Source organism: Vibrio sp. 10N.261.55.A10 (genome assembly GCF_041470825.1).
Lineage (GTDB): Bacteria > Pseudomonadota > Gammaproteobacteria > Enterobacterales > Vibrionaceae > Vibrio > Vibrio crassostreae_C.
The window spans coordinates 57,672-115,342 of sequence record NZ_JBFRNC010000027.1 but is presented as its reverse complement, the minus strand read 5'-3'; the positions used below and the strand labels follow the sequence as shown (position 1 = coordinate 115,342).

Sequence of the window (57,671 nt, the reverse complement as noted above, 5' to 3'; positions counted from 1 at the left end):
CGAATACGTCCTATCCGCTAAGCCTGAAACCTCACTCGATGGTTTGGCGCAGGTAGTGATTGGTCGTGATAACCGCAAAACCTCCCTGTCATTACAAGAAGCCATGACCAAAGGCTTAATCGAGTCAGGGATTACCGTCATTGATCTAGGTATGACTGGCACTGAAGAGGTCTACTTTGCGACTCGTTACCTAAAAGCGATTGGCGGAATACAAATCACAGCCAGCCACAACCCAATCAATTACAACGGCATGAAAATGGTCGGTGTAGACGCTAGCCCTATCAGTAAAAACAGTGGTTTAGATGAAATCAAACGACGCATTGAAGAACTTAATCAAGAGCTGAACTGCAATTTACCGTTCGTTCATGCACAACCAAGTAACTCTAGTAGATCGAACAGTATTCTTGCTCCGTACGTCGAGCACCTACTCTCGTACATAACCCCATCAAAGCTGTCACCGATGAAGATTGTGGTTAATGCTGGGAACGGTGTTGCAGGACATATCATTGATGCTTTAGATAATAAATTTAACGAACTCGGTGTCCCTATCACCTTCATCAAAGTTCATCATAACCCTGATGGAAACTTCCCAAATGGTATTCCAAACCCTTTGATTAGAGAGAACCAAGCAGCCACTCGAGATGCCGTTTTAGAGCATTCTGCCAACCTTGGAATTGCTTGGGATGGAGACTTCGACCGATGCTTTTTCTTTGATGAGCAAGGCGATTACATCGAGGGTTATTACATTGTAGGGTTGCTTGCTGAAGCATTCTTGGTCAAACAGCCTAACACGACTGTATTGCACGATATGCGCATGACCTGGAACACAATTGAAATCGCAAAAACGCATGGTGGAAAAGCGATTGGAATTAAAGCAGGACACGCACTGATCAAAGAGAAGATGCGTAAAACGAATGCCGTCTATGGGGGCGAAATGAGTGCACACCATTATTTTCGTGATTTTGGATATTGCGATTCAGGCATGATTCCTTGGCTATTGGTTATCGAGCTGATGTCGAAAACTCAACAATCTCTTCACCAATTAACGAGTACTAGTATAGATAGATTCCCCTCTTCCGGGGAGATCAATCGAAGAGTCTCAGACCCAGAGCAGGTCATGGCTTGCGTGTTATCGCACTACCAAAATAATGCCGTTGAGATCGATCACACAGACGGAATCAGCATGAATATGGGCTCATGGCGCTTCAACTTAAGAAAGTCCAATACCGAGCCATTAATACGCCTTAACGTTGAAACCAAACAAGATAAAGCTTTACTGTCACTTAAAGTCGACGAGTTACTGTCTTTTCTCATTTAAGAATACAGACACTTCCAGTTTTCAACTAAGATCCACAAAAAAGCCCTTATTAGCTGTTGCTAACTAAGGGCTTTGAATTTTCAGTAGCTTAATCGCTGACTGTAATTAGTCTATTTGTTACGACGAGCTTCAACAGCGTCTGCCAGCTGGCGAAGTACTGTTTCAGTGTCTTCCCAACCAATACACGCATCAGTAACAGATTGGCCGTACGTTGCAGCTTTGCCCTCAACCAGGTCTTGGCGACCTTCAACAAGATGAGATTCAATCATCACACCAAAGATAGCTTTGTCGCCACCAGAAATTTGTGCGCTTACGTCATCAGATACGTTCATTTGACGCTTAAACTGCTTAGAGCTGTTTGCGTGGCTGAAATCGATCATCACTTTTTGTGGAAGACCAGAAGCTGCTAGCTCTTCTTTAATCTTACCAACGTGTTCTGCGCTGTAATTTGGCTCTTTGCCACCACGTAGGATGATATGACAATCAGGGTTACCTGCTGTTTCAACGATAGCTGAGTGACCGTACTTAGTTACTGATAAGAAGTGGTGAGAAGCGCTAGCAGAGCGAATAGCATCTGTTGCAATCTTGATGTTGCCATCAGTACCATTCTTAAATCCAACTGGGCAAGATAGGCCAGAAGCCAGTTCGCGGTGAACTTGAGATTCTGTAGTACGTGCGCCGATTGCACCCCAGCTGATTAGGTCAGCAACGTATTGAGGCGTGATCATGTCTAGGAATTCGCTTGCCGTTGGCATGCCCATGTCAGTTAGGTCCAGCAGTAGCTTACGTCCTAGACGAAGGCCATCATTTAGCTTGAACGTATCGTTCATGTACGGGTCATTTATTAGACCTTTCCAACCAACAGTTGTACGTGGTTTTTCAAAGTAAACACGCATTACGATTTCAAGGTTATCACCAAGTTCGTCGCGCAACACTTTCAAACGTTTACCGTACTCAAGAGCAGCTTCTGTGTCATGAATAGAACATGGGCCGACAATAACAAGCAAGCGATCATCGCTCTCTTCTAAAATATTGTGGATCGCTTTGCGGCTTTCAAAGGTTGTAGAAGAAGCAACTTCTGTCGCTGGAAACTTTTCTAAAACAGCAACAGGGGGTAATAACTCTTTTACTTTGTTAATTCTTACATCATCAGTCTGGAACATTGCTTACTTCTTCCTTTTTTCTATCCTTGAGCTGAATGTACGTTGTCTCACGTCACTTTCTATCAGCACTAATCTTCTTGTTCCCTGTAACTTAACTAGTAAAAACTCTAGTTTCAATCACTAATTAAAAATAAACGCAATTTTTTTTGTGTTTTATATTTAAAACACCCTGTATACCATTATTTACACGCTATCGATTGCGTATTTTATAGCAAGGTAAGAAGAGCCATTCTTCAAGCTACATCATGCATGTAAAATTGTGTCGAACTCAAAAACAAAAAAGCTCACGTGATCAGCGTGAGCTTTTATTTAATTACATTCTTTTCAATGGCTTGACGACACTATCAAGCCCTTCAATTTTCAGAGCAAGGCACAGTTTCAATAAATCGCCGAGTTCACCAGACGGGAATCCCTTTTTATCAAACCACAGCAAATATTCTTCAGGTAAGTCAATCAGTGTACGACCCGCGTACTTTCCAAATGGCATCTGCATTCGAGCCAACTTAATCAGGTTCTCTTTCTCTAGCATTATTCGGTCTTTACTATGCGTCATCTATGTTGTGTAGAGTATCACCTAAACGTTCAACCCAATAGTTGATCGCGTCTTTGGCATCATCCAGCGAATCAATCATGGTTGAAAAATCTTTGTTACCCGCTTCACGGTCGATGGCTGCAAACAGTGGTGTGCCCTCTTGAGCATCACTGACCAATAACTCTACACTCGCACTCCCAACATTGGTGTGCTCACCAGTCGTGACCTTAGATATGGTTGACATCGCAAGACCAAACGGCAGAACGCTGCTCGTTACAGCTAAGAGCGGATTGGGCGTTTCAACGTTACTCAGAGCGATACTCAAGCGGAGCGTTTTTCCTGTCGGTTCATCGACGATCGTTTTATGAGGCGATATTTTATCTTCCAAGCGCGCAACCATGTGCTCAGTGAGTTCCTGAATCTCTTCCTGATCCAACGAACCTTCTTCTGCTAAAACAAAAATTTGGTCGATCACTACAGAGTCGTAATCATCTAACTTGGATTTCAAACGCTGTGAGTCACGTAGCCCAAACCTTGCCCAAACCTAGTCGACGCCTCCGTCAGGCCCAGCCTGAAAATCTTCGTAGCTGGTAAATTTAGTAGCGGTTCTAATTGGGCCGCCTGCACAACCAAACAAGAAAATGCTGGTTGCAACAAGCAAAAGGACTTTTAAAGAGTTCATACCGCACTTAGCTAAAATTAAGGAATCTAACTAAGTATGCCATACCCTATGTGAAAAGGTTGTAGAAAAAGGGGGGTAAAAATCAGAGCTAACTCTAAAATTAATCATGTTGAACAGTGTGTGCGTACTCTACAATTACCTGATTTCCTTCGATATAAGCATTTTGGATCTCACCATCAACACTCATTCTACTTTTCAGGTAGACCACTTTAGGCCCAGACTCATTGCCCTCTTTCAGCGAGGGGAATACATTCCTTGGTTCCAAATGAAGTAAACGACAAAAATGACTAATGAAAGACATGGTTAATGGCGTCTCCCCTCTTAGCACTCTTGAGAAATCAAGCTGGTTCATGCCTAGCTTTTTTGAAAACTCCATCTGCGTAATTCGCATTCTCGATTTTTGTGACATCCACGTTTGATACAACGCGTCTCTGTCTAGTTCTGTGAATTCCATACCGGCTCCTTTATATAATTCATACCAATCAATTGTCCGGTTTTTCATACATGGCGTGTCAGGGTTCGGTTAGTGGAAACCAAAGGTTTGGTTTTGATATGGGGATAACCTTGTTTAATCTGTACAGAGCTATCAGAGCAAATAATGATCCGCCAACAAAGCAACAAACAAGATCATGAGATGATAGATGGAGAACTTAAAGGTCTTCATCGCCATATTGGGCTCATCACGATATTTAAGTAGCCAAGCGTGATAAACAAACCCGCCGTTGAGCACCAATGAAGCGCTCAGATATATCCAGCTGCTCATGCCAACCAATACAGGCAATATACACACGATGCTAAGCAAAAAGGTATACAGAAAAATAGACGTCTTGGTGTATTCGATTCCGTGAGTCACAGGTAACATGGGGATGTTCACTTTGGCATACTCATCACGACGATGAATTGCCAACGCCCAGAAATGAGGAGGTGTCCAAATAAAGATGATCATCACCAACAACCAAGCATTTGAATGCAGTTCATTGGTAACCGCCGTCCAGCCCAGTAGCGGAGGCATTGCACCAGCGATCCCTGCTATCACAATGTTTTGCGGCGTTGCTCGCTTCAAGTACATGGTATAGATGACCGCATAGCCCAATAAACTTGCAAAGGTTAGCCAAGCGGTGAGTTGATTGACCCACACCACTAACGTAGCGAACCCAAATAAGCCGATACCTGCTGCAAAGCTAAACACACGCACACTACTCAGCTCACCGGATGGTAAAGGGCGTCGATTTGTTCGAGTCATCTGGCCGTCGATCTTTTTATCGATCAAATGGTTAAACGCAGCCGCTGAACCTGCCATTAACCCTATCCCAATCATTCCGAACAAAGTTTGTTGCAAAGGCAATCCATTCGGCACGGCCAAACACATCCCAACCAATGCTGTCAGCAACATCAAAGCCACCACTTTAGGCTTAGTCAGCGTTAAATAAACTTTCCAAGTGGCTTTGTTTTTTTCAGCCTTTTCGTTACTTAAAGTTATGTCATTATTGGCTGTTATCTTATGAGTTAAGGCTGCGTCTTGAGCCACCACTTCATACTGTGTTGACGTTCTACTGACCATGATTACCTCCTTGTAATACACTGTTCTTCACCAAGCTCTCACTCGGTTTGCGTTGCCACACCACAAAATTGGTTACAACCATGCTGATGAGCAACATTGCTGCGACTAGGTTATGCAAAACCGCAACTGAGATTGGCAGGTGAAACCATACATTACTGATCCCAAGGCTGATTTGAGTAAACAATACTAATGCGACAATCACGCTCAGCTTTTGGTGAGGCACTTGGCCAAATTTCCATAGCTGGTACACGATCATCAGCACCATTAACGTCGCCACAATAGCCCCGAACCGGTGCATGACATGGATGGTAAGCCTTGCGGGATATTCCAACACACCAAACTCATAGTTATCGTGTCCATGTTGAGCAAAATCGAACGCATTTTTGAAGTCGAGGAAGCTCATCCAGTTACCTTCACAAATCGGTAATTGAGTACACACCAAAGCGGCATAGTTTGACGATGTCCAGCCACCGAGCAGTATCTGCCCGATTACAATGAGTAATCCGAATAGTGCCGAGACTTTAAGTGGTGAAGAATAGGTAGCCTCACCAAAACGGCTTTGGAACTGAGACAAACGACAGTAGAGCAGACACAACAGTGACAGCAACGTGAAGCCCCCCATCAAATGCGCCATAACCACAACGGGCATCAACTTGAGAGTCACCGTCCACATTCCAAGAAAAGCCTGAAATATCACGGTTGCAGAGATAAGTAACGGAAGACCAGCAGCTGTTATATTCTTTTTAATACACCAAGCAACAACGACAAAGATAAGCAGCCCTAATGTTCCTGCAAAGTAGCGATGGATCATCTCTATCCAAGCTTTGTCTGCTTCGAGAGCTCGTTCTGGAAATTGTAGATTGGCTTGATTAACGGCTTGGGTATTCGAGGGAACGGTGATCTTTCCATAGCACCCAGGCCAGTCAGGACAGCCGAGGCCAGCATCAGACAAACGTGTATAAGCGCCGAGAACAATCACGGTAAGGGTTAACATGATAGTTAATCTCATCACGAGCATCAGTAAATCAGGGGCTTTATTCTGCATCACTTATCTCCCTATACTTATTTCCTTTCGCTGGTAACACTCAGCATTAACGCAATCTGCTAAAGCTTATAAACTACCCAACTCGTGATAGCTTAAGTAGCTTTCTTAAATCATGAATCATGCCTTTGGATTGCCCGACTAGCTGCGACGGTTCCGAAACGCTTTTGTACTCCATAACCAACTGTCCTAGCGGGTCAATAATGACAATGGAAGCCGGCGAAAACTCGGTGCTTAACTGATCACCACCAGCTAACAAAGATAAATCAGGCTTGTTGAGCGAACCCGACAACGAGTTACCTTCTGAGACGAAAACAACGGCGGTCACTCGCTCTTTGTTTTTCCCTAACGCTAAGTAGCTTTGATTCAAATAATGAAGCTGTTGTTCACACAAGCTTTCGCACTCCATCGGTGCGATATACCCCACAACCCAACCCTCTCCTGCCATGGGTACCGTTACGCCAAAATCCGCTAGTGTAATTCTTGGTTCTACCAATTCGCCTGAGTTAGTGACACCTGACGTATACCAATTCTGATCCAACACAGTTTTGGCGATAATGGCTGGCAAAGCGAAAATTAAAACGAGTCCGATTAATACCAAGCGTCCTTTAGTACGACGGCTTCTGAGCTCAGCCATGTTTGCCTCGGTAATTTCCCTGTTCACTTGTGCTTGAGATTTATCCATCCTTATTCCTCGTGATAGGTGTTGCTTTTAGGTACCGATAGCCAATCAACAACATCAAAAACAAAAGTACCGCAGCCATAACAAACCATTGAAATGAGTAACCAAAATGCTTCTCAGACCTCATCGCCGTTGGACGCCATAACATTTCATAGGGCCATGAATCTAAACTCTGAGGTTGGAAGACAAAGGGCAGCACTTCTTGTCCTGTATACTGTGATAACGCTGCTATGTTTAGGTTTTGGATTCTATTCGGTGTCGTATTTTCTAAACCCAACTCATGACTTAAAGGATTAATTGAGCGTGTATACAAGCGCCCTGACATTTTGGTTGGTACAGTGATACTTCCTAATTGCGGTAGTTCTCTTCTGTCATTACTTGCCGGAACAAACCCAAGATCGATCAATAACTGCTTTTCGTGTAAAAGCTGGTTGCCTTGCTCTTTAGATTGAACCTCACCCAACATGTAAATCACATACCCCACCGTTCCTTGGTTAATCTGATTGTCTAACAAGACCACCAAACCACTTGGTGTTTCCAATTCAACATCAACCTTCAAACCATTTAAAAACTGCTGTTCAGATGTACCTTGGGCTTGTGTACGCGAGCCCTTCCATTCAGAGATAACCGTGTCCAATGACCTAAACGATTGCTGCGCTCTTTCTGATAGTTGCTGTTCATAACGTAATTTCTCGTTACCACGATCGAGTTGCCATAAACCTAACTTGATTAAAGCGCCGACTGAAACCACAGTTAAAACAACCGCTATCCAAAAACCTTTACTGCGGAACTTGTGTTCATCATCAATCAATCGGTTTGGAGTTATCACTATGGCGTCATCTACCTTTGTTCTGTTATTTAAAGTCGTATTGGTCGCTTTGCTGTTTTTTATCGCTTTCAATTTGATGAAAGGTCTAATCCAAATCGCCTCAGGTAAACACAATGGAAAAAGACTCAGTTACTTCTTGGGTCGTCGTGTCATGTGGTCAGCCGTTGTCGTGCTACTTTTATTACTTGCTTTGGGATCAGGAGTGATAACTCCTAACCCTCGCCCCTATTAATCCCCGATAGGCTCAGCAGTTAAAGCACATAGACAAATACAAACAGGCCTAACCAAACCACATCAACAAAGTGCCAATACCAACTGCCCGCTTGGAACGCAAAGTGGTCTTTCGGAGTGAAGTGGTCTTTCGCAACCCTTGCCAGCAACACAATCAAAAAGATCGTCCCTAAACAGACATGTAAGCCATGAAACCCAGTCAGCAAAAAGAAGGTATTACCGTAGATGCCAGACTGAAGTGTCAGCCCCATCTCTTGATAAGCGTGAAGATACTCTTCAACTTGGAAGAACAGGAAGAAGCCAGCCAGAACAATGGTTATCTCCAACCACACGATCAAAGCCATACGCTTATTTTGCTCAAGACTGATATGTGCCATGTGCAGCGTCACAGAGGAAAGCAGCAGAATAATGGTGTTCTTAAGCGGGATACCTTGCCAAGGCATGGCTTGTGTCGTTACGCCATCAGGGGTCGTCGTTAGTGGCCAAATTGATTGGAACATCGGCCACAATACTTCATGGGTCATTTCATTATTGCCCGCACCACCAATCCAAGGCACAGAAATCATTCGAGCATAGAAAAGCGCGCCAAAGAAAGCGCCAAAGAACATGATTTCGGAAAAGATGAACCAACTCATTCCTTGTCTAAAAGAACGAGAAATCTGCTCAGAATAGAGACCACTCAATGATTCTGTGATCACATTGCTAAACCAACCTGCGAGCATGTAAAGCAGCACAGCAAACCCGACTAACAACACCGCTTTGCCAAACACACCACCTGCGGCGTCGGTACCCATGTTTTGCACCGTCAAGCCAGCGCCAACCGCGACCAAAAACAGTGCTACAGCACCCACCAATGGCCAGTGGCTTTGATGTGGAACGAAATAAACTTCCTTTTTAGAACTCATCGCTCAACTCCTTATGTTGATACTGGTTCTGTAAATTCCTAGTTACTTGCGAGTACGTTAGGCTCAGATTTATTGGCCGCAGCACCCACCTCATTCGTGATATTGAATAATGTGTAAGAGAGCGTCAGCGTATGTATCGATTCTGGAATATCTGGCTCAATGTAAAATATCAAACCCATTTCTGCGCTCTTGTGCCCGTCCAATGGCTGCTGATTAAAGCAAAAGCATTCCATCTTATTGAAGTAGGTTGCCCCCATACCTGGAGAAACCGACGGTACGGCTTGGCCAACCAATGAGGCTCCAGAAAGGTTTTTGGCAATGTAGTTAGTTTGAACCACCTCACCAGGATGAACCTCTAACACTCGAACTTCAGGCGAAAACTGCCATGGCATATCTGGCTTGATGTGGGACATGAATTCGACTCGAACCGTACGAGAGTAGTCTGGCTGCATTCCCTGAGGTTGCACCGCTGAAACAGTATTAGTTTTGCCATTGATGCCTAAGGCCTCACACATGACATCGTAGAGCGGCACCAAAGCGAAACCGAAGCAAAACATCGCAACCACGCTCAACACCAAGTAGCCCGTCAGCTTTTTGGTCGATCGCTTATTAGACAGGCGCTTAGGTTGTTTTTTATCTTGATTGGGATCGCTTTGCTTATCACTCATGGTTCTGCCCTCTAATCCACTTTCGGCGGATGGGTAAAGGTGTGGTGAGGCGCAGGGCTTGGTACTGTCCATTCAAGACCTTCAGCTCTATCCCAAGGCTTACTTGGCGCAGGCTCTCCGCCTCTTACGCACTTGATAGCCAGCCATAAGAAGATCAGCTGAGACAACCCAAAGGCAAAACCTCCAATCGACACCACTTGGTTAACATCAGCAAACTGAATGGCGTAATCTGGAATACGACGCGGCATGCCCGCTAGTCCTAAAAAGTGCATCGGGAAGAACAGTACATTGACTGAAATTACCGACGTCCAGAAATGCCACAGACTGAGCTTGTGGTCGTACATATGCCCTGTCCATTTCGGCAGCCAGTAATAGGCGGCGGCCATAATTGAGAACACAGCACCTGTCACCAGAACATAGTGGAAATGAGCTACAACAAAGTAGGTATCGTGGTATTGGAAATCAGCAGGCACGATAGCGAGCATCAATCCGGATAACCCACCTATCGTAAACAGAACAATGAAGGCAATCGCAAACAGCATTGGCGTCTCAAAGGTCAAAGCCCCGCGCCACATGGTCGCCACCCAGTTGAAGACTTTCACACCGGTCGGCACCGCAATCAGCATGGTGCAATACATGAAAAACAACTCGGCAAATACTGGCATACCCGTGGTGAACATGTGGTGCGCCCAAACCAAGAATGACAACAGTGCGATACTGCAGGTCGCGTACACCATCGAGTGGTAACCAAACAGACGCTTACCACTGAATGCAGGAATGATCGCCGAGACAATACCAAAAGACGGTAAGATCATGATGTACACTTCGGGGTGCCCAAAGAACCAGAATATGTGCTGGAACATCACCGGGTCCCCACCACCTGCGGCATCAAAGAAGCTCGTCCCAAAGTATTTGTCGGTCAGCACCATGGTCACCGCACCCGCGAGCACGGGCATCACGGCTATCAGCAAGAAAGCGGTAATTAACCAAGTCCATACGAACATCGGCAGCTTAAACCAAGTCATACCCGGCGCGCGCATGTTCACTATGGTTACGATCACGTTAATCGCCCCCATGATCGAACTGATCCCCATAATATGAACTGAGAATACGAATAGCGCGGTACTGTCTGGACCATAAGTTGTCGAGAGTGGCGCGTAGAAGGTCCAACCAAAACTTGGGCCGCCTCCCTCAGTAAACAAAGATCCGATCAAGATTAGAAAAGCAAAAGGCAGAATCCAGAAGCTGAGGTTGTTCATTCTCGGCAACGCCATATCTGGAGCACCGATCATCATCGGGATCATCCAGTTAGCCAAGCCCGTAAATGCTGGCATCACGGCACCGAATACCATGATCAAGCCGTGAACAGTGGTCATCTGATTAAAAAAATCTGGCTCAACAAGTTGCAACCCGGGTTGGAATAGCTCAGCACGGATCACCATTGCCATGGCACCACCCGTTAAGAACATCGCAAAGCTGAACCACAGATAAAGGGTACCGATGTCTTTATGATTGGTTGAGTAAAGCCAACGAGCCCAGCCTTTTGGTGCCGCATGTGAGTCGTGATCATCAACAGGCAAATCACTATTGCCCAAGGTTCCTTCCGCAGAATGGCTCAGAACTTGATCTTCTGCTGGAGCCGATTTCACCGGCTTATTGATTGGTGAACTCATAACTGCTCCTTAGCATCGTTTTGTGCTTGATCCGTTGAACCTTGCGTTCCATCCGTTGAGCCTTGCGTTTCGTCCATTGAACCTTGTTCGTCAGCTGCTTGGCCTCCGCCTTCTTGCTTGGCTTTATAAGCGTTCACATCTGAAGCCTGTACAATATCGCCCGTATCATTACCCCAAGCGTTTCGTTGGTAGGTCACTACCGCTGCGATCTCTTTCTCGGTTAACTGATTATCGAATGCTTGCATCGCCGTTCCGCCACGACCATAAACAATGGTGTCGATATGAACATCGACATCACCAAGGGCAATAGGACTTCCTTTGATGGCAGGGAATGCTCCGGGAATGCCCTCACCGTTTGCTTGGTGACAAACCGCACATCGAGTTTTGTAAACCTCTTCACCGATGGTATTCAACTCCGCCAAGGAAAGTGACGCACCTAATGCATCTTTTGCGGCTTGTTGTTCGGCTATCGCTAACTCTTTCTGCTCCGCTAGCCATGCGTCAAACTCATCTTCTTCCATGGCATGCACCACGATCGGCATGAAACCATGGGCACGACCACACAACTCTGCACACTGCCCTCGGTAAACACCAGGCTCATCTATCTTAGTCCAAGCCTCATTAATAAAGCCCGGAATGGTATCTTTCTTAACGGCGAATGCTGGCACCCACCATGAGTGAATCACATCATCGGAAGTCATCAAGAAACGGACTTTACGGTCAACAGGCAGTACCAGCGGCTTATCAACTTCTAGCAGGTAATGCGCGCCTTTCACTTCGAGGCCTTCAATCTCTTTGTCACTGGTCGCTAGAAGGCTGAAAAATTCGACGTCTTCACCAAAATAGCTGTAATGCCATTTCCATTGTGACCCGGTGATTTTAACGGTCAGATCTGATTGGGAGGTATCTTCCATCGCTATTAAGGTTTTGGTGGCGGGTATCGCCATAGCGATGAGAATGATGATAGGGATGATGGTCCAAAGAATTTCGACTTTCGTGCTTTCGTGAAAATGGGCAGCAACTGCGCCCTTCGATTTCCTGTGCCTCAAAATCGAATAAAACATCACACCAAAAACAACAAAGGCAATCGCACAACAGATGTAGAAGATCAGCATATGAAGTTCATACACCTTACCACTGATCTCAGTGACGCCTTGAGTCATGTTGTAATCACTGCTAGCGTGCACTAAAGGCGATACTAAAAGCACAACAAAACTCTTCAAAAGCCACGCTAGCCTAACCAGTAATCTTTTCAAAAGATCTCTCCTTGTCCTTCCTAATTGGATACTTGCGACCTAAATGTCGTTGCGAACTGGACAACATTCATTGTTATTCCGGCTACACATGAAAAGGCTGAATCTCAATCTACAACTCACATGGAACTAGCCTGTGAGCAGGCTACTGACCTCATATAAACCCAAGAACTAATACGGTTCAAAAGCGTTGGAGGTTTCCATGAAAGATTCAAAAACGGCGAATTTGTTAAATTTGGTTATATTTATGTAAAAGGCTAGTTAGTGATATCCAATTATTCAAGGTAAGTTTACTTACTAAACAGTCAATTATTTGAAGTGGCTTAATCTACGTGCCCTCTTGCCGTTGGAATTTATTTTATATCGAGTTTTACGATTGCTTTCATGGAAATGAGAATTAATATCACTTAAATTAAATCAACGGTAAGTCATACAGACATTAATAGGTTTAGTGATTATGCAAGATGCAATGAATTGGTTAGCGAGAGACCCAGATCCAAGAACTCGTGAAGAACTTCAACACCTCATCGATGAGGGAATGCACGACGAACTTGAAGACCGCTTTACTCAACGATTAGAGTTCGGAACGGCAGGACTTAGAGGCAAAGTTGGATGCGGCCCAAATCGAATGAACCGTTTAGTCATACAGGAAACAGCAACCGGGCTCGGCCACTACTTAATCGAACATGTCGCTAATGCGACCATTCGCGGTGTGGTCGTCGGTTATGACGGCCGTTTAGATTCAAAGCAGTTCGCGATTGATACCGCTTCCGTACTCACGGCTTTAGGCATTAAGGTTTATCTAACCTCGAACGTCGCGGCGACCCCTATCGTTGCCTTTGGTATTGAGCACTTCAACGCCGCAGCTGCCGTTGTGGTGACGGCCAGCCACAACCCACCGGAATACAATGGTTTCAAAGTGTACTGGGAGAATGGCGCTCAAATCATTCCTCCTCACGATGCGGGTATTGCCGCTGAAATCGATATCGCATCGACCAAGCCGCTCCCTTTAATGGGCCTAAGTGACGCTGAGACGCAAGGTAAGTTGGTGTGGTTAACTGAAGGCTATTATCAAACCTACCGCGCTGCGATAAATCAGAGCCCATACGTGAGTGACGAGATCGAATCGGCGAACACCACTATCACCTATACCGCAATGCATGGTGTCGGCGCACAAATGGCCGAGGATCTACTTCACGATTCTGGTTTCCATAAGGTATTCAGCGTCGCCGAGCAAAGAGAGCCCGATGGTAACTTCCCGACCGTCAACTTCCCGAATCCGGAAGAAAAAGGCGCGATGGATCTGGTGGTTAACTTAGCAAAAAGTGTCGATGCCGACATTGCTTGTGCCAACGATCCAGATGCAGACCGATTTGCGGTTGCAGTGAGAACAGATGATGGCTCATACAAAATGCTAACAGGTGACCAAGTCGGCGTGCTATTCGCGCATTACTTGTTATCAAAACCTCATACCAAAAACCAGTTAGTTGGTAACAGTATCGTATCTTCAACATTGCTTGAAAAAGTAGCTCAATCCCACGGGGCGACTTATTTCCAAACGCTGACAGGCTTTAAATGGTTAGCCAATATCGGCATGCAATTAGAAGACGAAAGCAATGAGTTCTTATTCGCCTATGAAGAAGCGCTAGGCTATACGATTGGTACTCAGGTTCGAGATAAGGATGGGCTGTCTGCCATCGTTGTTTTCGCTCAACTGGTTGAGGAGCTGAAATCTCAAGGCCGAACAGTTTGGGATCTTCTTGCTCAGATATCGTTGGAACATGGTGTCCACACCAACGCACAACGCAGTATCGCGCTTGACCCAGATTCACCATCGTTAGGTTCGAAGCTTAGGTCTGCACAACCTAAAGCAATCAATGGCGTCGCTATATCAGTGATTGAAGATCTGCAGTCGTCTTTACGCTTTGTTATTGGTGGTAATACTGAGGCGATTAACCTGCCCGCAAGTGACGTACTCATCTATCACCTCGAAGACGGCTCACGCATTATCGTAAGACCTTCCGGCACTGAGCCAAAAGTTAAGGTCTACTATGAGACGGTGACAAAATTTGAAGGGACAGAAACCTACGAAGACACTCGCCTGCGCGGTGAGAAGTACATGGACAAACTCATCGAACAACACCAGCAAGAGCTGAATTCTTAGCGATTAGTATGTTCAACATATAACGGTTAAACCAAAAAATGGACGCTCTAAGCGTCCATTTTTCTATCGTCAGCTCACCGCGCGATAATATGTTCGATTTGGAACTTTACGAAGTAAAGAAAGAAGACAACATCCAAGCCGCCAATACGATGAATACACCGCCCATCACTTTCTGCTGATAAGTGCGAAACTTAGCATTTTCGACTAGAGACTTACCAATCGTACCGACCAACGCTACTAGTAAGAAATTGAACGTTAAACCTAAGACATTCAGTAGCAAACCAAGCACTAACATTTGCTCGCCCGAAGTCGCTTCAATATTCGTTGATACAAACTGAGGTAAAAACATCACGAAAAATACCAAGGCTTTAGGGTTAAGCAGGTTGCTGATCAGCGCTCGTTGATAATAGGCTTTTGCAGCAAAATTATCGTTTAACTCCGGCGCATTACCCTGCTCTGTTCGCAGGCAATCCCAACCCATCTTCAACAAGTACGCGCCGCCTAACAAATGGAGAGCTTTAAGCGCTATTGGGCTCATTGCGATCAACGCTGATACACCCATGGCCGCTAATACTGTCAGAATGATTCCAGAAGTCGCATTACCTAGGCTTGCAAACACGCCGACCTTACGGCCATAGCTCATGCTTGAACTCGCAATCAGTAACATATCAGGGCCAGGTAAAAGAAGAAGTGCAACAACGGCAGTCAGGTAGACAGGTAAAATGGTTAAGTCGATCATGAGGGTCAGCATTGATAAAAACGGAGGCGGATTTTATATCAATTACCAACACCCTTCCAGATGCAATCAGTTGCTCGACGTTTATTTAATCGAATTAAAAACCAACATTAAGCGACAAAGCCAATTTATTAACTAAATAGAAAAGACTAATTAACTTGCTACCCATTCGATCTCAATCAATGTCGTATCGCCACACTTTAGGCGACCAAGGAAGATATCGCCTCGATGTACGGCCCCAACACCTTTTGGCGTACCTGTCATCACAACATCGCCGTCTAGTAAGGTGGTATAAGAAGACAGCTCTTCTAGGATAGTTTTTGGAGAGTAAAGCATCTGCTCAACATGTCCTTTCTGAACACGAACACAGTTAATAAACAACTCTAGGTTTAAGTCTGCAAGGTCTAAGTTATCAATTGGAACAAAGCGACTCAAGACAGCGGAACCATCAAACGCCTTGGCGCGCTCCCAAGGTAGGCCTTTCGCTTTTAAGCTACTTTGTAATTCACGTTTGGTGAGATCTAGTCCTAAACCCACAGCGGAGTACTGGCCATTTTCAACAATAAAACAGATTTCTGCTTCGTAGTGCAGCGCTTCTTGATGAAAAGAAGACAGGGATGACGTAACGCTGGTACTTGGTTTATTGAAAACCACCATAGAGTCTGGGATTGCGTTATTGAGTTCTTCGATGTGATCGACATAGTTACGCCCAACACACAGCACCTTAGTTGGGGTTGCTGTTCGTCTCGAATTCATCAGCTGTTCCTGATCGACAACACTGCTCATAGTTTATCCCTGAACTATTTTTTTTGAGTGGAGAGTTTAACGCATCATAAAATGAGAGTCTTCGACAAGATGGTTACTAAGATCTAAATTCTGATCTTTAGCTCAATTCGATGATTTGAAAGCGTTTATACGAAGGTCGCAATAGTGCGAAATCACCATTCAAGACAAAAGCCCAAAACGAAAAAAGCCCTCTCTAACCAAAAGGTTTGAGAGGGCTTAGCATGGTGTCTAGGACAGTATCCTAAAAGGTAAACCTAAGGAGTAAACACTATGCTAAATCAGTCTGCGACTTATAGGTAGTAACGAGCACCAAGTAGCCATTGGTCGTCAGCTTTCTCTTTGTACTCACCAGAACCTTGTAGGTCGAATTGGTAACCAGCGAAGCCTACGAACTGAGATGTGAAGTTGTATTCAGCTTGTAGAGCTGTTGTAGAGAATACTGTTTCGCTCTTCTTATCGTCTTCTACCGCTTCGTAGTTAACGCTTAGGTTAAGGCTGTTAGAAAGCGCGTAAGATGCAAGCAATTCAACTGCAACTGACTCTTCAAGAATCTGGCCGTTACCTGAGTTCATGTAGTTGTTCATTGCGTATACACCAGCAAGGTATAAACCTTCAGCGCCGTATGAACCGTAAGTTGCACTTACTACATGTGAATCAGCAGTTTGTGAACCAGCAAGAGCGTAAGTTACGTCACCTGTGTTGTATGCGTAGTTTGCAGTGAAATCAGCGATCGCGTAGTTCAACGCGATTTGAGCACGGTTGCCGTATTCGTTCGCACCATCAGCTTTGCGACCTTGCCATGCAACAGCTGCGTTTAGAGAACCAGCGTTACCGAAGTCGATAGCGTTGCCGTAGCTAACCATCTCTTCGCCACGACCAGTACCTAGATTACCGTGATCTTCGTAGATGAAGTCATTCGCAAATGCGATTGGCATATCTGCTACACCAGCAACGTTGTAGTAAGGTGCCCATTGAGTACCTACTGCTGCACGACCGTAATCATCGTGAGAAAGGCCAACGTAACCAAGACGAGTTGTGAATGACTGATCACCACCGTCTAGCATGTTTAGCGCCCATTCACCTTTAGCATCAGCAGTAAAGCCGTTGCCAAGTTCATGAGTTGCACCGAAGTTGATACGTGGAGAAACAGTTTCTACACCGATGTCGTCGCTGTTAAGGCGGTCATCGCTGTTTACATCACCAACTGCAACTGAAACGTGGCCGCCAACAGAGAATGTTGTGCCGTCTTCGTTGTAAAGTTCTACTGCAACTGCCTGTGTACCAAATACTGCACCAGAAATTGCTAGCGCTAAAAGTTTCTTATTCATTGTCATATCCATTATGTAACTGGGTGAGTTATTCACTAACAACCTCGTGCTTACGGAGAAGTTGTTACCTGCATTTAACAAGTAGGCAAACCCTAATATACGAATGACAAGAAAGTTGCATTAAAATATATAAAATAAAAAAAATCGCACTATAAAAAACAAAAATACCCTTTAAAACAGTTGATTAACACGACAATTGCTGGGATCTCTTTTCATTCTTTGAGATAAATACTTTGATTATTTTTGATTTTATAATCACTAAAAAAGCATTAAAAATCTAAACCCAAGGTAACTCATCAGACCATCGAGAGGCTCGCCTTTGCCTTTGAAACATTTTGTAACACGTAGAGCTCAGCTGAAATATTTAGCTTTGTGAAACAAATCCCAATATGAGCTAGGAAAAATCGTTCAATAGAAAGTTCATTAGAGAAAAACAAAAAAAGGGCAACCAATCAGCGACTGGTTGCCCTTCATAACTCATCATTGAACTCTTATTTGAAGCAAACCTCAGCCCAACGAGCTAAACCTGCAGTTACTGAACCGAAGTAATTACCACTCACAATCGGTACATTCGGCACAGCTTGTTGTACGGCTTCACGAAGTATCGGTGAACGAGCGGAACCACCCGTCATGTAGATTACGTCTGGCTTTTTCTGGCCTTGTTGAATCGCTTCTTTAACCAACTCAATCATCTTAGACTTTGGTGTTTCAATCGCTTCAACCATCTGTTCGACTGAGATATCTACCTCGACCAGTTCAGAGGCAACATTAATCGCAGCACGATATTGAGGGGATTCTGCCAGCGCAATCTTGGCCTCTTCCGCTCTACGCACAATACCGTAACCCAAAGTGTCGTGATAAACCTTCATCAAACGTTCTAGCTTTTGAGGCTCTGACGCTTCTTTACGAAGTAATTTTAATGCCGCTAGGTTTTCTCTTGAATAGAAGTTCTTTTGAGCTTCAACATTATTAATCGCAATTGGGTTCCAGAATTGAGTCAGTGGCATATCAATACCCGAAATGCCTTTGCTGCCCATACCAAAAGGTGACATCAGTTGTTTGAATGCAAGATAGATATCGAGGTCATTCCCCCCTACCCTTTGCCCACTGTGTGCCAACAAGCTCTGGGTACGATCCGCTTTACCAGACCACGTTGGTCCCATTTCTAATAATGAGCAATCGGTGGTACCACCGCCAATATCAACAACCAATACTGTTTGGTTTTCAGTTAATGTGCTTTCGTAATCAAGGCCTGCGGCTACGGGCTCAAATTGAAAAGCGATATCAAGGAAACCGGCACGCTTAGCTGCGCGAGACAGTATGTCTTCAGCTTGTCTGTTCGCCTCTTCACCACCTCGACCGTGGAAGTTAATTGGTCGGCCGATAACAGCTTGCTTGATCTGCTCTTGAGTCGTGAGTTCGGCTTGATTCTTGATATTTGCCATCATGGCGCACACTAAATCTTCGAAAAAGCTCACCTGCACATCATGCAGTCCACTCGCGCCAAGGAAAGATTTAGGGGACTTAACATAATAAACATCGCGAGGGTCTTCTAAATATAAGTCCAACGCAGCCTGACCAAATGCCATGTCTTCTGGCACTAAGTCGATACTCTCTTCTCTGTTCAGCGCAATCGCACGTCGTAGTACTTGTTCACCGATCGCATCACTCGGCTTGATATTCAAGTGGCGGAATAGATGTTCAGAAACACTCTCACGAGTAGGCGCAAACACGGTTGAGGGAATATAGTGGTTGTTACCTTCTAGCGGTAACAGGCTTGGCTCTCCATTAACCATCGCCGCGACAGAACAGTTCGCTGTTCCATAATCAAATCCAATAAACATAATATCCCCCCACTCAACAAAAGGGGCGAGATGCTACATGAAAAGCCTAAAAATTACGAGGTCATTTCTAAATTTAACTGAGTAATTTCTTAGCTTAACGGCTCTTCAAGAAGAAACAAATATGCTACATTTCAGCCCAAATGAATCACAGGTTAGAGAAATGAAAACACCTTGCCGAGCGGCTTGTAAAAATAATGGCGGAATGTGTAGTGGCTGCTTTCGAACAATGGATGAAATTATAGGTTGGAAAGGCTTATCTGAAGAAGAGCAAACGTCGGTTATGGATAATCTTAGTGGCGCGAGTTCGACTCACCAATGTCCACAGTGTAATGAGCCAGCTCAATGCGATATCAGTGCGGGCAAAGAGACGTGTTGGTGTTTTGAGTTAGAAAAACGAGATACTAGCGATATTCCAAAGGCTGGAGTTTGTATGTGTCGTAAGTGCTTGTCTGCCCTGCCCGTTCAGTAGTTTAGAGCCCATTTAGTAAGTTACTGGATAGCAAGTTACTAGCCAGTTCAACATAGACAAAAAAAGCGAGAGGTTGTTTTCTCGCTTCAAAATACTGAGATTAAATTTCGACCTAATCGTTACCTGGTTAGTGTCTACTTCACTTTTGCAACCAGCGCAGGCTGAGAAAACTGGATACCATTCCAGCCATGAACCATAAAGTTACGAATATTTTGATGGTCGCTGTTCTCAGGAAAACCTAGCACGTCGTTACGATAAAATTGACCAAAACAAGCAAGTGTTTGCTCTGCTGATAGGCCTTGCTCTAAACCAAAAGCAAAAATCTTACACGAACCATTATTCTGCCCTGCAGCGTTCACTACCTCACCATTGCGAAATTCGCGCTCAGAAAAATCATAGTGAGCTTCGATCACTTGCATTGTATCTTCAAATTGCACGGCCTCTGGGGTTTCAGCCAGAGTATTCAATAAGGTTTCCAGTTCCATTTACTATTTCTCCATCAAGTATATATCTGTCAGCAGTGTATCTTGTTTTACGACAAGAGTAAGCCGTTGTTTACTTGAGATAGCGATTCACTTTTTTGTTGTACGCTGCTAATTACTTCAATGAAACTAATGACATAGTTTTATCAGGGCGTTATATTATTTTATCAAACGATTAACATTATTCAGTAACGAATATGCATAAAGATAAAAACTTAGAACTGTTCAGATACCTAAAGCCAGGTACAAAAACAGCAGGTGTATTGGAATTTGGCCCAGACGACTCAATCCAGATCAGTACACTTTATATCGGACACAAAGAAGATCAGTACCTCATCCTAGAGCTTACGCAAAAAGCGACAGAAGCACTGACGCTGAGAAAGCTCACAAACGTTGATATTATTGTTCGTGCGATTACCGACACCGAACTTGGGCACATTGTCGCGTTCAAAACCAATGTACTGGCTCATATCACCTCTCCAGCACATCTAATCTTCCTTCGCCCACCCTCAAACTTTGCAACCAAGCCTATTCGTGAACACGAAAGGTATAAAGTACGTCTCAGCTGTGAAGTCACTTTTGATACCTTGTCGCTGGATGCCACACTAGTCGACTTTTCAGCGTCAGGGTGCGGTATCTATCTTACCCAGCAATCAGATATTGATGTCGGCTGGAAGATAAAAGTTAATTCTGACTTAAATGAGTACTTAGATGACGATCTTGTCTACAAGGTGGTAAGTAAGAAAAGGCAAAGACAAGGCTGGCTGCTAGGTATCCAATTCCCTGAACACCTAGATATGAGTGATGAGTTGAAAACGCTGCTATTGGAACAAGCCTTTGTCGCTGGCTCGATATAAAGGCAGAAAATTAGTTACTTCTCTTCAACAGACTCCATTAAAGAGCACTAAGTTAAAGCCTAGTGCTCTGTGTCATTCCAGTATGAGTTTTTGAAATGAACAAACGCTTGGTGGAGCGACTCTTCTTTAATCGGCTTTACAATCACGTAATTCGCCCCTGCGGCCATAAAGCTGTCTCTAGTTGACTCTTGAGCATCAGCGGTACACGCATAAATAGGGGCTGACACACCAATCTCACCTCTTAGCTGCTGAGTGGTTTCAACACCACCGAGATTAGGGAGTTGGTTATCCATCAAGATCAAGTCATAGGTAATCGTCTTAGCCATCTCAATCGCTTCTAAGCCATCTTTTACCCAGGTGACGACCATGCCATATTTCTTACAGAAAGCCTGAGCAATAAAGGCGTTGGTGTGATTGTCTTCCACCAGCAACACATTCAAAGGTCGACTAAACAACGCCTCTGGCTCAACCTCAGCTTGTTGCTTAGCATCGACTAATAGCGGCTTGGCGTGTACGACTACAGGAATTTCTATCGTGAACTCTGAGCCTTGACCTATCACGCTGCGGACTTGAATGTCCCCTTCCAGCATATCGACCAGATTTTTTACAATTGTAAGTCCTAAACCAGTGCCACCATATTCACGAGTGGTGGTCTCTTCGGCTTGAACAAAGGGTTCAAAAACAGCATCAATTTTGCTTTCATCAATACCAATGCCAGAATCTTTCACTCGAACGATCAAGCTGGCGTGATCGGAGTTAAAGATACTCTCGAGCTCAAAGCTGACGGAGATACCGCCTTGATGAGTGAATTTAAAAGCATTACTCAACAGATTAAACATGATCTGATTGAGGCGTACTTGGTCGGTATTGATTTCAATGTCATCAACCAAGTGATTCACAATGGTAAATTCGACGGATTTATCTTCACACAGCGGTCGATAGATGCTGTCTAAGGTATTAACTAACTCCCCTAAACGGAAGTCTTTCTTTTGAATATTAAACTGCCCTTGCTCAATCTTTGAGAAGTCCAAGATATCGTTAAGTACCGCCAGTAAATGTTCCGCACTATTACACAGTACATCCACCTGCTCGCGATTATCTTCATTGTGCATAGAGCGCTTGAGCAGCTGAGACACACCGAGAATACCGTTGAGCGGCGTGCGAATCTCATGACTCATCTTAGCTAAGAAGTCTGCTCGCACATTCGCAAGATGCTCAGCTTCTTCTCTTGCTCGATCAGCCTGTCTTTCCGCCTCGATTAGCTTAGTAATATCTTGCCCTTGTACCACCACTCCTGTGATGCCGTGTTCCACGCGAATAGCAGACATGTTCCAACGAAACACCTTTTCACCAATGTGTACGTTAATACCCGTCAGTTTAGAACCCTGAACCACCATTTGAATATTAGGCAGCATTCGCTGCTCAAACTCTTGGGCAATTGGACCATAATTGTCATCAGCATCGAACAACGCCATGCGAGCGGCGGGGTTCATCTGAATCAAATCGCCTTTTTCAGACCAAACTAAGATAGGCGAATGAGCAAAGTTAAAGAGATCTTGGAATTTTTGATTCTGTTCAGATAAGCGCTCAAAGGTGTCTTCAAGAGTACAACCAATATGATGAAATTCGAAAATGTTAGAGCCATCGAACTTGTTGTACTCTTCGCTAGCACTTGCCGAACGAGTAAAGTCCATTAGCTTATCAAGCTCGGCTGAGACTCTCTTTTGAATCCAAGTTCGAGCAAAAAAAGACATCAATATGATCACCACAATCACCACGATGATCGCACGCTGATAATTCTCTTCTAACGCAATGAAATTATTATTTTTTTGAACAGCTCGAATGATTAAAGGAGTTTCAACAGCATTAATCTTAATGGTTGCGATGGTAACGAAATGACGCGGCAACTGTTCGTACATTTGGTAATTGAGGATGTCAGTAATGGTGTAGCTTTCATCACCACTGAATGTCGATGTCACCGGTGTACCGTGCGCTTCAATCACGATATTTTCGCTATTACTGCCCTGTTGGATTGACTCAGCCAAAGAGAAGTTGTTGTCAAGCACAATGGCGATATAGAGTTGACCAAGGACTTCCCCAGTAGCGTTATCAACAATAGGGGTACGGCGAGCCAACAAGTGACGCTTACCTATATCTGTCCTCAGTTTAATAAAATGCCAATTACTGCTGAACGAAACCTCATCAGAAATATGCTTTAAGTTGGACTCATCCAAACCATAAAATTGACTGTTGCCGTCTTCCCAAGCCAAACCATCGTGGGTTGAGACAAAGCGTAAATCTGGTGCATGATCCGGTTCACGTTGGTCAACACCAAAGAAAAAGTAGCTCAGAGTCTCGTCATTACCCGTATCAAAGTGCTCTCTGAGAGTTTCACTGTGTGAGCTACTGTCTTGATGGATTTGCAGCACCGACAAACGATAATCAAACATGTTTTGGATCAGGCTTGAGGTTTGCTGTACCGTTCGATTCGTCTCTTGCTGTACGATATTACTGCTGGTTTCATAATTATGAATAAGCACGCCAAGTGCCATCACGCCTATCACCAAAATAACGATACGCGTAATGAGTCTAGCTAAAGTGTTTCTAGGTGTACTGGCGTAACTTTTCTTCATTAGTGACCTGAGTACCTAAATGCTCGCTGTTTAAGTTCTGAAATACGTTCTGGGGAATCTTCCTTGGTGACAATTTCAAATTCACCAGAGTAAACGGTAGGCACTTCCAAACCGGCTAGATCCCACTTGATCGCCTCTGCCATTGCAATGCCTGTATCGTCGTTCATACGCATGACAGTAACATCTAGGTCGCCCCTTGCAATGGCTTCAAGTTCAGCAGAGCCGCCTCCCCAACCATTCACTAAGATGTCTTGGCCCGATTCACGAATCGCTTCCATTGCACCGAGAGCGACATCCGTTGAACATGCATAGATAAAGTCTAGATCCTTATCGTTCTCTATGCTGATTTTAGCCGCTTGGTAGCCACTGTCTTTGTTTGATTTTGTGTAAAACGAAGACTTAAGGGTAAAGTTGGTATCCGTATTCACTTCATGGATAAAAGTATCTCCACGCGCATCACTGATATAGCCTTGTGAGTAATACAAAACAGAATACTTACTGTCTGGCGGACTTACTTGTTTAAAATAGTCCGCCAGTTTTAAACTGCCTGTCGCATGGTCAAAACCCACATACATAAATGGCTGTCTATCTGCCCAAGCTCGCACTGGCGTCGTGATATTTTGAAGAATCAGTTTGGTGTCTGTAGAGGTCAACACGTGCTCGATAAACTTGCGGTGGCGCGTGGTATCTAGCGTGAAAATCAAATAATCCGTCTTGTTTTCAATCGCTTCTTGCAACGAAATACTCTGCTGCGCGAGATCGGCATTAATACGGGTAAACACTTGATTTATTTGATAGCGGATCTTCAGCCTATCGAGACGCTTCTCAAAAGCTTGAATATTGCGAACCCAGTAATCCGAGATCTGTTGGCCCGGATACACCACGGAAATCGTAATTGGTTTGTCTTGGATTCTTCTCAGTGGCACAGGGTGATTTTGTACAGCCTCGACCATTTTATCGGTCAATGCTCTTTGTTCTGGAAAAGTGGAAAGATAATCTTGGTATTCCCAGTACCCATTGAGGACATGAGTACCATGGGAGAGAGCGGACGCAGAAAATACGGCAAGTCCAAACAACATCAGTAAACGTTTCATATTTTTCTCGTTTTATATGAGCTACTTTGGCTCATTTTTTAACCTAGCATGACACCATCTCTTTGTATGGCTAATGGATATTATGTAGGACAACGATGATAAATGATAGCGTCTAACACTAATTAGAACGACATTCTAAATGAGCAATATGTTAATTTGGAATGGAGATTAAGAACAACGAGTTAAATTATGATTTCAGCCCATTCACGGTAAGAGTAATTACCATTTAAATTCATAAGCTTAGCTAGAGCCGATATAGCTCCTTACACTATTAAGATTTAATCAATAACAAACATTTTAGCTATGAATTATGAGACTTCGATATATTGAATTTTGTCTTTTTGCCACTCAATAATCAGTTTGAGTGATACCAGTTTTTCTTTGCGGGATTTGGGCAACTGCTTGATCGCGTATTCGGTTTTCAACGCCTCACTTTTTGAGCCAACACCAAAGCTCCAAACCAGCTTAAGTGGGCCTTTACCTTTTAAAGCTTTGGCGCCTTTACCGGTTTGATGTTGTTCAAATCGACGTTCTAGGTTGTTCGTCACGCCACAATAAAGGGCATTGTGACGATTGCGGATCAAGTACACGACCCAATCCGCATTTTTATCAGCATCTGACATTTAAAGCAGTGATTCAACCAGAGCCTTAAGCTCTGCCACTTCTGCTCGTAGGCTTGCAACTTCAGACTCAAGCTCTTCAAACTTTTCACTCGTTGCAGAGGGGGCAGCCGCGCTTACTGATGCCATCGCAAACGCTTCAACGTCCACTTCACCGCTCAACAAATGCTGGTAGCGTGATTCACGTTTACCCGCTTCGCGTGGCAGCTTCACAACCAAGGCACCTGCTTCTCTTGCAGCGAGTTTGTCTAATGTTGCTTCTACTTCTTTCACATCACTAAAGTTTGCAAGGCGACCCGTTCGAGTACGAAGTTCACCGGGTGTTTGCGCACCGCGCAGTAACATACAGCAGATGATTGCACGCTCTTGCTCTGTAAATTGCAGATCGCCGAACTCAGTGTTGCAGAAACGATGCTGATACTTATTAACACGGCTATTGAAGCTGCTCTCATCACTCACCATGCGACGTCCGATTAAACCATCAACTGCATCTAAAACATCTGACTCAGAAAGAGAGAGAACAGGTTCACGGTTACTCTTTTGATTGCATGCCGTGGTTAAACTGTTCAGTGTCAGTGGGTAATGATCGGGAGTAGTGACTTCTTTCTCGATCAAACAACCGATAATTCTCGCTTCAATTGGGGAAAGTACTGTGTTCATCGTTTTTCCTTTTTATTATTTTGATAATTCCATCTCAACACCTAACAATGCAGTAACTAGTGTTCAGACAAAATTGGTACTCGTTTCTTTCTGCCCTGTTCATCAATCATTATGATCTTAGAACGGTTTAGCTCTATTTCCACGACTTCCAAATAAGTACGCTCTTGTACATACGCATCACGAAGCTTGTTTTGTTCTGCTGAAGGTTCAGTGACATTCTCGTCCAATTCTTCGTTTTCCAATTGTTGTTGATTCATTTCACATTTCGTATCAATGCAGTATCTACATGGGATACTAACTTGAACGGTAAGATAAAAACAATCACACATCAGCGAGAGTGACGAATAATTAAACAACCTTACTTTTGCTTTGATCTAAAGACTGTTACATCATCAATTGATGTGCTTTAATCAGAAGCAGACAACGTATTTGACGAATAGGAAAAGGAATCTATGAGCAGCGTATTTGAAATTGTTAACCAAGCACGACGTAAGAACAAACTTAAGCGTGAACTTTTAGACAACGAAAAGAAAGTTCGTGACAACCGTAAGCGTGTCGACCTTCTTGATAACCTACTTGATTACATCAAGCCAGAGATGACCCACGACGAGATCCTAGGCATTATCAAAAATATGAAAGCTGACTACGAAGACCGTGTTGATGACCACATCATCAAGAGCGCTGAGATTTCTAAAGCTCGCCGTGACATCAGCCGTCGCATTCGTGAACTGACAGAAGAAGACAAGCAAATCCAAGGTAAGAAGTAATCTAACCTCGCTAATTTACTTGTAACAATGTTAGTAACCCACTCTTAGTAGTGGGTTTTTTTTACCTAAACTCCAGCGTCTATACTTAAGCATCTAAACCTAACCGTCTAGGCTTAAGCGTACCTAAGCAAAATGAATGAAACTCAACAGCAGTATCAAACTAAATAACGAGTGTACACTAGCGATGGAGAGACTTTATGTACGGAAGTATTCTGATAACCTTGGCGTTATCAACGACACAACCTTACCCTGAAAAATTTGAGAAACTTTATACCGAAGAAACCGAAATCACTTATGACGATCTCGTGGTCGATGTTCATGGCTACAAGGTTCCGACCCGATCAGCATTTCGAGGTTGGATGCTCCTCAATCACGCTCAAGACCAAGTGAGAGCAATCGGACAACAACTCAAGGACAATGGCGTTACTCAGAGCATGCCTCTGCATCTCGTTCTATTGCAAGGGACGGATTGGGCAATGAGTAATACAACCTTGTTTACCCTCCCAAATAAGAAACATGTGCCAAACATGATCAATACCCTGAAGTACATACAACAATATATTGAGCCTGAAATCGGTGTTGTTATACCAGTATCTGGAGAGCGAACCGATATCTACAATCAACAAGCTGGTGGTGCACTGCGAAGTAAGCACTTAGAGTTTTGTGCCTTAGACCTAGTGCCTGCAAATGACATTACTCGCGAAGATCTACACGTGAAACTTAAAAATATTCATTCGGAATTCGGGCAAAAAAATAATGTTGGGCTTGGTTTATATTCAGGTGTTCGATTCCACATCGATACTTGTGGGTTTAGACAATGGTAAAGAAACACGATCAAGTCATAAAGACCTGCAATTCGCACGTGTCACTTAGACTCTAAAAACAAGCGAAATTACATAAGATTATGATTTTAAATGTAAATTAAAACTGGAACGCTAATTGATATTAATAACAAGTATCATAATTATTAATAGCAATTAGGAATTCAATATGAAGACGATGACTCAACGCTTTCAAACTCTGCTTTCTGTTTCAAACTTCAGTCTAGCTATCACAACCTTGCTTATGCTTCTCAGTATTATTGTTGCTTATCCAATGGCCGATCACTTCTCACTGCCAATTCAAATCGTCGCCCACATCAGCACCATCTTAGTCGCAGCCTTGCTGAACATCAGCTATGTCGGTCGTTGCCTTGCACAATACAACCTTGGATTGGAAGTTCGTTAAGTAGCGCCGCGCTAGCCTTGATACGGGAGCCCTAGACAATATCAAGGCTACTGAAAAGATCGTACAGCTGGTGAGATTTATAGGGTTTAGGTAAGTAGGCGTTCATACCGGCTTCAAAACAATCTTTGATGTCTTCTTCTAGAACACTGGCGGTTAAAGCTATGATGGGTAATGGTGTGACTTGTTGATCGGCTTCCCACTGACGTATCGCACGAGTCGCCGTTATGCCATCCATAACAGGCATCATGCAGTCCATTAAGACTGCATCAAACTGAGCACCCTGGGTGATGACATCCACCGCTTCTTGGCCATTACTGGCAATCAAATATTCATAACCCGCTTGCTCAAGGAAGAAGCTCGCTATTTTTTGATTCATCAGATTGTCTTCAACGATCAAAATGCGTCGATTCAGAGAGCGAACTTCTTCATCTTTTGCTTCCACTTGAGGCGTTTGCTCTTCGCCCACATCGAGAGATTGTAAGCTGGTTAAGAAACGTCGGCCCAAGAATGGCAAGGTATGAGTCGAGTGGACCGTTTCTCTGATTAGGTTGGTTTTAAATAGGTGATGCTGACAAACGATGACGCGAGCAAGAGGATATATCACCTTCAACGTCGCAAGATCTTTTTCCATAGAGTGGTGCAAGGTATGACAATAAAGTATGAAGTCACTTTCTTTTACACTTTCACTAAGGGCAGCAATGGATGACACCACATTGGCTCGAACATTCAAACGCTCACACTCTTTAACGAGCTGATCGAGGTAATTGAAAGAGTTCGAGATGATGGTCGCTCGGCTCAGGTTATCGAAAGTTTGAACAGGCGCTTCTACAACATCGACATACAAACAAAAAGTGAATGTAGAGCCCTCTCCTTTCACTGAACGCGCGGTAATGTAACCACCCATCAAATCAACAAGCTGTCGACAAATCGCAAGCCCTAACCCCGTACCGCCAAATTGACGGGTAATGCTGCCATCTTCTTGAGTGAAAGGTTCAAATATGGACTCTAACTTCTCGGGCTCAATCCCAATCCCGGTATCAGACACGCTGCATTCAAGCTTGCCCCTGCCCATAGACATAGGTGTATAAGCAATGTCAGTTGTAATTGTGCCCTTAGACGTAAATTTGATGGCATTAGAAAGCAGATTGGTCAGCACCTGTCTCACGCGGTACTCATCGAAAAACAGTTGTGACGGCGTTTGATAATCGATATTGATGTCGAGCTCAATATCCTTACTTATCGCTTTCGACTGAATCACACTCACAGAGTCATAAACCGCTTCTCGCAAATCAGCATTGTGTGGTGACAACATCAAGTTACCCGACTCGATTTTAGACAGGTCGAGTATGTCATTCAGCAGCACCAGTAAAGAGTGAGAGGACGATTCGATATCCCCCAGTACTTCTTGTTGATTTGGGCTCAGTTGGCTTTGAGATAAGATCTCAGCCATGCCAATGATCCCGTTAAGTGGCGTGCGTATTTCATGTGACATATTTGCTAAGAATGCGCTTTTGGCTTTGTTAGCCGAAATCGCGTCTTCTTTTGCTGTTATCAACTCTTTGTTGTGCAGATAGTTGCGTTCCATCACTCGATTTAGGGTTTCAGTGAACTCGGCAAGCTCATCGTTCCCTTGGATACGAATCACCTTTGGCTGGCCGTAGCTATCAGCGCATTCCGACACACCTTTCAAAATAATCGACAGGTTTTTGTTTAAGCGCAGAGATGTCGCAACCCCAAGCCACATCAAAACACCAGAAGCGATGAGTATAAGCAACGTCATGACCAAGGTTTGCCTTTTCTGCAACGCGATATTCTTGGTCAGTTCAAACTGTATTTGATTGGTGTAAGCGCCAATCGCGTTTGAAATAGCCCGTTTTTTAACCTCTAAGCTTTTCAAGTGTTGATATATTTCGGGTGATGAAAAGTCCCCTTTGAGGATTCGAGATGTAAATTTGTCTTGGAATTCATCTTTGGCGACAGCGTTTAGCAACTGTCTAATGTTTGGAGAACGCGTATCCGAACGGAAAAATGTATCTAATAGCTGTTGCTGCCTCTCTAGAGCAGAGACATAGCTAAGCAAGTATTGGTTTTTAAACTCTGGGGAGCGATTCAAACTGAAGCTTAACCACGCTTCTCTCTGAGTCCAAAACACATAATGCGTAAGATTGATAAACATCGCTTCAGCTTGACCGATATTTTCATCGACTAAGGCCATACGATATTCAGACAGCTCCATCAGCACGTCTTTTAACAAGTCGAAAGCACGCTCTGTCAATTGTCTGCTGTCTCTGGTTTCAGATGTACTAGCTAGGGTCATCAACAGCTTTTTCAATTCAGCTAACTGAGGATCAATACTCCAATTGCTGTCGAACTGTTGAAGTCGCGTTCCATACTGAGTCAGTCTATCCAGTTCTGATTGCAGTGTTAAAAGCAACTGACCTTTCTCAGGGGAGTCATTAGACAGCACCAACCATCGATAAGCATCACTTGAAACCGTATTAAAAGATTGAAGCGCTTCGACCTTAATACGCGTTGTTTCAAGGTGATTCATCTTCTCATCGTTCTTAAGCACTTCATTCACTGTAAACCCGAACATAATGAGTACAGAAACCGTGGAAAGAAAAATAAGACGCCATCTAATTGACATATTTATCATTTTTATAACGACTCCCTTCCCGAAAGTAATTTACCTAGCCCAAATTAAGAATAGGACATTAACAGGGGGTTATTGATCAAATTGGATATGAACAAATGATACTCTGAGCCCAGAACGAAAAATTAGAATCAACAGGCATCCAAAACAGGGCTTTAAAGCGGAGGAGTCTGCTTTACTAAGTGAGATTGAGACAAGCCGATTTTAGACAAGTGAACGTTACGTGAGAGAGGTCTACTCGAGGAGGTTTCTACAAATGAGATGTAAGCAAGCGAGGTTTTAGTGAGCAAAATGTAAACAAAAGACGTTTTCTCCAGTTATTATCACCGGCATAACAAGTACACATCCACATTCTGCGGCTCAACTAGACTGTGAATAATGACTCTGCGTGCTAACAAAGTGGATAGTTAGGTTAAAATTGTGACATCCAATCGTTTGCGTGATGCACTTTTCACACTCAAGCTAGGCTTATTCAAAGGTCAAACATCAATACTCGTTAATTCCCTTATTTATCGTTTACTGTTTACGTGTAACTTGAGTTAGCGATCACACCTTTAATGTTCAATATGACCTGTATTACATATTATCCTTTGAATTGAGTATTTTTTGACGAAAAATAAGTGCTACAGATTATTAAAGTCAATAGTCTTTATCGACGTTCAAATCTTGATTTATGGCTAATATAAAGCCAATTTACAGATATTTTGTCTGCATTTATTTTTCCTAGCAGAATAACCCGTCGTACCTTACAATCCTGCCACATAAAAATTACAAGTTACACACAAGGTATATCAGCACATTTAAGTGGCAATAAAGACCACAGACTGATGCCTCAAATCCCCTATGCTGATTGGCTTCCCTACAACCGCCATGAATGCAGAAACTTAACGTGAAAGGTCCCGAGTAAAGATGAGTCCCGAAAAGCACCTCCTAGATTGGCAAACTAGTCAAACCATTGCTGAATCCATCGCTCCAACTTTAGGTCAGTTATACCGTCAAAAAGGCGTAGAAGTTATCCTCTTTGGTAAGACCTTAGTTAACGCGACAACTATCGACATCATCAAAGCTCACCGCATCGCAAAACGTTACACTGGTTCTCCTCTTACAGCAGAACAGACTCAACCTATTATTCAACACCTTCTCTCTATGGACTTATCTCCATGTCGTATTGATGTTGGTCGCCTTGCGCATTCATTCTGGCAAGATCGCGAACACACACATGGGTTGGATGATTTCCTACAAACTGCACTTATCGAATCGCTTGAAGGCGATGCAATGACAGAACCTCGTGACGTTGTATTGTACGGTTTTGGTCGTATTGGCCGACTGCTAACTCGTCTGTTGATCGAGAAAAGTGGCCCGGGGTACCCACTGCGTTTACGTGCAATCGTTGTACGCGGCGGCAAAGATGGCGACCTAGAAAAACGTGCAAGCCTGCTTCGTCGTGACTCTGTACACGGCCAATTCAACGGCAGCATTGTTGTAGACCAAGAACGCAAAGCGATCATCGTTAACGGTAACTTCATCCAAGTTATCTACGCAAACAAACCAGAAGAAGTGGATTACACGGCTTACGGTGTTGAAAATGCACTTGTGGTTGATAACACAGGCGTATGGCGTGACGCGGAAGGCCTGAGCCAACACGTTGCGTGTAACGGTGCGAAGAAAGTGCTACTGACTGCACCTGGTAAAGGCGACATCAAGAACGTGGTATTTGGTGTGAATGAAAATGTTATTCAGCCAGAAGACACCATCATCTCTGCAGCAAGCTGTACTACTAACGCAATCACGCCAGTATTGAAAGCGGTTCACGACAAGTTTGGCGTGCTGTCTGGTCACATCGAAACGGTGCACTCATTTACCAATGATCAAAACCTAATCGATAACTTCCACTCGGGTGATCGTCGTGGTCGTGCTGCATCATTGAACATGGTACTGACATCGACTGGCGCTGCTAAAGCAGTATCAAAAGCGATGCCGGAAATGGAAGGTAAGCTAACAGGTAATGCGATTCGCGTTCCTACGCCAAACGTTTCAATGGCAGTTGCGAACCTAAACCTTGAGAAAGGCACAAACAAAGAAGAGTTGAACGAGTACCTGCGTGAAATGGCGCTGTCTTCTGCTTTGTCTGCACAAATTGATTACACAGACTCGACTGAGATTGTATCTACCGACTTGGTTGGCTCTCGTCACCCAGGTGTGGTTGACGGTGTGGCGACTATCGCACAAGACAACCGTGCCGTGCTGTACATTTGGTACGATAACGAGTTTGGCTACAGCTGCCAAGTTGTTCACTGTATGGAACAGATGATGGGTGTACGCTACAAGACATACCCAGAAGTTTAATTAACTTCGCTCTTGTAGATACGTCCATCGCAACAAGCTCCACAACATAATAACTATATCTGCGAAGTCTGTATGGACTTCGCAACCCCTTTTGTTTTACTCCCCCGTATAAACAAGAGGGTTGCCACTTAGATCTGCTCTCTCTAACTGATCTAGGTGGCCTTTTTACATCTAGCGCCCTAACTTTTATCGCTATAATAAGATCTTGTCTTCATCACTCTTGCACAGCTTTACGTCTGTTATAACTCAACCTCAACATCTGACTGAATCGAGCTTGAACATGCAAGCACGTAGCCCTGTTCAATCTGCTCTGGCGTCAATGTTTCTTGGCTGCTTGATTCCACAGATCCTTTGGTCACTTTGCATTTACACGAACCACAAATCCCACTACGACAAGCGATAATAATTGGAACGCCTGCTTTTTCTAATGAATCCGCCAATGGTGTGCCAGTTTCCGCTTCAACTTCAGCGCCGAACGCAGGCACAAATACCTTAACAGCACCATTCGTATCGTCAGCAATTTCGGCGTTTGACGCTTCTGATTGAGCATCCTGAGTAGCAGGAGTAAAGCTTTCTTGATAGAAGTTATCCATGTTGAACTCAAGCTCTTTCAGATAGCTCTCAATATCTTGCATGAAGCCGACAGGCCCACATAGGTAAACCGTTCTGTCTATGATATCTGGGCTCAGTTTCACCAACCAGTTTTTATCTAAACGACCTTGAGGGGCGGTTGTTCCTTCGTTGTCTTTTAACAGCAGTTTTAAGTTGAAATTCGCATGTGATTCATCGAGCTGATGAAGTTCTTGAAAGTAGATAGTCTCAAGCTTGTTGCGTGCCATGTGGACGAAATCAATCTCGATGTCACTGTCTTGAGACAACCAATATTTTACCATCGCTATGACTGGTGTAATGCCACAGCCAGCACTCACTAGCGTTACTTTCTTTGTCGCCGTTGGCATGCAATCAATACAGTTAAACGCGCCTGCCGGCTTCAACACAGAAACCTCGTCACCTTCATCAAGCTCATCGACAATAAAGTTCGAAACCAAGCCACCTTCCACACGCTTGACCGTCAACTTCAGGCGGTTATCTTCGGGGCAAGAAGCCACTGAATAAGCACGGTAATCCGTTTTCGTCGGCATATCTAAACCCAAGGTGATGAACTGACCGGGCTTAAAATTGAAATGTAAGTCTTGTGGAATACTGCCAAGCTCAAAGCTGACCGTATCTGGCGTCTCGTGCCATTTCTTTAAACACACTAAATTTATTGAATCGCTATTCGACCATGCATACATAGTTCACACACCTTACTGATACTAAAGAATTAAATCTAGAAAGCCCCGCCGCTGCACGTTCCTAGAGAACAGCAACAACGGGGCTTGGGAGTGGGCTTAGATTAAGCCGCTAAGATTGTTTTAAGATCTTGCTCTGGCGTTGAGATAGAACGCATGTCGAACTCGTCTTGAATAATCTTTAGTAGGTTTTCAGTTAGGAATGCAGGCGCTGTTGGGCCTGTGTAGATACCTTTCACACCCAGTGCGAACAGAGTAAGCAGGATAACGATCGCTTTTTGCTCGAACCAAGAAAGAACAAGTGTTAGTGGTAGTTCGTTGATGCCACAATCAAACTCTTGAGACAGCGCAAGAGCAAGCTGAATCGCTGAGTATGCATCGTTACATTGGCCAACATCGAGCAGACGTGGAATACCGTTAATGTCGCCGAATTGGTTTTTGTTGAAACGGAATTTACCACATGCCAATGTCAGGATTACTGAATCTTCTGGCGCTTGAGCTGTGAAATCTGTGTAGTAGCTACGTTCAGATTTGTCGCCGTCACAACCACCCACTAGGAAGAAGTGTTTGATGTTGCCTTCTTTCACTTGTTCAACAACCGCAGGCGCTGCTTCCATCAAGGCGTTACGACCAAAACCGACAGTGATCATTTGCTCGATCTCGTCATGCTTAAAGCCTTCTTGCGCAAGAGCACAATCGATCACTGCACTGAAATCGTCACCTTCAAGGTGAGCAACACCCGGCCAGCCTACGATGCTACGCGTAAATAGGCGGTCAGCGTACGAGCCCACATCTGGGTTAAGCAGACAGTTAGATGTCATTACGATCGCACCTGGGAAGTTCGCAAATTCTTTTTGCTGGTTCTGCCAAGCGCTGCCGTAGTTACCCGCAAGGTGTGGGTACTTGTTTAGTTCAGGGTAGCCGTGTGCAGGTAGCATCTCACCGTTGGTGTAAACGTTAATGCCCTTGCCTTCCGTTTGTTGAAGGATCTTTTCTAGATCATGCAGGTCGTGACCAGAAACAAGGATACAGTGACCTCGCTTCGTCTTCACATTCACGGTTGTTGGTTGAGGGTGACCGAAGGTATCTGTCTCGCCTTTATCCAACATTTCCATGACCTTGTAGTTCATTAAGCCGATCTGCATAGACGTATCTAACAGTTGTTTTAGGTCTGATGGATCTGTACCTAGGAACGCCATGATTTCATGGTATTCAGCGAAAATAGCATTATCAGTTTGACCAAGAACACGTGCGTGCTCCATGTAAGCTGCTGCACCTTTTAGACCGTATAGGCAAAGAAGGCGAAGACCAATCACATCTTCGTGTTGAGAGTCGTGACCACGGTTTACCGCCGCTTGAGGGGCAAGCGCCAATAGCTCTGAAGAGTCCGTTGGAAGGTCGAATTGAGCAGCAGCAGAAAGCGCTGGGATCTCAAAACCAATCAATGTCGCTGCCGCGCGAACCTGTTGCTCTAAACGCTGCTTGAATTCATGGGACTGTTGTGCGAATTCGATGATACGAGCAGGGTCGAAGTTAACGTTGGTTAGTGTTGCGAAAAACGCTTTTGGCGCCCACTCGTCGATTTCAGTATCAATAACATCACACGCACGGCCCAAATTGGCCCAAAAAGAAACACCTTGAAGAGAATGCACCAACACGTCTTGAAGGTCGGATACTTCCGAAGTTTTACCACACATACCTTGTGCGAAAGAACAGCCTTTTACGGTTGGGGTTTGAATTGTTTGTTCACATTGAATACAGAACATATAAGGGCTCCAGTAATTTTTATTAACTGTAAGTACTTTGCTTACAGTGACTTATTCCAACCCCTATAGAGCATCAAGCGTGCCAACTTTTAACATATTGATTTTATTAAACTTAGTTTTATTCCATGTTTTTAGTGCGTGATTATGACTACATATAAACTCCCTAACAGCACACATCCGTGTCATAGTGACTCTCAGAGATTTATTAACGGCGTTCATGTTTCGTTCAGAATAGAAGCGATAAAGTAACAACATAGAAAAAGAGGAATGAATATGAAAAATATATTAGTTACGATTGTTGCATTGTTTACTGGCCTTTTGGCGTTATTCACAAGCTTGATCCTTGCTATTCCTTTAGCTATTGCAGCTTTAATTACTGGCAAGCGCATTCAGAATCAAATGAAGAAACAAGGTTTCGCAGCTCATATGAACACTCGTCAGTCATCAACCAATGATGCCGGTGTTATTGAAGGTGAATACGAAGACCTTTCAAGCAAAAAGTAACCTAAACTTTAGTTTCAGACATAGTGAAAGCACAACAGAGACAAGATTACATAATGCAAAGAAAGCCCCTCCTAGCACTGCTGGCCTTAACGACTTTAAGTCTCGTTGGTTGTTCCAACGAGACACCGATACCCGCTTACGAAACATCTCCAGACTTGCCTAGCTATCAGCAAGACAGCTTTGATGCCTACGTCAATGACACACAAGATTGGTTATTGAAAAACCGCGTGTTCATGACGGAAGACAAGCAACTCGAGATCCAACTCAATTCACCAACCGAGTATCAACCAACCTCGCCAAACGGCAAGGCGGTATTATTGGTTCATGGATTAGGCGACTCACCTTACTCATTTAAAGACATCGCTACCCATTTGGCAGAGCAAGGTTACTTAGTGAGAACCGTATTACTTCCGGGTCACGGCAGTCGCGTGGGTGATTTAATGCAGCCGAGCCTAGAAGATTGGCAAGGTGTGGTGGCTCATCATACGAAGTTACTTGAGCAAGAGTATGATTCTGTTTGGCTAGGCGGCTATTCAACCGGCGCGAACCTCGTGACTTCACAGGCGATGAACGATCCAAAGATCTCTGGGTTACTGCTGTTCTCACCTGCGTTTCAACCGAGCTCGTCTGCCGTTCAATACGCGGGACTAGCAAGCTACTTTGTCACTTGGGCGGATCAAGATCCTGAAGACAATGTGTTGCGTTACAACTCGTTGCCAATGAATGGTGCATCGGTTTACTACGAGACATCAGAAGTCGTACGTGGTGACTTACAAGATAAACACTTCGATAAACCAGTTTTTATTATGATGAGTGAAGGCGACAGCGTGATTGACACCAACTACGTTCAGCAAGCCTTTACTGAATCTATGCCGAATCCAAACAATGTGTTGGTTTGGCAAGGAGAGACGACTCTCGAGGATCCTCGCGCTGTTCAGTACAGCATGAAGATCCCAGAGCAACGCATCTCGAACGGCTCTCACATGGGCTTACTGTTCTCACCAAACAACCCTTATTACGGAATCAATGGTAGCGAGAAGATTTGCTCCAATGGTCAGGCAGAAGGGTTTGAAGAACAATGCAATGCAACCAGTGAGGTTTGGTACTCAGCTTGGGGCTATCGTGAAGAAGGGAAGAACCATGCGCGTTTGACCTACAACCCCTACTTCTCAGACTCGATGGCGAAGCTAGATGCCGTACTGAACTCTGAAGGCTAATAAGCTCAAGTCTTCCAAAAGCTAATCCAGAGAAATCAAAAAGGCTCACTAGATAACGTCTAGTGAGCCTTTTTTAATGAGTGTCGTTTCTGGTGAACGTCTAGGGTCTGTTGACCTTTAGAGCTGATTTTTGCAGCACTTTGTGGGAAATTTCTACAAGGCAGAGGCTTTGAAGTGTAGCTAGCCTACATGAGAAGCCGATAACGCAGTAGAAATGAACCACAAAGGCTGCCCGAAGGGTTCGGCTAGAATCGTTTTATGCTTTGTTAAGAAGTATTAACTTAGAATGACTAGGCTACATACTCCTTGCCGCGCCTAAAACGATTCTATCTCGAACAAAATTTAACCACTAAAAGTTAACAGACCCTAGTTACTTATTCTTATCGTTTACTGCTATATCATCCACACCACACGCACAGCAAGCAGAATCAACACCACACCTGACAATCGGTCAATCAACTGCGCTTTCGAACGAATACGTTCAACAATCAAAGGGCTAGACAGCACCAAGGTGATAAATGTGTACCATAAACCGTCTACAAGTAGCGGTGTTGAGACGATAATCACTTGATTGGTCAGTTCATTACCTAACGCAACAAATTGGCTAAACAGAGCGATGAAGAACAGCGCGATCTTTGGGCTCAAGATAGAGATCAAGAAAGCCTCACGAGCAGACTGCATGTAACTCATCTTTTCACCCGCTTCTAATTTCGCGGCAACACCACCTTTCGAACGTAACGCATTAACGCCAAGATAAAGCAGATAAGCAGCCCCCGCTAAGCTAATACCTTTAAATAACATTGGGGATTGCTCAAGCACAACGGCTAAACCAACAATGGTTGCGAACGCATAAATACCGATACCAGCAGCGTGTGACCAAGCTGCGATAAGCCCGTTCATACGGCCACCAGCCAAACTGTGTTTAGCGATCATCGCCAAGCTTGGGCCCGGAGACATTGCACCCAACAAGCAAATCGCTAATAAAGAAAACCAAATTGTTACTGTCATCATTCCATTCCTAATAAAATAAAGCGTTCCAGCTGAACGCTCTACGCTTAATACTCAATACTTGGCACTTACCATAATTCGCAGGAGGTATTATTTGAAATCAAAGATTATCATCACACCTATGATTTCAAGTCATACTGATATTGTAACTCGACTTTTGCATGGCTTGGAATGCTTTTTCTCGCGCCCATTTGTGGGCAGAGTCGTTGTCATATTTAGGATGCCACATTAACCAATAGGTATGCATTTCCGTATCAAATGGCAACGAAAAGTAGGTAGTATCGAGGTGTCGACCTAGGTTATAGGCGATATGTTCTGGCACGATCATCAGATAGTCGTCTTGCAATAACACAGTACCAGCAGATGAAAAGAACGGAACCTGTAAAGCCACTCTTCGCTTCAGCCCTTGCTTCTTCAATGCTATGTCCGCGTAACTGTCTTTATCTCCACCACCCGTCACTTTGATGTGAGAGTAGTGAACAATATCTTCTGCACTCAAAACCGCTTGTTGAGCCAGCGGGTGCGACTTTCGCATCAAACACACCGACTTATCTTCACCAAGTTTGATACTTGAGACATGTTCTGGCTTTGTGGGAAACATACTGGAAGCCAAATGAATCCCAGACTCGTTCAGTGCTTCAAGGTAGTTTGGCTGCCACAATCGATAAGCCAAATTAATGTTCGGCGCTTCAGCAGACACCTCTGCCACAATCACAGGAAGAATATACTGAGCGACATAATCACTCGAAGACAACACCAATTCACCCTGCCAGTCTTGCGGCTCGAAGGGTTTATCATCTAACAGGTGGTCAAACTCGCCAAGCAGGTCGTCGAGTTTACCTTTGAGTAGCAATGCACGGTTGGTCGGCACCAGTTTGTTGCCGTCACGGACCAGCAAAGGGTCGCCACACAAATCACGTAACTGGCTGAGCTGACGGCTCACCGCGGATTGTGTGATATGCAAACGTTGGGCGGCACGGCTCACATGACACTCTTCAAGAAGTACATGCAGTGAACGCAGTAGGTTTAAGTTGATATTGCCTAACATGAATGCACCGTCGCATTCTGTTTGTTGAAAAACTCGGTCAAAACCGTATGAGTCATTAAGTGGCGAAGATCCGGGTAACTTTGCAGCTGATCACGAACTCGGTTCAAGCTCTCCATGCTTTCCACTTCCACGTACAACATCATATCTGTCTCACCGCTAATAGAGTGGCACCATTGCACCTCATCAATACTCTGGATTTGTTTCGCGTAAGACTCACAACTATGGTCACTACTCGACATGTCGAACTTCAACAAGATATAAGCGCACACATTCTTCGTTTGGTTGGGTTCTGCCACTTGAGCGCAGTAGCCCGTAATCACTTTGTCGCTTTCCAGTTTCTTGATTCTGGCGTTCACCGCTGAGCGCGAGAGGCTGACATCTCGGGCGATATCGCTCACTGAGCATCGTGCATTGGTTTTGAGAATATCCAAAATCTGGCGATCAAATTTATCCATGCTTCTGATTCTTTTCATTTATTGTTCTATTTATAACGCCTAATTTGACACAACTTTCCTACTTATAACAGCCATTCTGACAGCCGACACTTTCACACTGAATCGGATTAATACCGTTAAAATGACGGTGTCTTACGACGTTTCGCTAGCTGTATTATTGATGTCAACAATGTATGCTCTCAATCATAACTTCTCACACACCAGAAGAAAGTTACTGGAAGACCGTGACCAGAATCAAATAGCTAGGAGAGCGAATGACACAACTCAAACAAGAAATCACGCTTATTTCAGGAATCGGACAACTCTCGACGACCTTGCTAGGCACTGGATTATTTATGATCCCTGCGATCGCAGCAGGCATTGCAGGACAGTTGTCTCTTCTCGCTTGGTTAATCCTGTTTATCGCTATTTGCCCGATTGCACTGACCTTCGCATCATTAGGAAAACGCTACCCGAATGCAGGTGGTACTGCCTATTTTGTGCGCCAGGCGTTTAGCGAGCGATTAGAAACAAGCGTGGCGTGGTTGTTTGTGAGTGTTATTCCTGTCGGTATTCCAGCGGCCATTGCACTGGCTGGTGGTTTTGCTCAACAATTGTTACCCGCACCTCTCGATACACCACTTGGTGCTCAATCCTTTACCGTCGCCCTGCTTATTGCCGTCAATTTGATGGGCAGTAAATCTTCTGGCCGACTGCAAACCGTGATCGCATTGTCGATTTTTGCCTTAGTCAGCGCTTTTGTTTGGAAAGCCGACATCACGGCAACCGATGTTGCTCTTCCTGCCATCTCATCCAATTCAATGTGGTCTATCGGCGCTGCTTTAGCTGTCATGTTTTGGTGCTTTGTCGGAATAGAAGCTTTTGCTCACATGGGAGAGGAATTCAAAAATCCACAACGTGACTTCCCAATCGCCATCATTGCAGGCTGTTTTGTTGCGGGGCTAGTGTACTGGGCTTGTTCAGTAGTGATTCTTAAGCTGGGTGCTTTCGGTTCATCTGAATTCGATGCCGCATCCATCCCTTGGGTAACAGAACAACTGTTTGGTAATGGCTTCAAAACCGTCATCAGCGTGCTGGGGTTCTTTGCTTGCTTTGCCAGCCTAAACCTTTACACACAAAGCCTGTCTCGGATGATCTGGGCTCAGGCCCGCCAACACAGCCCTGCAAGTCGAATGGCTCAACTGAACAGCCGCGGCGTACCGCTCTACCCAACGTTAGCAATTGGCTTTGTCGTGCTTATTTCGTGTGTGATTGGTGAGCTGTCTAATTTAGACCTTGAGTTCTTTCTCAAGCTCGCCAACGGTATTTTTGTTCTGGTTTATCTGCTCGCAATGTTAGCCGCTTGCCGATTACTAACAGGCGCATCTAGATACACTGCCATGCTTTCATTGGTCATCTGTACCTTGGTGTTTATCTGTTTAAGTTGGTCGATGCTCTATGCTGTGACTGTTTTTGTGACATTGTCACTCCCTTGGCGGAAGTGGCTAGGTAAAGGTAAACCCACCGTCTCTATCGACAAGTTGTAACTCGATTCGTGATGAATCAGAAAATGGTAAACAAGCCCTACCAATATTACTGATAAAAAAGCCGAGCGATCTGTTTGATCTTCGGCTTTATGTCAGCCAATCGGATATTTCCAAACCCCAACACCACCCCACTCCAATCACGAGCATCACTTGATCCATATTCATAAAAATCAAACGGACGAATGATGATATTTTCAAGCTCAGCTCTATGACTCCATTCAGTCTCAGATATACCTTGATACCACTTCACGGTCACATGTAGCCCTGCTGCCTGACTGATCACTTCAAGATCACCGTTAAACTCGCTTTCAATCGCTTCTATCATGGCTTCATACTTGAGTTTGTATGACCGACGCATCTTTCTAATATGACGCAGCAAGTCGCCTTCTCGAACAAAATCCGCCAAAGCTTCCTGTGTGTGGGACGCCGTGTCTCCAGTAAGCGCGTCTTTGATCTCAAGACACTTCGCTACCAGACTTTCTGGCACCACTAAGTAACCTAAGCGGAGTCCGTTGAACATGACTTTACTCAGCGAACCAACATAAATGATTCGTTCATCAAACCCGAGTTTACCCGCTAAGCCTTGCATACTGGTGTAAGGGCGATGAGCAAACTGGAACTCACTGTCATAGTCATCTTCAATGATCCATGACTGATGTTGATTGGCCCAGTCGATCAGTTTAAGGCGTTGCTCAGTATTTAAAGTCGTGCCCATTGGGTATTGGTTACTCGGTGTGACATACAGAGCCTTAGCATTACTGGCCAACACTTTCTCAATATCCAACCCCACCTTTTCACGCACACTTACACCTTCTAACTCTAGTCTCAACAGATCGATAATTTTATGTACTTGTCGATAACCGGGTTCCTCCACGAGGATTTTGTCGCCCATCGCTAACGTTGCCATTAATCCGATTGAGATGGCTTGCTGCGCACCTGCGGTGATGATGATTCTGTCGGCATTACAATGAACGGAACGACTGCTTGCAAGATACCCACTCAACGCTTCCCTCAAGGCTGAGCTTCCCTGAACCTCTTGATTGCCCGCAATGTTCTGACGTGTAGAGTGACGTTGCAGCAACCTCTGCCATTTCGCAAAAGGGAACGCATCTAAGTCAGGAACTCCTGGGGCAAAGCTGCGGTTAATGTCGTTAGGTGTCGCTATGTTTGTACTCGGTTTACTGACTGTTTGTTTGACCTTCGGATCCTGAACACTGTTTGGCTTAGACAAACTTAGAAAGTGTTCTGGTTGTTCAACCGAGACATAAAACCCTGAGCCTTGCTTACTCTCGATATAGCCTTCAGTAACCAGTTGTTCGTACGCATAAATCACCGTATTTCGACTCACCGATAACTCGACAGCCAACTTACGTGTTGAAGGTAACTTACTGCCCTTGCTCCATAAATCTTGAACGATCTTCTCTCTTATCGCGTGGAACAAGGCGGTTTGACGCGTGCCGTGTTGTTCGTCTAACTGTAGATCACCGACATCGATAGGCTGCATAACTGGATCCAAATAGTGTTTAAAAGTGGCTCTATTTAATAGACCAGTTAATCGCTACATTAATCAAAAGGCAATGATTAAGGAGCGATTATGTTATCTAACACGAAAAGAACCACGATTAAAAAAGGGGCTCACAAAGCCGTATTTGAACAAGAGAAACTGCACCAAATTATTGATGAGAGCTTAATCGCACACATTGCATTGCAGGGCGAACAAGGACCAATGGTCATCCCGATGCTCGCGTGGCGAGTGGGTGATATAGTCTACATTCATGGAGCTAAAAACAGTCGCCTACTAAAAGGACTAAAAAAGGGAGAACCAACCTGTTTAACGTTCACCTTGTTCGATGGTTGGGTGCTGGCTCGTTCGGCATTTCATCATAGTGCGCATTATCGTTCTGCTGTGGTATTGGGGTCATTTTCAGTCATCGATGACAATCAAGAAAAGGATCGCTTGTTGAATATCTTTATTGAGCAAATCGCACCAGGCAGAACCGATGAAGTGAGGCTCAGTAATGAAAAAGAACTCACTGCGACCGAGTTGTTGGCGATACCTTTAACAGAAGCTTCCGTGAAGATTGGTAAACATGGAGTGAATGATGATAAAGCCGATATGGACATTCCAGTTTGGGCTGGCGTATTACCCTATAGAACTGTTGTTGGGCCGTTAGAAACCGTTCCAGAACAAGAAGGCATCATTGAAACACCAGATTACCAACAAGCTTATGGTGAACGCTGGTATCAGAATTAACACTCGAAGATGGTGAACTTGATAAAATTGTATACAATCTGAATTACAAAAATTTAACATGACTCAATAATGTAATCAGACGATGAAAACGAACAAGGATATTCTGCCGTTTCAAGGCTTGCTCAATGGCATTGGGCAAGTCTATTTCACACCGTCTATCATGACGTCGACTTTGCTGTTGCTTGCCATTTCTATTGAGTCACTGGCGCTGGCTTTTCTTACCTTACTTGGCGCCAGTTGCAGCTATGCATTAGCTTTCTATGGCTATATGTACACCAACACCAACACCAACACCAACAAGTCAGTTGACGACATTGATAGTGGAATGTACGCGCTAAATGGCGCTTTGATTGGTTTATTTATCGGTAACTTTTTTGGTGTGACACCATTATTGGCTTTAGTGACTGCGTTAGGTGCATTACTCACGGTGCCGATTGCCCACATCGTATTCAGTTTTGAGAAATATCGCGGTTACACTAGCGCCTTTATCCTCACCACTTGGCTGATTTATATTATCCAATCAACCTTTGAGCTGTCAGCGTTTTCTGCACCTGATTCCGCACTGATGCCACTCATCAGTATTGAGGCTAACTCGTGGTTCAACCTGCCGACAGTGGTGATCCCGTTGTTAAAAGGGATAAGCCAAGTCAGCTTCATCGAAAATGCGTTGTCGGGGCTCGTTATCTTAGTCGCCATCGCACTCAACAATATCAAGCATGCCATTTGGGTTATGCTCGCAGTAATAATTAGCACCGTATTTAGCGGGTTGATTGGCGCTTCTAACGAACTGGTAGCCCAAGGTCTTTACGGGTACAACGCCATTCTTGCCACTTTAGCACTTGTGCCCTATCCGCGAATCCGTTGGCCGTTAATCCTATTAGGCATGCTGTTAAGCTGTCTCATCACACTTGGTTTTCATGAACTGTCACTGTTACCACTCACCACCCCTTTCATTTTGAGTACTTGGGGGATGGTTTACTTGTCCAGCCTGATCCATAAACGAACCATAAGTTAGCTCTGAATAGTTACAGGCCAGTTTTTAGGCGCTCAACATATTGCTTGGGTGTCAAACCTCGATGTTTCTTAAACATCCGATTAAAGCTCGCGACATTGGTATAGCCGAGCCTCGTCGCGACTTTATCTATTGGCACTGAATACATCAACAACTCCACCGCCACATTACTTAACGCATAGCCCATAATGGTAGAAAAGTTGATGCCTAAGTTATGCAATCGACGTTGAAATTGCTGTTCAGATAACCCAAGCAAACTCGACACTTTATGCAGTGTTGGCAGGCCGAAATGGCGACTGTAATTGATCATCTCATAGGTCACCTTATGCTCATCCGCGGCATCAGGCATGTTGAGGTAATTATCTAAGTCATGAAAGTTCATTGCCAAGCTCATCTTGCCGCTAGAAGGGGCTTGATTGCTCGATAACCTCGACTGGCTTGGTATCCAGATTTCAGTTCGTGGCTGGCCCCACTGAATATTGCACCCAAAATACTCTTGATAGAGTTGAGTGTTCTCGCGATAACCTGCGATAGAGACGGCTGCGGGAGTAAAGTCGTCTCCCAAGTAACGCCTTAATATCTTCATCATAAAGATGGCAACTCGAATTGAGTCATGAACTTTACCCACCTCAGTATAAGCAGGATTGTCGTAGCACCATTTGATGAAATTACCGACTTGAGCGCCATATAGAAAAGCCCCGGACTGCAAACAGTGCAACCCGATGTTAACTCGGCGTATAGACGACGCCAGATCGTGCCCCGAGAAAAACCAGTTAGAGAGAGGACCTAGCCTTTCAATATCCACTCTATCAGCCAGCTTCAAGATAATATCGGAATCACCGGTTTGTTGTTCAAGTAAGCCATACCATTTGTCCACTTCACTTACGGGGATAAGGTTCATCGGGTTATTAAACACCGATTTAGGAATACCTAATTGCTCAGTATTCACAGCCTTATTAGTCGTTGCGTATTGGTAAATACCCAAAATACCCAATGCTCTTAAGAAGTTACAATTGTTCATTAGCCACCATACTTAGAAGTCACTATTACAGATCAAATCATAATGACATCATTATTAAAGTAATTGGTAAATTATCAACTTCTAAATCTGATATCAATAACACTCGGTGCTCAATTTAACCTAGGGTATATCAATGAGTTTAGTTAGTGTCCCATTTGTCGGAACAGGCGCAGATACCGCACTACACGTAGTTGCAGGCGTAGTGTTAGTCGCAACCATCGCTGCTGCATGTTACGGCTTCTGGCGTGTGCATGAATTACCAATCAACAAGGCTCACAGTAAAGAGCATCAACAACTCGGTTTGATCACCGCATTAACATGGATTGGTTTTGTATGGCACTGGGTATGGGTACTAGCAGTAATTTTGGCCTTCGTTGATATGGAAAAAGCCATCATCAATCTAAGAGACACATGGAAGTCACCGACCACAACCAAGGAGCAAACAACTTCCGACAAGCAAGATGAGGAGAGCCAAACATGTTAGAAGGCTTGGCAATTTGGGCACTGTTCATTTACTTACTCAGACTTGTTGGTATGCCTTGGAACAAAGGCACCAAGGCGTTTGCGTACCTAGGGGGTACATCTTGGTTGCTGTTTGTATGGGTTGGCCTACTCAATTTTACTCCGATGGATCTATCGGGAGGCTCAGTGGTTCAGTCTCCACATATTCAGCTGCGTCCCGATTCAACTAATGTGTCGGGAAAAACTTCCAAAGTCCACATCGACCCAAACCAGGATGTGACTGAAGGACAGCTAATTTACGAAATTGATGACACTAAATATGTCATCGCAAGAGACAAAGCCAGCGTTCAACTTGAGTCTGCAGAGGTCGCTTTAGACACAGCTCGTCAAGAAGTGAGCATTGCAAAAGTCAGCTATCAATCGGCGCTTGAAGACATCAAAGCTTCAGTCGCACAAATAGATTCGGCTAAAACAGACTTAGTACTGCAGTCAAAGACGCTTGATCGTTACCAGAAGCAAAACAAAGTGGTAGAACATACGATCACTGAAACTGACATCGACCAACAAACAGCAAAGGTAGACTTAGCGACGTATAACGTTACGACATTGGAATCTCAGCTTAGCAAGAAAGAAGTCGATGCCGAGAATGCGAAGTTGAACATCCACAAAGCTGAAACCAATGTGAGCAAGAAGCAAACTGAGGTCGATTCAGCAAAGGCAACACTGGCACAAGCACAATGGGACTTGAACAGCACCAAAGTCACGGCACCGACTGACGGCTTTGTAACGAACTTTATTCTTCGTGAAGGTCAGCGTGTTTCAATGATGCCTCGTATCCAGATGTATACCGAAGAGAAGTACGTGCTGATGCGAGTTAACCACCAAGCGATTCGTAATATTAAGGTCGGTCAACCTGCGGAATTTGCGACAGCGGTATACCCAGGAAAAGTGTTCTCTGCAACCGTAGAAGGCATTGTAGAAGCCACTGGTGAAGCGCAAGCAAGTTTGCTGGGTATCGATGAGCAGGTTCGTGTTACCACAGGAAAAAACCTTCAGAACAAGCACCACTTTGTTCGTTTAAAAATTGATGAGGCAGAGGGTTACGATATTCCTGTTGGCTCTGTCGGATTAGCGTGGGTAAGCGGTGAGAAGCCTATCAGCTTTATGGCGTTCCTAGACGTAATACGCGGGATCATCATTAGAATGAAGTCTCAACTGTACTTCTTCTACTCCATCTAATACTTCCTATTGGTGAAACAATACCCAAGCCCGTGCGCTCTTAGATCGCACGGGCTTTTTGTTTATTTCACCATTCGTCGCCAGAAAGAACACAAACCCGAAAAACGAATAAACACTCTAAAGTTGCAAATCGCAATTGCATTTTGCAATTGGGTATTTCAAAAACGCAAATTAAACGCTCAAATACGCACCAGATTGCTATAAAACTGCCGTTTTACGTGGTTTTAAAAGTTGGCACACTAACTGCAATGTATATATTGACCCTTCTTAAGCCGAGGGTCACCTAGCCAACTGACGTTGTTAGTGAACCTATTCTTGTTCACAAAATATATAGGCCAATTGCGATTATTGCGATTGGCTATTTTTTTGCCTGCAGTTTGGCCAACCGCCCTCTTTTTCGATACAGACACCCATTCAGACGTATAATAATAAGCATTCATAGCCAACCAAGAACAGCAGATAACCAACGCATTATAGAAAACGTTTTCTATTTGTTTTTTTTAAATAAAGACAGAAAATAACCATATGTTTTACAAGATAATTACTGCAATAACTGGTTTTTATGGGCAATTATTGACAAAATTAGCATTGACTATGTGATTTATATCACCATAATGCGCAAGTTTGCCTGCAATACGGCGACCGTTAATTTTAATTTTGATCATTTGCGGAGGTAAAAAATGGCTGCTGATAATAACTACAGTCTAGGGCCGGTTCCTACATCGGCTAGGAAAGGAGTCGCTTCACTCACCATGGTAATGCTTGGACTCACTTTCTTCTCTGCAAGTATGTGGACAGGTGGTTCACTCGGGACAGGTCTTTCATTCAACGATTTCTTCCTCGCCGTTCTCATCGGTAACCTAATCCTCGGTATTTACACTTCTTTTCTTGGCTACATCGGCTCATCTACTGGCCTCTCTACCCACCTCCTTGCTCGTTTCTCTTTCGGTACTAAAGGCTCATGGCTTCCTTCTGCTTTACTTGGTGGTACACAAGTCGGTTGGTTTGGTGTGGGTGTTGCGATGTTTGCTATTCCAGTACAAAAAGCAACGGGCATTGATACCAACACCTTGATTATCGTATCTGGCTTATTGATGACGGGTACAGTGTACTTCGGCATTCAAGCGCTAATGGTGCTTTCAGCGATTGCAGTGCCTGCGATTGCGATTCTGGGTGGTTACTCAGTACTGACTGCGGTAGACAGTGTTGGTGGACTAGAGCAATTGCAACTTATTAAACCAGAGACGCCAATGGACTTTTCAATGGCTCTTGCAATGGTTGTAGGTTCGTTCGTAAGTGCGGGTACGTTAACGGCCGATTTCGTTCGCTTTGGTAAAAAGCCAGCAAGCGCAGTATTAATTACTATGGTTGCGTTCTTCATCGGTAACTCGCTGATGTTTATCTTCGGCGCAGCAGGAGCAGCAGCAACCGGTCAGGCTGATATTTCAGATGTGATGATCGCGCAAGGTCTGCTGCTTCCAGCCATCATCGTGCTTGGCTTGAATATCTGGACAACCAATGAAAATGCACTTTATGCATCCGGTTTGGGTTTATCTAACATCACTGGTCGCTCAAGTACTACAATGTCAATCATTAACGGCATTATCGGTACGATTTTCGCACTTTGGTTATACAACAACTTCGTTGGTTGGTTAACCTTCCTTTCGCTGGCGATTCCACCAATTGGTGGCGTAATCATCGCCGACTTCTTCGCGAACCGTAAACGTTACAAAGATTTTGCAAATGCAGAGTTCCAAACCGTTAACTGGGCTGGCATTATCGCGGTAGCAACAGGCGTAGCCGCTGGTCACTTCCTACCTGGCGTTGTTCCTTTGAACGCAGTGTTAGGTGGTGCAATCAGTTACCTCGTGCTTAATCCTCTATTGAACAAAAAAGCTCTGAAATCTCAGGCCGCTTAAGGACACACTATGACAACCTTATTAATCAAGAACGCGAAACTTCAAGACCAAGAAGGCTTGAAACAGATTCTGATTGAAAATGGTCAATTTTCTCGCATTCTCGATAATGGCGCGCAAATCAATCATCAAGGCGACATCCTTGATGCTGAAGGTGGCATTGCAGTTACTCCTTTCTGTGAACCGCACATCCACCTAGATACTACTCAAACTGCTGGTGAGCCTAACTGGAACATCTCTGGCACTTTGTTTGAAGGTATTGAGCGTTGGGCTGAGCGCAAAGAACTGCTATCAATCGAAGACGTAAAGTCTCGTGCCAAGCAAACACTGAAATGGCAGATAGCTAACGGTGTTCAACACGTTCGTACACACGTTGATGTGTCTGACCCAACACTCGTTGCGTTAAGAGCGATGGTTGAAGTTCGTGAAGAGATGAAAGAGTGGGTCGACATCCAGATCGTTGCATTCCCTCAAGAAGGTATTCTTTCATACCCTAACGGCAAAGAGTTGCTTGAAGAAGCAGTGAAGATCGGCGCTGACGTTATCGGTGCTATCCCTCACTTCGAATTCACTCGTGAATACGGGGTTGAATCTTTGCATTATGTGTTCGAGCTTGCACGCAAGTACGACTGTCTGATCGACGTTCACTGTGATGAAATCGACGACGAACAGTCTCGCTTTGTGGAAACATTAGCAGCCCTTGCTCATAAGTTTGAAATGGGCGAGAAAGTAACTGCTAGCCACACCACTGCAATGGGTTCGTACAACGGTGCTTACACATCTCGCCTGTTCCGTCTATTGAAGATGTCAGGTATCAACTTCGTGGCAAACCCGCTAGTGAACATTCACTTACAGGGCCGTTTCGACGATTACCCGAAACGCCGCGGTGTAACGCGCGTTAAAGAGATGCTAGCAGCAGACATCAACGTTTGTTTTGGCCACGATGATGTGTTTGACCCATGGTACCCACTGGGCACAGCGAACATGCTTCAAGTTCTGCACATGGGACTGCATGTAACACAGGTTATGGGCTACGACCAAATCAACAACTCACTTGATTTGATCAGCAAGAACTCTGCTCGCACATTGAACATTCAAGACAACTTCGGTATCGAAGAAGGTAAGCCAGGTAGCTTGCTGATTCTTCCTGCTGACAATGGCTTTGATGCAGTACGCCGCCAAGTACCAGTGCAGTACTCAATACGCCACGGTAAGGTGATTGCAGAGACTCAACCAGCGAAAACAAAAATAAATTTAGATCAAACTGAAGATATCAACTTTAAGCGTTAATATCGTCTATACTAATGATCAAAAGGAAGCTGAGATGCTTCCTTTTGTTGTGTTGGACGAAGCGACAAAACTATCACTAAATCAGTGTAAATCTTGTACATTCGCACGGTATGACAAAAAAAGCACAAATTTCTTAAGCAATGCGTGTACATCTCAAAAGACTGTGTTAACATGCTCTCGCTCTGTTAGCCGGAGTTATTTAAGTTAGATGAATAGTAAAAAATTGACATGTAAAATCGTTACCCGTTTTTGTAAGTAGTTTTTCCTTATTTCTTAGCAATATTAAATAATTCAATTATCAGCGCATTGCATTAAATGCAATCAACAACTTAGAAAATTTATGAATAAGGGACAAATTATGTCTAACACAAATACTGGCACTGTAAAATGGTTTAACGAAGAGAAAGGTTTCGGTTTCATTTCTCAAGACAACGGCGGCGCTGACGTATTCGTACACTTCCGTGCAATCGTTTCTGAAGGCTTCAAAACTCTGAAAGAAGGCCAAAAGGTTTCTTTCGAAGTTGAAAATGGTCAAAAAGGCCTACAAGCAGCAAACGTTGTTGCTCAATAATTAGCTCTTATAGCTAAAAAGAATTTTAAAGCGCTGATTTTTATCGGCGCTTTTTTATGCCTGCTTATAAACATTTCCCCTCTCGATACAGGCTTTCCCCCGTAAACTCTGAACAAATGCAAATCACCAGCCAAGCGTCCTCAACCTAGACTTTCTCAGTTAAAGCTCAACGATCAATTTACGTCACTTTTTGTATGCACTTCCCTAGACAACACTTAATTCTCAGCAATCTTTTGATACTAACTCACGCTACGCCGAAAGTTTGATAAGCCCAAATATGGTTAAAGAACAATCCATTAGATTACGCTTATGAATACGCAATCGATATTCATAATAAAAATGAGTTATTTATCCAACCCTCATCCACTAATCATATAATTTTTAAAGCAAAGACCTTCGAAATCCGCTAACCTTGTTCGCAAGTGGCTTAGTTGTTTTGGTATCTGCAGTAAAAATAATGAACAAAGACGAATTTCAGAAATCCACCGCAAATCTAAAAAAAGCGGTGCCTCTTATGATGAAGAACAGGGTGTCAACGACACCTGCAAATTACGCACTTTGGTACACCTATGTCGATAACGCTATTCCCCAGCTGACTCAAGACATGGATGGTATTTTAGAACACTACGGTATTTGTCCTCCTGCCGTTGGTGAGCAGCTATACAACAATTATGTTGCCAGCAAATCCGAAACCAATATCAATGACCTTCGCGCTAATTTGGAACTGTTAGTTTCTGAAGTTTCCAATTCAATGAATGACACCCTGACCGACACCTCCGCTTTTTCTGACATGATCGATAAAAGCTTCGAGGACTTGGCTCGTGTTGATAATGAAAGCCTATCTATTGATGAAGTCATGTCCTTAGTTCGACAGCTGGTGTCTGAATCCCGTCATATTCGTCACTCTACTCAGTTTTTAAACTCTCAGCTAAACTCTGCAACCTCAGAGATCACCAAGCTAAAAACCCAGTTAGTAGAAGTTCAGAAAGATGCGCTTTTCGATAGTACAACCACACTCTATAACCGTCGCTCTTTCGACCGTGACATAGAAACCCTGTGTGAAGCACAACAATCTTTGTGTCTGATTCTTCTCGATATCGACCACTTTAAAAATTTCAACGACACCTATGGCCACTTGTTTGGCGATATGGTGCTTAAAGCGATCGCTCGCAAGCTGAAGTTAAGTTGCCGTGAAGGTATTTCTGCCTATCGATTTGGTGGTGAAGAGTTCGCGCTGATTGTGCCTAACAAGTCTTTGCGTATTGCTCGTCAACTCGCTGATACCAATCGTCGCTCTCTAGAAAAGCTGTCGATTAAAGATCGCCGCAGTGGTCAACAAGTCGGCAGTATCACTGCATCGTTTGGTGTCGCTGAACTTGAACCCGGCGAATCAGCTCAATCGCTGATTGAACGTGCTGATAAGCTACTTTATGAAGCGAAATCACTTGGCCGTAACCGAGTCATGCCTTTGTAAAACACACCAACAATGCTCTTATCGACATATTAGTCGGCTCGTATTGAGACTAGAAAGCCCCAAAGACATTATCTTCGGGGCTTTTTCTTTAGTTGTATAAATTACTTTAGCTAACTAGGATTCACCGTTAGATCTGGAAGCAATAATTCAAGCAGTAGTCTTCACCACTCTTTGCTCTGAACTCTTTATCTTCACTGCATGCCTTTGGTTTACCCTTTGCGTCACCTTGAATCAAACTGATCCAGTGGCGCATCGCTGCAATGGTCTCTTCACGCATTGTGGTTGTTGCTTCCATTGGTGATTGGCCAAACGTGGTGCATGATTCCAACTGAATATCATCAATTTCTACTAGCTCAATACAACCTGTCCCTTTGTGGCAACCAAACATCACCTCTAGGTGGCTGCCACTGCCATCTCGAAACAAGATAGAGTCTGGGTCGTTCTTCTCACCCATGTACGCTACAAACTGCTTAGGGTGCTTCAGACCGCTGTGCTGACCGTCTTTAAAGTAAGCCATAATATGGCGGTAATCGACTACGTAGCTGGTTACGTCTTGATGTGAGCCATTCTCTAGTGGGAATAGTCGATCAAGCAGCTGCTTTGCTTTCACTTGCTTTTCAGTTTGCTGATTAGCATTGATTGTCTCCACGGCAAAGACAGCTTCAGCGATAAATGGCTTTGATTGTTTTTGGATTTCTGTTTTATCGAATGTAAGCATATTCATAGTCTTTCCCTCTTGACCAGTCCGGTGATAACCACCGATTTCTACAGCAAAAATGTGTCCTAGAGCAATTATTCCAAACTAACGTTTAATTTATTTGTCATTTTGTGAATTGCTTAGTTTGTAGATTAGCGCTTTTTTACATACAATTTCACAACAAAAATTTTACAATGTGAATTTTACAAATATGGCCTTGTCAAAAAGTTTAGTTCGTCAGTCACATTTCCTAGGTACGAAAATACGTAACCTAAGAAAACGTAACCATTTAACGATGGAAGACCTGTCTGCGCGTTGTATTAGAATCGACCCAGAATGTGCTCCTTCCGTTTCTTACCTTTCAATGATTGAACGTGGAAAGCGGGTTCCGAGCATCGATATGCTGGAAGTGATTGCACAGGTCTTTCAGAAGAATCCGACGTGGTTCCTCGACGACGAATCTGAACAACAAGCCATTGCTCCTGATAAGGGGAATCGTGGTGGGATAAGTGGCATGGCGCTCGAGCCGAGCTTCCTATTCTCAAACGACATCCTGCAAATTGCGATTCCTGAGATGCTGTCACAAACGGGCATTTCAGGCCGCCAGTTTGCGCACCTCTTGATTCGAGCACACCAAGAGAGCAACCAGAACCACTTCCCTGACCTTGAGCGCGCTGCGGAAGAGGTAGGCTTAAAACGTCTTAACCTCAGCGTAGAAGACCTGATAGACATCGCTAGAAGCCTAGGAATCAACATCCGCTGGGTGACGCGCACGCCGCAAGACGTCGTCGATGAGCTCGGAATTAACGCTAAGCAGTTAGTGACCTCCTTCTTTGAGCCTCCCGGTACTATCTTCTTAAACGAGATTCTTAAAGAGTATCCAACTCGTCTGAAATACGACCTTTCGGTTTATATCGGTCATTGCATTCTGCACAGCAAAGAAGGCCTAAAGAGTGTGTTGTCGGTCGGTAACAACAACACGTGGGACGACAACCAGGTATCAGGCTCTTCACAGCTCAACTCCCAAGATATTCTTCAAGCATGGCGAGACTTTGAATCCAGCTTCTTTGCTGGCGCACTTCTGTGCCCGAAAGTCCCGTTTAGGCAGCTACTTGACCGCACTGGTTACGAAATCGACGTTCACAAAAGAGCAGGGGTTTCCCCCTCTGTTGCGATGCGTCGAATGACTGTAGTATCGCCCTACCCTCACTGGCACTACTTTGATGCTTATGGGCCGGGGAAACTCAAGGCGGTATATCGCGGGAACGGGATTCCGCTACCTTGGGGAAATATGAGAACGGTCGCTGACCCATGTCAACATTGGGCTGTGTTCCGTCGATTATCAGAACCTCGAGCGGGAAGCTCGGCTCAAATCTCCATTTTGAACGTGGGTGATGAGCCAAGAATCTACTGCTGTGAATCCATCAATATGACGGATCCTGCGGGTAACAATCGTGTGTTGTGTGCTGGTATAGATCTCAACCCTGCAATTGATGCTCAAGGCGGTAATTCAAGAGACATAGCAGAGCAGCTTAAAGCGTCATGCGTTAACAATGGTGGCTCTGTGGCAATTCCGCGTAACATCAAAAAAGATCTCACGACAATAGCCAAGATTCTAAATATAAATTGGATTGAACGTGGGATTGAGACAGAGGCGAGGCTTATCTGCTCCAGAGGTGGAGAATGCCCACGCCAACCAAGCTGTTACTCTAAGTGTGGTGAGTAAAAAAGTAATAACAAAAAATAGAACCTAAATTTCAGGCAAAAAAAAACCAATCACAATAAGGGTGATTGGTCATATATTTTGTGTGAACAAAAAAAGGTTCACTAACAACGTCAGTTGGCTAGGTGACCCTCGGCTTAAGAAGGGTCACCATTACTAATGCAGCATGCGTGCCAACTTTTAAAACACGTATTTACTACGCATCTGGACACGTATTGGCCGGATATCCTTGTTTGTTTTGCAAACTGGAATTGCAAATTGCAAAATCCAACAAAAACGCTAGTGATTATGTTATTATTAATGAATAATTAAAGATTCATTACCCTTCCCAAAAATGTCATATTTCCCTTAGATTCAATCACTTTAAACAGCAATAAACCTCCCCTAGCTTACTCAAGCTATACGGTTACTCAACATAAACAACACCCTAAACAACGCCCATAAAAAAACGCGAACATTGAGATTCAATATTCGCGCTTATTCGATTTCTATGACAGAAAGAACTTAACCCACGAGACGCCTTTTTATAAAGCGACTCATGTTCGTTGCTCTTTCAATATCTCAGAAAAGATTACTTCTGAGGAGCTGGCTTAGAACGGCTTCGAGACGGTTTGTTTGTAGAAGGTTTGTTGCTTGTCGGCTTATTTGACGACTTGCTTGGGCCGTAGCTACCGCCGTAACCAGACTTCTTAGGTTTGCCTGCAGGTTTACCCGCGTTGTTTGGCTTACCAGTACCGTTAGATTTACCCGCACCGCTTGGTTTGCTCAGAGTGTTCTGAGCACCTGCGTTATTTGCAGCAGGTTTATTGCCCGCACTACCGCGTTTAAAGTTGCTGCCGTTGTTTCTTACTGATTTATCTTCAGTTGTCGCAGCTGAGTTGTTTTCAGCAGGTTTCTTACCAGATGTCGGCTTACGCTTTGGAGCCGAACCATTACCAGCTACATGACGCTTGTTCTTACCTGCTGGCTTGTGCCCGCGAGCGTTATCACCAGAGCGTTGACCATCAGCATGTTCACGTGGCTGTTTTGCTTTCTTCGGTTTCTTAGGCTTGATTGGACGTGAATCCAACCGAGACTCAGGTAACTTATTTACTGGAGAGAAACCTTCCAGTTCACGACGCTCTAGCACTTGTTGAATCAGGCGTTCAATACCGAACAGCTCACCCACTTCATCAGCACAAACCAATGAAATCGCTTTACCTACTTCACCTGCACGGCCAGTACGACCGATACGGTGTACATAGTCTTCTGATACATGAGGAAGATCAAAGTTAACTACTTGAGGCAGTTGCGGGATATCGATACCACGAGCAGCAATATCAGTTGCAACAAGTACTCGTACCTTACCTGTTTTGAAGTTCTCTAAGGCTTTAGTACGTGCACCTTGGCTCTTGTTACCATGAATAGGTGCAGCAGTGATGTCTTGCTCTTCAAGGATGCGAGCAAGCTTGTTCGCACCGTGTTTCGTCTTGCTGAACACCAACACTTGTCGCCAATCGTTATCTTTGATTAGCTTCGCTAGCATTGCGCTCTTTTTCTTTTTGTCTACTGGGTAGATGCTTTGCTCAACCGTTTTTGCCGTCGAGTTTGCAGGGCTTACTGAAATCTCAACAGGATTGTTCACCAAGCCTTTCGCTAAGCTGCGGATATCATCAGAGAACGTCGCTGAGAACAGTAGATTCTGACGCTTCTTAGGTAAGAAAGCTAAGATCTTACGGATATCGCGGATGAAACCCATGTCTAGCATGCGGTCCGCTTCATCTAACACTAGGATTTCTAGTTGGTCAAAACGCACTGCATTTTGGTTGTATAGGTCAAGTAGACGACCCGGTGTTGCCACCAACACGTCACTGCCTTTACGCAGTTTTTGCATCTGAGGATTAATCTTCACACCACCAAACACTACCGTCGAAGTCAGCGGTAAGTTAATACCGTACTTCACTACGCTGCCATTCACTTGCGCAGCAAGCTCACGAGTTGGCGTTAGCACG

52 protein-coding genes and 1 pseudogene (2 of these 53 cut by a window edge) are annotated in these 57,671 nt (G+C 44.3%); 21 read left to right on the top strand and 32 right to left on the bottom strand.

The window, feature by feature from the left end; all coding sequences use genetic code 11:
* Positions 1-1,318 carry the 3' portion of a phosphomannomutase CpsG gene (locus AB4274_RS07860; protein ID WP_372104299.1) on the top strand. 107 nt of this gene lie to the left of the window's left edge, so the window shows 1,318 of its 1,425 coding nt (coding positions 108-1,425); its start codon lies beyond the left edge, outside the window; the stop codon is at positions 1,316-1,318.
* 110 nt (positions 1,319-1,428) lie between these two features.
* Here the strand turns inward: AB4274_RS07860 and aroG are convergent, their stop codons facing one another.
* From aroG to AB4274_RS07820, 8 genes and pseudogenes are all read right to left on the bottom strand, one after another.
* Positions 1,429-2,481, bottom strand: a complete 1,053-nt coding sequence (aroG, locus tag AB4274_RS07855) for a 3-deoxy-7-phosphoheptulonate synthase AroG (RefSeq protein ID WP_017061746.1) — start codon at positions 2,479-2,481, stop codon at positions 1,429-1,431.
* Between the two features lie 313 nt (positions 2,482-2,794).
* Positions 2,795-3,010 (bottom strand): DUF3820 family protein, encoded by a 216-nt coding sequence (locus AB4274_RS07850; RefSeq protein ID WP_004730103.1) that lies wholly within the window; start codon positions 3,008-3,010, stop codon positions 2,795-2,797.
* Between the two features lie 13 nt (positions 3,011-3,023).
* A pseudogene (locus AB4274_RS07845) lies at positions 3,024-3,695 on the bottom strand (DUF3313 domain-containing protein).
* 100 nt (positions 3,696-3,795) lie between these two features.
* A complete protein-coding gene (locus tag AB4274_RS07840) occupies positions 3,796-4,149 on the bottom strand; it encodes a hypothetical protein (RefSeq protein WP_017061749.1) in 354 nt (117 codons plus the stop codon).
* Between the two features lie 132 nt (positions 4,150-4,281).
* Complete coding sequence (cyoE, locus tag AB4274_RS07835) at positions 4,282-5,256, bottom strand: heme o synthase (RefSeq protein ID WP_372111559.1); 975 nt, start codon at positions 5,254-5,256, stop codon at positions 4,282-4,284.
* Positions 5,246-6,301, bottom strand: coding sequence for a heme A synthase (locus AB4274_RS07830; protein WP_372111556.1), 1,056 nt, complete (start codon positions 6,299-6,301; stop codon positions 5,246-5,248). The genes cyoE and AB4274_RS07830 overlap by 11 nt, the downstream gene beginning before the upstream one ends.
* A 73-nt stretch (positions 6,302-6,374) precedes the next feature.
* Positions 6,375-6,983: a hypothetical protein gene (locus tag AB4274_RS07825; RefSeq protein WP_017061753.1), complete on the bottom strand. Its 609-nt coding sequence runs from the start codon at positions 6,981-6,983 to the stop codon at positions 6,375-6,377.
* The gene (locus AB4274_RS07820) at positions 6,976-7,923 is read right to left on the bottom strand and encodes an SURF1 family protein (protein WP_102428788.1); all 948 of its coding nucleotides are present in this window, start codon (positions 7,921-7,923) and stop codon (positions 6,976-6,978) included. The genes AB4274_RS07825 and AB4274_RS07820 overlap by 8 nt, the downstream gene beginning before the upstream one ends.
* Between AB4274_RS07820 and AB4274_RS07815 the strand changes: the two genes are divergently transcribed.
* On the top strand, positions 7,811-8,041 hold the full coding sequence (locus AB4274_RS07815) for a DUF2909 family protein (RefSeq protein ID WP_017066085.1): 231 nt from the start codon (positions 7,811-7,813) through the stop codon (positions 8,039-8,041). The two genes, AB4274_RS07820 and AB4274_RS07815, sit on opposite strands and share 113 nt — an antisense overlap.
* 19 nt (positions 8,042-8,060) lie before the next feature.
* Here AB4274_RS07815 and AB4274_RS07810 read toward each other — a convergent pair whose 3' ends face one another.
* Genes AB4274_RS07810 through coxB form a run of 4 tightly spaced genes read right to left on the bottom strand, consistent with a single transcriptional unit; the run spans position 8,061 to position 12,542 of the window.
* Positions 8,061-8,945 carry a cytochrome c oxidase subunit 3 gene (locus AB4274_RS07810; protein WP_009845661.1) on the bottom strand — a complete coding sequence of 295 codons (885 nt, stop codon included), beginning with the start codon at positions 8,943-8,945 and terminating at the stop codon, positions 8,061-8,063.
* Positions 8,946-8,983: 38 nt separating this feature from the next.
* Entirely contained in the window at positions 8,984-9,613 is a 630-nt protein-coding gene (locus tag AB4274_RS07805; RefSeq protein ID WP_017064839.1) for a cytochrome c oxidase assembly protein, read from the bottom strand.
* 11 nt (positions 9,614-9,624) lie between these two features.
* Positions 9,625-11,286: a cytochrome c oxidase subunit I gene (ctaD, locus tag AB4274_RS07800; protein WP_052880005.1), complete on the bottom strand. Its 1,662-nt coding sequence runs from the start codon at positions 11,284-11,286 to the stop codon at positions 9,625-9,627.
* The gene (gene coxB, locus AB4274_RS07795; protein WP_136978024.1) at positions 11,283-12,542 is read right to left on the bottom strand and encodes a cytochrome c oxidase subunit II; all 1,260 of its coding nucleotides are present in this window, start codon (positions 12,540-12,542) and stop codon (positions 11,283-11,285) included. The genes ctaD and coxB overlap by 4 nt, the downstream gene beginning before the upstream one ends.
* Positions 12,543-12,996: 454 nt before the next feature.
* Here coxB and AB4274_RS07790 point away from each other — a divergent pair, with 454 nt between their 5' ends.
* Complete coding sequence (locus tag AB4274_RS07790; protein ID WP_136978025.1) at positions 12,997-14,703, top strand: phospho-sugar mutase; 1,707 nt, start codon at positions 12,997-12,999, stop codon at positions 14,701-14,703.
* A gap of 106 nt (positions 14,704-14,809) precedes the next feature.
* Here the strand turns inward: AB4274_RS07790 and AB4274_RS07785 are convergent, their stop codons facing one another.
* The 4 genes from AB4274_RS07785 to yegD form a co-directional block, all read right to left on the bottom strand.
* On the bottom strand, positions 14,810-15,442 hold the full coding sequence (locus AB4274_RS07785; protein ID WP_136978026.1) for a LysE family translocator: 633 nt from the start codon (positions 15,440-15,442) through the stop codon (positions 14,810-14,812).
* 150 nt (positions 15,443-15,592) lie between these two features.
* Positions 15,593-16,225, bottom strand: a complete 633-nt coding sequence (locus tag AB4274_RS07780; RefSeq protein WP_017061760.1) for a fumarylacetoacetate hydrolase family protein — start codon at positions 16,223-16,225, stop codon at positions 15,593-15,595.
* A 290-nt stretch (positions 16,226-16,515) separates the two neighbouring features.
* The gene (locus AB4274_RS07775; protein WP_017061761.1) at positions 16,516-17,553 is read right to left on the bottom strand and encodes a porin; all 1,038 of its coding nucleotides are present in this window, start codon (positions 17,551-17,553) and stop codon (positions 16,516-16,518) included.
* 491 nt (positions 17,554-18,044) lie between these two features.
* Positions 18,045-19,397 carry a molecular chaperone gene (gene yegD, locus AB4274_RS07770; protein WP_017064846.1) on the bottom strand — a complete coding sequence of 451 codons (1,353 nt, stop codon included), beginning with the start codon at positions 19,395-19,397 and terminating at the stop codon, positions 18,045-18,047.
* Positions 19,398-19,557: 160 nt separating this feature from the next.
* On the opposite strand from yegD, the gene AB4274_RS07765 reads away from it, so the two are divergent.
* Entirely contained in the window at positions 19,558-19,866 is a 309-nt protein-coding gene (locus AB4274_RS07765) for a DUF1289 domain-containing protein (RefSeq protein WP_080582242.1), read from the top strand.
* Between the two features lie 134 nt (positions 19,867-20,000).
* Here the strand turns inward: AB4274_RS07765 and AB4274_RS07760 are convergent, their stop codons facing one another.
* Complete coding sequence (locus tag AB4274_RS07760) at positions 20,001-20,351, bottom strand: HopJ type III effector protein (protein ID WP_017061764.1); 351 nt, start codon at positions 20,349-20,351, stop codon at positions 20,001-20,003.
* A gap of 194 nt (positions 20,352-20,545) precedes the next feature.
* Here AB4274_RS07760 and AB4274_RS07755 point away from each other — a divergent pair, with 194 nt between their 5' ends.
* Complete coding sequence (locus tag AB4274_RS07755) at positions 20,546-21,205, top strand: PilZ domain-containing protein (RefSeq protein WP_017066093.1); 660 nt, start codon at positions 20,546-20,548, stop codon at positions 21,203-21,205.
* A 59-nt stretch (positions 21,206-21,264) separates the two neighbouring features.
* Here the strand turns inward: AB4274_RS07755 and luxQ are convergent, their stop codons facing one another.
* The 5 genes from luxQ to AB4274_RS07730 all read right to left on the bottom strand — a co-directional run bounded on the left by luxQ (position 21,265) and on the right by AB4274_RS07730 (position 26,469).
* Entirely contained in the window at positions 21,265-23,838 is a 2,574-nt protein-coding gene (gene luxQ, locus AB4274_RS07750) for a quorum-sensing autoinducer 2 sensor kinase/phosphatase LuxQ (protein WP_372111551.1), read from the bottom strand.
* On the bottom strand, positions 23,838-24,932 hold the full coding sequence (locus AB4274_RS07745) for an autoinducer 2-binding periplasmic protein LuxP (protein WP_371720949.1): 1,095 nt from the start codon (positions 24,930-24,932) through the stop codon (positions 23,838-23,840). Before AB4274_RS07745 ends, luxQ begins: the two co-directional genes overlap by 1 nt.
* Before the next feature lie 308 nt (positions 24,933-25,240).
* Positions 25,241-25,555: a GIY-YIG nuclease family protein gene (locus tag AB4274_RS07740; RefSeq protein WP_017061768.1), complete on the bottom strand. Its 315-nt coding sequence runs from the start codon at positions 25,553-25,555 to the stop codon at positions 25,241-25,243.
* Positions 25,556-26,212, bottom strand: coding sequence for a YceH family protein (locus AB4274_RS07735; protein ID WP_017061769.1), 657 nt, complete (start codon positions 26,210-26,212; stop codon positions 25,556-25,558). It lies immediately after the preceding gene.
* A 56-nt stretch (positions 26,213-26,268) separates the two neighbouring features.
* Positions 26,269-26,469, bottom strand: coding sequence for a hypothetical protein (locus tag AB4274_RS07730; protein WP_372111548.1), 201 nt, complete (start codon positions 26,467-26,469; stop codon positions 26,269-26,271).
* A gap of 195 nt (positions 26,470-26,664) precedes the next feature.
* On the opposite strand from AB4274_RS07730, the gene AB4274_RS07725 reads away from it, so the two are divergent.
* The 3 genes from AB4274_RS07725 to AB4274_RS07715 all read left to right on the top strand — a co-directional run bounded on the left by AB4274_RS07725 (position 26,665) and on the right by AB4274_RS07715 (position 28,206).
* Entirely contained in the window at positions 26,665-26,979 is a 315-nt protein-coding gene (locus AB4274_RS07725) for a DUF496 family protein (protein WP_004742367.1), read from the top strand.
* A 197-nt stretch (positions 26,980-27,176) separates the two neighbouring features.
* On the top strand, positions 27,177-27,803 hold the full coding sequence (locus AB4274_RS07720; protein ID WP_017064850.1) for a D-Ala-D-Ala carboxypeptidase family metallohydrolase: 627 nt from the start codon (positions 27,177-27,179) through the stop codon (positions 27,801-27,803).
* Between the two features lie 166 nt (positions 27,804-27,969).
* Entirely contained in the window at positions 27,970-28,206 is a 237-nt protein-coding gene (locus AB4274_RS07715; RefSeq protein ID WP_017061772.1) for a hypothetical protein, read from the top strand.
* A gap of 31 nt (positions 28,207-28,237) precedes the next feature.
* Here the strand turns inward: AB4274_RS07715 and AB4274_RS07710 are convergent, their stop codons facing one another.
* Positions 28,238-30,802, bottom strand: coding sequence for an ATP-binding protein (locus AB4274_RS07710; protein ID WP_372111666.1), 2,565 nt, complete (start codon positions 30,800-30,802; stop codon positions 28,238-28,240).
* Between the two features lie 966 nt (positions 30,803-31,768).
* Here AB4274_RS07710 and AB4274_RS07705 point away from each other — a divergent pair.
* Positions 31,769-33,205, top strand: coding sequence for a glyceraldehyde-3-phosphate dehydrogenase (locus AB4274_RS07705; protein ID WP_017061774.1), 1,437 nt, complete (start codon positions 31,769-31,771; stop codon positions 33,203-33,205).
* Between the two features lie 239 nt (positions 33,206-33,444).
* Here the strand turns inward: AB4274_RS07705 and AB4274_RS07700 are convergent, their stop codons facing one another.
* Both AB4274_RS07700 and hcp read right to left on the bottom strand, forming a co-directional pair.
* Positions 33,445-34,500 carry a 2Fe-2S iron-sulfur cluster-binding protein gene (locus AB4274_RS07700; RefSeq protein WP_372111545.1) on the bottom strand — a complete coding sequence of 352 codons (1,056 nt, stop codon included), beginning with the start codon at positions 34,498-34,500 and terminating at the stop codon, positions 33,445-33,447.
* Between the two features lie 101 nt (positions 34,501-34,601).
* Positions 34,602-36,263, bottom strand: coding sequence for a hydroxylamine reductase (hcp, locus tag AB4274_RS07695; RefSeq protein ID WP_017068651.1), 1,662 nt, complete (start codon positions 36,261-36,263; stop codon positions 34,602-34,604).
* A 273-nt stretch (positions 36,264-36,536) separates the two neighbouring features.
* On the opposite strand from hcp, the gene AB4274_RS07690 reads away from it, so the two are divergent.
* Both AB4274_RS07690 and AB4274_RS07685 read left to right on the top strand, forming a co-directional pair.
* A complete protein-coding gene (locus tag AB4274_RS07690) occupies positions 36,537-36,767 on the top strand; it encodes a hypothetical protein (protein WP_017061777.1) in 231 nt (76 codons plus the stop codon).
* Positions 36,768-36,820: 53 nt separating this feature from the next.
* A complete protein-coding gene (locus AB4274_RS07685) occupies positions 36,821-37,984 on the top strand; it encodes a carboxylesterase (protein ID WP_017061778.1) in 1,164 nt (387 codons plus the stop codon).
* A 393-nt stretch (positions 37,985-38,377) separates the two neighbouring features.
* Here AB4274_RS07685 and AB4274_RS07680 read toward each other — a convergent pair whose 3' ends face one another.
* The 3 genes from AB4274_RS07680 to AB4274_RS07670 form a co-directional block, all read right to left on the bottom strand.
* Positions 38,378-38,992, bottom strand: a complete 615-nt coding sequence (locus tag AB4274_RS07680; protein ID WP_372111664.1) for a LysE family translocator — start codon at positions 38,990-38,992, stop codon at positions 38,378-38,380.
* A gap of 127 nt (positions 38,993-39,119) precedes the next feature.
* Positions 39,120-40,040 (bottom strand): LysR family transcriptional regulator, encoded by a 921-nt coding sequence (locus tag AB4274_RS07675; protein WP_017061780.1) that lies wholly within the window; start codon positions 40,038-40,040, stop codon positions 39,120-39,122.
* Entirely contained in the window at positions 40,034-40,495 is a 462-nt protein-coding gene (locus AB4274_RS07670; protein ID WP_017061781.1) for an Lrp/AsnC family transcriptional regulator, read from the bottom strand. Before AB4274_RS07670 ends, AB4274_RS07675 begins: the two co-directional genes overlap by 7 nt.
* A 254-nt stretch (positions 40,496-40,749) precedes the next feature.
* Here AB4274_RS07670 and yjeH point away from each other — a divergent pair, with 254 nt between their 5' ends.
* Positions 40,750-42,021, top strand: a complete 1,272-nt coding sequence (gene yjeH / locus AB4274_RS07665; protein WP_017066490.1) for an L-methionine/branched-chain amino acid transporter — start codon at positions 40,750-40,752, stop codon at positions 42,019-42,021.
* Between the two features lie 46 nt (positions 42,022-42,067).
* Here yjeH and AB4274_RS07660 read toward each other — a convergent pair whose 3' ends face one another.
* Complete coding sequence (locus AB4274_RS07660) at positions 42,068-43,525, bottom strand: PLP-dependent aminotransferase family protein (RefSeq protein ID WP_017066491.1); 1,458 nt, start codon at positions 43,523-43,525, stop codon at positions 42,068-42,070.
* A gap of 90 nt (positions 43,526-43,615) precedes the next feature.
* Here AB4274_RS07660 and AB4274_RS07655 point away from each other — a divergent pair, with 90 nt between their 5' ends.
* The gene (locus AB4274_RS07655) at positions 43,616-44,275 is read left to right on the top strand and encodes a pyridoxamine 5'-phosphate oxidase family protein (RefSeq protein WP_017061784.1); all 660 of its coding nucleotides are present in this window, start codon (positions 43,616-43,618) and stop codon (positions 44,273-44,275) included.
* Between the two features lie 82 nt (positions 44,276-44,357).
* The gene (locus tag AB4274_RS07650) at positions 44,358-45,290 is read left to right on the top strand and encodes an urea transporter (RefSeq protein WP_372111542.1); all 933 of its coding nucleotides are present in this window, start codon (positions 44,358-44,360) and stop codon (positions 45,288-45,290) included.
* A gap of 10 nt (positions 45,291-45,300) precedes the next feature.
* Here the strand turns inward: AB4274_RS07650 and AB4274_RS07645 are convergent, their stop codons facing one another.
* Positions 45,301-46,308: an AraC family transcriptional regulator gene (locus tag AB4274_RS07645; protein ID WP_017061786.1), complete on the bottom strand. Its 1,008-nt coding sequence runs from the start codon at positions 46,306-46,308 to the stop codon at positions 45,301-45,303.
* A 133-nt stretch (positions 46,309-46,441) separates the two neighbouring features.
* Between AB4274_RS07645 and AB4274_RS07640 the strand changes: the two genes are divergently transcribed.
* The 6 genes from AB4274_RS07640 to AB4274_RS07615 all read left to right on the top strand — a co-directional run bounded on the left by AB4274_RS07640 (position 46,442) and on the right by AB4274_RS07615 (position 53,260).
* Positions 46,442-46,792 (top strand): MFS transporter, encoded by a 351-nt coding sequence (locus AB4274_RS07640; RefSeq protein WP_017066493.1) that lies wholly within the window; start codon positions 46,442-46,444, stop codon positions 46,790-46,792.
* Entirely contained in the window at positions 46,786-48,009 is a 1,224-nt protein-coding gene (locus tag AB4274_RS07635; protein ID WP_017066494.1) for an HlyD family secretion protein, read from the top strand. Before AB4274_RS07640 ends, AB4274_RS07635 begins: the two co-directional genes overlap by 7 nt.
* Positions 48,010-48,689: 680 nt before the next feature.
* A complete protein-coding gene (codB, locus tag AB4274_RS07630) occupies positions 48,690-49,928 on the top strand; it encodes a cytosine permease (RefSeq protein WP_032545811.1) in 1,239 nt (412 codons plus the stop codon).
* Positions 49,929-49,937: 9 nt separating this feature from the next.
* Positions 49,938-51,215, top strand: a complete 1,278-nt coding sequence (locus AB4274_RS07625; protein WP_017068656.1) for a cytosine deaminase — start codon at positions 49,938-49,940, stop codon at positions 51,213-51,215.
* Positions 51,216-51,573: 358 nt separating this feature from the next.
* On the top strand, positions 51,574-51,786 hold the full coding sequence (locus AB4274_RS07620; RefSeq protein WP_004740083.1) for a cold-shock protein: 213 nt from the start codon (positions 51,574-51,576) through the stop codon (positions 51,784-51,786).
* A gap of 457 nt (positions 51,787-52,243) precedes the next feature.
* Positions 52,244-53,260 carry a GGDEF domain-containing protein gene (locus AB4274_RS07615; RefSeq protein ID WP_102398619.1) on the top strand — a complete coding sequence of 339 codons (1,017 nt, stop codon included), beginning with the start codon at positions 52,244-52,246 and terminating at the stop codon, positions 53,258-53,260.
* Positions 53,261-53,387: 127 nt separating this feature from the next.
* Here AB4274_RS07615 and AB4274_RS07610 read toward each other — a convergent pair whose 3' ends face one another.
* Positions 53,388-53,984, bottom strand: coding sequence for a malate synthase (locus AB4274_RS07610; protein ID WP_017060610.1), 597 nt, complete (start codon positions 53,982-53,984; stop codon positions 53,388-53,390).
* Positions 53,985-54,153: 169 nt separating this feature from the next.
* Here AB4274_RS07610 and AB4274_RS07605 point away from each other — a divergent pair, with 169 nt between their 5' ends.
* Positions 54,154-55,683 (top strand): DUF3612 domain-containing protein, encoded by a 1,530-nt coding sequence (locus AB4274_RS07605; RefSeq protein ID WP_081090203.1) that lies wholly within the window; start codon positions 54,154-54,156, stop codon positions 55,681-55,683.
* Positions 55,684-56,251: 568 nt separating this feature from the next.
* On the opposite strand, the gene AB4274_RS07600 is transcribed toward AB4274_RS07605, so the two are convergent.
* Positions 56,252-57,671, bottom strand: the 3' portion of a protein-coding gene (locus tag AB4274_RS07600) for a DEAD/DEAH box helicase (protein ID WP_372111540.1). 230 nt of this gene lie beyond the right edge of the window; the window shows 1,420 of its 1,650 coding nt (coding positions 231-1,650); its start codon lies off the right edge, out of view; the stop codon is at positions 56,252-56,254.

Excerpts from the sequence above, each read along its gene's own strand:
- aroG (WP_017061746.1), bottom strand. The coding sequence starts at position 2,481 with ATGTTCCAGACTGATGATGTAAGAATTAACAAAGTAAAAGAGTTATTA.
- AB4274_RS07850 (WP_004730103.1), bottom strand. The coding sequence starts at position 3,010 with ATGCTAGAGAAAGAGAACCTGATTAAGTTGGCTCGAATGCAGATGCCA.
- AB4274_RS07840 (WP_017061749.1), bottom strand. The coding sequence starts at position 4,149 with ATGGAATTCACAGAACTAGACAGAGACGCGTTGTATCAAACGTGGATG.
- cyoE (WP_372111559.1), bottom strand. The coding sequence starts at position 5,256 with ATGGTCAGTAGAACGTCAACACAGTATGAAGTGGTGGCTCAAGACGCA.
- AB4274_RS07830 (WP_372111556.1), bottom strand. The coding sequence starts at position 6,301 with ATGCAGAATAAAGCCCCTGATTTACTGATGCTCGTGATGAGATTAACT.
- AB4274_RS07825 (WP_017061753.1), bottom strand. The coding sequence starts at position 6,983 with ATGGATAAATCTCAAGCACAAGTGAACAGGGAAATTACCGAGGCAAAC.
- AB4274_RS07815 (WP_017066085.1), top strand. The coding sequence starts at position 7,811 with ATGGCGTCATCTACCTTTGTTCTGTTATTTAAAGTCGTATTGGTCGCT.
- AB4274_RS07810 (WP_009845661.1), bottom strand. The coding sequence starts at position 8,945 with ATGAGTTCTAAAAAGGAAGTTTATTTCGTTCCACATCAAAGCCACTGG.
- AB4274_RS07805 (WP_017064839.1), bottom strand. The coding sequence starts at position 9,613 with ATGAGTGATAAGCAAAGCGATCCCAATCAAGATAAAAAACAACCTAAG.
- ctaD (WP_052880005.1), bottom strand. The coding sequence starts at position 11,286 with ATGAGTTCACCAATCAATAAGCCGGTGAAATCGGCTCCAGCAGAAGAT.
- AB4274_RS07790 (WP_136978025.1), top strand. The coding sequence starts at position 12,997 with ATGCAAGATGCAATGAATTGGTTAGCGAGAGACCCAGATCCAAGAACT.
- AB4274_RS07785 (WP_136978026.1), bottom strand. The coding sequence starts at position 15,442 with ATGATCGACTTAACCATTTTACCTGTCTACCTGACTGCCGTTGTTGCA.
- AB4274_RS07780 (WP_017061760.1), bottom strand. The coding sequence starts at position 16,225 with ATGAGCAGTGTTGTCGATCAGGAACAGCTGATGAATTCGAGACGAACA.
- AB4274_RS07775 (WP_017061761.1), bottom strand. The coding sequence starts at position 17,553 with ATGAATAAGAAACTTTTAGCGCTAGCAATTTCTGGTGCAGTATTTGGT.
- yegD (WP_017064846.1), bottom strand. The coding sequence starts at position 19,397 with ATGTTTATTGGATTTGATTATGGAACAGCGAACTGTTCTGTCGCGGCG.
- AB4274_RS07765 (WP_080582242.1), top strand. The coding sequence starts at position 19,558 with ATGAAAACACCTTGCCGAGCGGCTTGTAAAAATAATGGCGGAATGTGT.
- AB4274_RS07760 (WP_017061764.1), bottom strand. The coding sequence starts at position 20,351 with ATGGAACTGGAAACCTTATTGAATACTCTGGCTGAAACCCCAGAGGCC.
- AB4274_RS07755 (WP_017066093.1), top strand. The coding sequence starts at position 20,546 with ATGCATAAAGATAAAAACTTAGAACTGTTCAGATACCTAAAGCCAGGT.
- luxQ (WP_372111551.1), bottom strand. The coding sequence starts at position 23,838 with ATGAAGAAAAGTTACGCCAGTACACCTAGAAACACTTTAGCTAGACTC.
- AB4274_RS07745 (WP_371720949.1), bottom strand. The coding sequence starts at position 24,932 with ATGAAACGTTTACTGATGTTGTTTGGACTTGCCGTATTTTCTGCGTCC.
- AB4274_RS07740 (WP_017061768.1), bottom strand. The coding sequence starts at position 25,555 with ATGTCAGATGCTGATAAAAATGCGGATTGGGTCGTGTACTTGATCCGC.
- AB4274_RS07735 (WP_017061769.1), bottom strand. The coding sequence starts at position 26,212 with ATGAACACAGTACTTTCCCCAATTGAAGCGAGAATTATCGGTTGTTTG.
- AB4274_RS07730 (WP_372111548.1), bottom strand. The coding sequence starts at position 26,469 with ATGAATCAACAACAATTGGAAAACGAAGAATTGGACGAGAATGTCACT.
- AB4274_RS07725 (WP_004742367.1), top strand. The coding sequence starts at position 26,665 with ATGAGCAGCGTATTTGAAATTGTTAACCAAGCACGACGTAAGAACAAA.
- AB4274_RS07720 (WP_017064850.1), top strand. The coding sequence starts at position 27,177 with ATGTACGGAAGTATTCTGATAACCTTGGCGTTATCAACGACACAACCT.
- AB4274_RS07715 (WP_017061772.1), top strand. The coding sequence starts at position 27,970 with ATGAAGACGATGACTCAACGCTTTCAAACTCTGCTTTCTGTTTCAAAC.
- AB4274_RS07710 (WP_372111666.1), bottom strand. The coding sequence starts at position 30,802 with ATGTTCGGGTTTACAGTGAATGAAGTGCTTAAGAACGATGAGAAGATG.
- AB4274_RS07705 (WP_017061774.1), top strand. The coding sequence starts at position 31,769 with ATGAGTCCCGAAAAGCACCTCCTAGATTGGCAAACTAGTCAAACCATT.
- AB4274_RS07700 (WP_372111545.1), bottom strand. The coding sequence starts at position 34,500 with ATGTATGCATGGTCGAATAGCGATTCAATAAATTTAGTGTGTTTAAAG.
- hcp (WP_017068651.1), bottom strand. The coding sequence starts at position 36,263 with ATGTTCTGTATTCAATGTGAACAAACAATTCAAACCCCAACCGTAAAA.
- AB4274_RS07690 (WP_017061777.1), top strand. The coding sequence starts at position 36,537 with ATGAAAAATATATTAGTTACGATTGTTGCATTGTTTACTGGCCTTTTG.
- AB4274_RS07685 (WP_017061778.1), top strand. The coding sequence starts at position 36,821 with ATGCAAAGAAAGCCCCTCCTAGCACTGCTGGCCTTAACGACTTTAAGT.
- AB4274_RS07680 (WP_372111664.1), bottom strand. The coding sequence starts at position 38,992 with ATGACAGTAACAATTTGGTTTTCTTTATTAGCGATTTGCTTGTTGGGT.
- AB4274_RS07675 (WP_017061780.1), bottom strand. The coding sequence starts at position 40,040 with ATGTTAGGCAATATCAACTTAAACCTACTGCGTTCACTGCATGTACTT.
- AB4274_RS07670 (WP_017061781.1), bottom strand. The coding sequence starts at position 40,495 with ATGGATAAATTTGATCGCCAGATTTTGGATATTCTCAAAACCAATGCA.
- yjeH (WP_017066490.1), top strand. The coding sequence starts at position 40,750 with ATGACACAACTCAAACAAGAAATCACGCTTATTTCAGGAATCGGACAA.
- AB4274_RS07660 (WP_017066491.1), bottom strand. The coding sequence starts at position 43,525 with ATGCAGCCTATCGATGTCGGTGATCTACAGTTAGACGAACAACACGGC.
- AB4274_RS07655 (WP_017061784.1), top strand. The coding sequence starts at position 43,616 with ATGTTATCTAACACGAAAAGAACCACGATTAAAAAAGGGGCTCACAAA.
- AB4274_RS07650 (WP_372111542.1), top strand. The coding sequence starts at position 44,358 with ATGAAAACGAACAAGGATATTCTGCCGTTTCAAGGCTTGCTCAATGGC.
- AB4274_RS07645 (WP_017061786.1), bottom strand. The coding sequence starts at position 46,308 with ATGAACAATTGTAACTTCTTAAGAGCATTGGGTATTTTGGGTATTTAC.
- AB4274_RS07640 (WP_017066493.1), top strand. The coding sequence starts at position 46,442 with ATGAGTTTAGTTAGTGTCCCATTTGTCGGAACAGGCGCAGATACCGCA.
- AB4274_RS07635 (WP_017066494.1), top strand. The coding sequence starts at position 46,786 with ATGTTAGAAGGCTTGGCAATTTGGGCACTGTTCATTTACTTACTCAGA.
- codB (WP_032545811.1), top strand. The coding sequence starts at position 48,690 with ATGGCTGCTGATAATAACTACAGTCTAGGGCCGGTTCCTACATCGGCT.
- AB4274_RS07625 (WP_017068656.1), top strand. The coding sequence starts at position 49,938 with ATGACAACCTTATTAATCAAGAACGCGAAACTTCAAGACCAAGAAGGC.
- AB4274_RS07620 (WP_004740083.1), top strand. The coding sequence starts at position 51,574 with ATGTCTAACACAAATACTGGCACTGTAAAATGGTTTAACGAAGAGAAA.
- AB4274_RS07615 (WP_102398619.1), top strand. The coding sequence starts at position 52,244 with ATGAACAAAGACGAATTTCAGAAATCCACCGCAAATCTAAAAAAAGCG.
- AB4274_RS07610 (WP_017060610.1), bottom strand. The coding sequence starts at position 53,984 with ATGAATATGCTTACATTCGATAAAACAGAAATCCAAAAACAATCAAAG.